The organism is Streptomyces malachitofuscus, assembly GCF_055571035.1.
Genome location: NZ_JBVIGA010000044.1, coordinates 1 through 43,671 on the forward strand (window position 1 = coordinate 1; position 43,671 = coordinate 43,671).

Here is a 43,671-nt window from a genome sequence, read left to right on the forward strand (position 1 = left end):
CCAGCTCGGCCTTCGGCCGTCCCGTCCTCGCCACCCGGCCATCATGCCGAACCAGCACTGACTTACGAAGCGAATTCCCGACTCAGGACACTAGTACTCCAGCAGGATTTCGGTGTCTGACCTGGTCTTTCGTCGGGCGGGCGGAGTGTAGCGCGGCTTCGATCGTGAGGGGGCGGTCTCACGGGGACTGCCCCTTGATCGTGCGACAACGCCGCAGATAGTGACAGCGGCGGGCGACTGCTTGGCGCCGGCGGCGCCAGTTCGACCAGCTCAGCGCGTGACGTCGTCCGGGTGTCCACTCAGGTGCGGGGGCTGGGCACGACAAGTTGCCAGGAGTCGCCGAACCTCCGCCACTGTGAGCCCGATGACCCCGCCTGTCCCTCCTGTTCCGCCCCCTTTTCCCGGGCCTGGTGTGTCGTGGCGGCCAGGAAGGCGTGCGCGAGCATGGCCAACGTGATGTGCCGATACCAGCCGACGTAGCGGCGGACCTCATACTGCTCCAGGCCGCACTCATTCTTCGCGGCCTGGAAGCACTCTTCGATCGCCCAACGCGTCCCGGCGACTCGTACCAGTTCCCGGACCGTGGTCTGAAGGGGTGCGTAGGCGAGGTAGTAGGCGATCTCGTCGGGCTTGCTGATGCTGCGCCGGGCCAGTGCCCACCGCATCCGGTGGGGGGCCTCGCCCTGGTAGTCGAACTCGGCGACGGCCGGCAGCCGCACCGCCGCCCAGTGGTAGACACGGGGCCCCTTCGCGCCGTCGCCGCAGGAGATCTTCTCCCATGCTTCGTCCGGGGCCTGCGCGAAGAGGCCCTCGATCCGTGAACAGCCCACGCTGAACTGTGACTTGGGGACGGCCAGTACGTAGCCGACTCCTGACTGTTCCAGCAGCCGGCGGAAGCGGTTGTCCTGGCCGTAGGCGGAGTCCGCGGTGACCCAGGCGATGGGCAGTGGCGAGGCGAGGGCCCGCAGCACGAGGTGCCGGGCCAGTTCGCCCTTGGTGGCGAACTCCCGCTCATCGGGGACCCTTGCGGTGCGGCAGCGTTCCAGGTCCTCGGTCCACGACTTCGGGAGATAGAGCTCGCGGTCGACCAGAGCCCGGCCGCGGGCGGAGGCGTAGGCAGCAAAGACGCCGATCTGGCAGTTCTCCGTCCGGCCGGCGGTTCCGGAGTACTGGCGCTGGACGCCGGCTGAGGTGGTGCCCTTCTTGATGAACCCGGTGTCGTCGATGATCAGGACGCCGCTAGCCTCGCCGAGCTTGTCGGCAACGTATTCCTGCAGGTCGTCGCGGATGTCATCGGGTTCCCACTTCGATCCGGCGAGGAGGTGCTGCAGGCCGTCGGGCGTGCGGTGGCCGGCCTGTTCGGCCAGCTGCCAGCTGTTCTTGCGGGCCACCGGGGCAAGTAGCCCGCGTACGTAGTCACGCATGTGTCGGCGGAGCTCGACTCGGCCGAAGCGGTGTCCGATGGTCAGGAAGAGATCGTCCAGTTCGAGGTCCCACTGCGAGGCGGCATACTCGGTGATCACCCTCGGAGGCTGCCCCGCCGCTGTCACTATCTGCAGCGTTGTCGCACGATCGAGGGGCAGTCCCCGTGAGACCGCCCCCTCACGATCGAAGCCGCGCTACATTCCGCCCGCCCGACGAAAGACCAGGTCAGACACCGAAATCCTGCTGGAGTACTAGCGGGTGGTGGCAAGGAAGTGGTGCGGCGTTGATGGTGCCAACGACCAAGTGCCGTAGCTGGAAGAGGAGTTGGGCGGTACTTCGTGATCGAAAAAGTTTACCGTCCGGCAGTATTTGGTCACGAGAAGTGACCACTTGCCGTATTTATGAGCGTGGACAGCATCCTTACGTGATCTTTAAAGTTCACTCGGCGAACATAAATGTTCCAGGGAGTGAAGGTTGCGAGGATGAATGATGGGGGGATAGGGCGCCGTTGGCGCCCTATATCCGGATTGGTGGGAGCGGCTGTCGTGGCAGCGCTCGTGGGAGGGGTGCTGGCGCCGGCGGGGCTAGCATCGGCCAGCGATGTGGAGCGGTCAGAGGCTGCGTCCTCGGTGCCGGCAGACGAGGCGGCTAAGGGCAAGGCGTTTTGGGAGGACGATGGGCTCCCTCCGGCGACTGCGGAGCAGCGGGCCTCCGAGAAAGCTGCGGAGACCGGGCAGCGTGTCGACGTCACTGCGCTGACCACGGAAACCGGGCAGGTCTTTGCCAACCCGGACGGCACCTTCACTTCGACGACGTCCGCGGTGATCGAGCGCGTACGCAGGGACGATGCTTGGGTACCGGTCGACACATCGCTGGTGAAGAAGGCGGATGGTTCGCTCGCGCCGAAGGCTTCGTTGGAGATGACGCTGTCCGGCGGCGGTGACGGGGCGCCGATGGTGCGGATCGAACGTGGCGGCCACGCCTATGAAGTGTACGCGCCGTGGTCGCTGCCCGCGCCGGAGATTGACGGCTCGCACGCGGTCTACAAGTCGGTGCGTCCCGACGTCGACTTGGTGGTCCAGGTACTGCCGGACGGATTCACTCAGAACCTGGTCGTGCACACGCCTGAGGCAGCAGCCGGCCTGAAGTCCATCACCTACCCGGTCAAGGCCGAGGGACTCACCGTTCGCAATCAGGACGGCGTAGTAGCCCTCGTGGATGAGGGCGGGCATCCGGCGTTTATCAACAGTGCGCCACTGATGTGGGACTCGGGCCCGGCACCGGCGGCCCTCAGGGTGGCCGCGCGGGCTGCGTCTGATCCGGTGGACGCGGTCACACCGCCTGCTCAGGCCCGCACTGTGGTAGCTGACATGGCCGCCGAGCAGGACGAGTTGACGGTGGTTCCCGATCAGCAGTTCCTGGCGGATCCGAAGACGACGTACCCGGTTGTGATCGATCCGCCCACGGTGGCGGGGAAACTGACCGGGTGGACCGCCCTGTGGTCCAACGCGAGCGGCACCTCGTTCTGGAACACCAGCCATGCCTTGGGTGTGGGTTACGACGCGTACGTGGACAACAAGAAGGTCCGCTCGCTGTTCCAGTTCGACACCCGCAGTGTGGCCGGCAAGAAGATCTTGCACGCGGACTTTTCCGCGTATGAGATCTGGTCGGCGAACTGCGAGAAGCGCAATATCGAACTGTGGCGGACTGGCAGGATCTCTTCGTCCACGAAGTGGTCGTCGAGTCTGTCCTGGTCGTCGAAGGTGGACACGGTCTCCGCGGCCAAGGGGCACTCGTCCAGTTGCCCGGATGGCACGGTGGAGTTCGACGCGACCGCTGCGGTCGCTTACACGGCGAAGGCCAAGGCGACGACGACGACGCTGGGTCTGCGCGCGAGTGAGAGCGACCCGATTGCGTGGAAGCAGTTCATGTCTCCCAAGGACTCGGACTCCACGACAGGCCGCAAGCCCGTCCTGTCCATCACGTATGTGAGCCCGCCGACGGCGAAGCCGTCGTCCGTGAAGCTGTCGGAGCCGAAGGTGTCCTGCTCGGCCTCGACCAGCCCGGCGATGACCGTGATACGACACCGCGGTTGACTGCGACGCCGACGTCGGCGGACGGGTCGCAGGCGAGCTTGCGCCCCAACTTCGAGTTGTATGCGGGTAGCAGCACCACGCCCACATCACTGAAGCCGACCACGTGGACTGGCAGTGGCACCGCAGGCACTGTGCCGACCGCCACTCTGACCGAGAAGACGTATCGCTTCCGGGCGCGGACGGAGTACAAGTACACCTACGGTGGCACGACAAGCTACCTGTACGGTCCGTGGTCCTCGTACTGCTACTTCAAGGTCGACTCCACGGGCCCGCCCAAGCCGACCATTACCTCGGTCGATAATCAGTACCCCGAGTGTGCCGGCACCACCTGCGAAGGCTCCCCGGAGACCGGCAGCGTCGGCATGACCGGCAAGTTCACCATCACTGCAGGTGCCACCGACGTACGCCGCTACCTGATATTTCTGAACGGCGTGCAGATCGAGGACAAGGTCTACGCGGTCAACACGGCCAGCCACACGGCCAATGTCACTCCGGACAAACGGCTCACCAACACACTGCGTGTGCAAACCTTCGACGCGGCCGGTAACCCCGGTGAGACCCGCGACTACCTTTTCAACGTCGCCAAGGCCTCGGCGCCGGTCGGCGTGTGGAAGTTCGACGAAGGCACCGGCACTACCGTCGCCAACGCTCAAGGCTCATCACACTCGCTCACCATGACGGGCGGCAGCTGGGCGGCAAAAGCCCGCCTCGGGAAGGGGTTCAGGAGCACTGGCAGCAACGGCTACGCAGCAACGAGTGGCCCCGTCATGGACACCGCGACGAGCTTCGCCGTCTCCACGTGGGTCAGGCTGAACTCCAAGACCCAGTCGACGGTGATCCAGCAGCGGGGAACCAACGTAGGCGCATTCCAGCTGTACTATTCCACGGGCTACGACCGCTGGATCTTCAACCGCTATGACCGCGACGCGAGCGATGACACCGCCACCATTGTGCGGGCCGTCGCGAAAGAACCGCCCGTGCTCGGTGCCTGGACACACCTCTTGGGCGTGTATGACCGACAGGCCCAGAAGATCAGGCTGTACGTCAACGGCACCCTCCATGCGGAGACCGCCTTCACCACGCCATGGGCAGCCCAGGGCGCGCTGGAAATCGGCCGATGGGGCTCGGGCAACCAACTGGACGGCGAAGTCGACCATGTCGCGGTCTACAACCGCGTCGTTTACCCCGACGAACTGCAGGGTCTGGTCAACCTGGAAAGCTCGGAGACCGGATACCCGCAGGCCGAACTCATGGCGCACTGGAAACTCGACGAGACATCAGGCACCAGCGGGGTGGACAGCACCGGTCACGCCAGCACCCTGCACCTGCAGCCCGGGGCCACGTTCGGCACCACCGACGACTACGCGCACGGCAATGTTCTGAGCCTGGACGGCGCCCAGACCGGGCATGCCAAGGCGACAGTCAGGCTGGACAACCGAGGCAGCTTCACCGTCGCAGGCTGGGCCAACCTCGATGCCTCGAGCCTGGAGAACACCACCGGCGCCCACTCGCCGACCGTGTTCTCCAGCCCTGGGATGCAACGCGACGCCTTCCGGCTGTGGTACCGGCAGGAAGCAGGCGAGTCCGTGGGCGACTGGAACTTTGGAACCTTCGACACGGACGTTCTCGGCGGCCCGATGGGCACAGTGGCCTCCGACGAGGTCAACCCGCCCAGCGGATGGATTCACGTGGTCGGCGTTTTCGACTCCGCCAACCAGTCGGTCAAGCTCTATGTCACGGGTGAACGGCAAGGTGACGAGAACGGTGCCCTGTCTCACGGAGGCTTCCAGCCCGGCAGCTCACTCATGGTCGGTATGGGACGACGCCATGACACCGGTACCTACGGCAATCTCCTGACCGGACAGCTCGACGACATGCGCGTATACGCCGGCGTCCTGTCAGAGCCGGAGATCACTCAACTGTCCCTGGTGGACGAGCCGCCGGTCGACATCGGCTGACACGCCCGCACCCCCGCCTCCCCTTCGCGCACCACATGTTGCGGTGCGCCGGACTGTGCCAGCCAGCCGCCCGGCGCACCGCCATAACAACCTGAGGACATCACCTGTGAAACGCCGCAGATATGAGCTGCCTGCGTGGTCGTGGCAACAGGCCGGACGTCGCAGGCTGACCCTCGTCAGCCTGCCCGTTGCCGGCGCCGTGATAGCCACGCTGCTCGGCGCAACACCACCGCAGGACACCAGCCAGCCGCACAGCGCCCTGCAGGCGCCCCAGTACGGCAAGTCGGTGCCGTTCAAGACCAAATCCACAAAGATCGACGATCCGACGGTCAAGGCCGCGCAGAAGACCCGCCAGCGGGCGGGCACCCCCCCGACGTGGCCAGCCGCTGGTTCTGTGACGCTGGACATGCCCGGGACCAAAAGCCAATCCGCGAAAGCGGACAAGCTGCCAGTCAGCCTCAGCGTCACCGCGACGCCCAGGTCCAGCGCGGCCAGGACGGCCACCGCGCCGGCACCCAAGCAGGCCAAGGTAACCGTCCTTAAGCGGAAGCAGGCTCAGCAGCTGGGTCTGGACGGCGTCTTGCTGTCTGTGCAGCGCTCTGACGGGGAAACCGACCCGGCTGCACTCTCGCTCACCGTTGACTACAGCGATTTCGCCCACGCGTACGGCGGCAACTGGTCCAGCCGCCTGCGCGCCGTCCAACTGCCGGCATGCGCCGTGACGACACCAAGCAAGGCGGCGTGCCGAACCACCAGGGCGCTGCCCACCGACAACGACACCAAGCATGACACCCTTACCGCACAGGTGACCACCGCGCAGGCCAAGGACGCGGCTGGCACCCTCACCGTACTGGCGCTGTCCGCTGGTGCCGGCTCAGATCAGGGCACCTACGAGGCGACTCCGCTTTCGGCGTCCGCCACCTGGGCCGGCGGCGGATCGAACGGTGACTTCACCTGGAGTTATCCGCTGGCAGCAGTGCCCGCCCCCGCGGGCAAGACACCGTCGCTGTCCCTTGGCTATTCATCACAGAGTGTGGACGGCCGCACGTCCTCCACGTCTGCGCAACCCTCGTGGATTGGCGAGGGCTTCGAGCTGCCCACCTCCTACATCGAGCGGTCCTACGGGTCCTGCGAAGACGATGGACAGGACGGCAAGTTTGATCAGTGCTGGAAAGAGGACAACGCCTCGGTCGTACTGAACGGCAAGTCGAGCCCTCTCATCAAAGTCGGCAGCAGCTGGCACATGAAGAACGACGACGGCGAGAAGATCCAACTCGAAACCGGCGCCACCAACGGTGACGACAACGGCGAGCACTGGATCATCACCTCGACCGACGGAACCCAGTACGTCTTCGGCAAGAACCGCCTCCCCGGATGGGAGACCGGCAAGCCGGAGACCGGGTCAACATTTACCGTTCCGGTCTTCGGTGACGACTCCGGCGAACCCGGCTACAACAAGGGCAGCGCTTTCGCCGACCGGTCGCTCTCCCAGGCCTGGCGCTGGAACCTCGACTACGTCGTCGACCCGCACGGAAACGTCACGACGTACTGGTACAGCAAGGAGACGAACTATTACGCCAAGAACGGCACCACCGGAAACGGCAGCGCGTACACCCGTGCTGGATACCTGAAGCGGATTGATTACGGCCAGCGCACCGACACCATCTTCTCCACCACCCAGCCTGCCGCAGCCCGCGTGGTGTTCACCGTCGGCGAGCGGTGTATCCAGGTCACCGGTGGAGAAACGTGTGCGTCTCTGACCGAATCCAACCGCAGCGCCTGGCCGGACGTCCCGTTCGATCAGATCTGCGCCGCTGGGACGCCGTGCACGGACCAGCCCGCACCCACGTTCTTCACCCGCAAACGGCTCATGCACATCACCACGCAGGTTTACGACGGCGCCGGCAGCGGGGCGGACACCGACTACCGGAACGTCAACAAGTGGAGTCTGAAGCAATCATTCCCCGACCCCGGCGACGGCTCCGCACCTGGCCTGTGGCTGGATTCGATCCAGCACACGGGCATGTCGGGCACCGCCATCACCATGCCCGCGGTGAAGTTCTCCGGTGTCCAAATGCACAACCGGGTCGACAAGACCGGAGACGACGTCCCGCCGTACATCAAGTGGCGCGTCCGCACGGTGACGTCGGAGACCGGATCCGTCCTGACGGTCAACTACTCCGCCCCGGAATGCATCGCCGACACCAACATCCCGACCGCGCTGGACAAGAACTCCAAGCGCTGCTACCCGGTCAAATGGATCCCGCCGTCCAACCCGACACCGGGCACCGACCCCAAACCTCGCACTGACTTCTTCCACAAATACGTGGTCACCCAGGTTCTGGAGTCCGACCCGACCGGCGGCGCGCCCCTGAAACAGACCGACTACACCTACAGCGGCGGCGGCGCCTGGGCCTACGACGACCAGTCGCCCATCACCCCTGCCAAATACCGCACATGGGGCATCTGGCGCGGCTACAACAAGGTCACCACCACCATCGGCGAACTTTCCGGGACCCGCTCGAAAACCACCGCCCTCTACTACCGCGGCATGGACGGTGACAAGCAGACGGACGGCACGACCCGCAGCGAAACCATCACCGACTCCAAGGGCGTGGCGAAGACCGATTCTGAACAATACGCAGGCCAGGTCCGCGAACAGATCACCTACAACGGCGCCTCCGGCACCGAAGTCACTGCTACGGTCACCACTCCATGGTCGAAGAAGACCTCCACCGACACACACTCCTACGGCACCGTCAACGGTTATCTGGTCCGTACCGGAAGTGAGGTCAAGCGCACTCGCCTCAACAACGGCAGCGAACTCACGTCCACCACAACCACCACATACGACGAGACCACTGGTCAGCCCCTGACCGTGGAAACCGATGCCGCGGGCACCAAGGACTGCACCCGCACCCAGTACGCCACCAACACCACCCAATGGATGCTCAGCTACCCCAAGCGGGTGGAGAAGGTCTCCACCGGTTGCTCGGCGACACCCAAGCGAACCAACGACCCGAACACCACCGACGTCATCTCCGATGTCCGGTCGTCCTACGACGGGCACGCCTACGGCGCCGCCCCCACCAAGGGTGCCGTCACCCGGGTCGAGCGGCTGACCGGCTATGCCACCGACGGAACTCCGCGCTATCAGACCGTCGGTACCGCAGCCTACGATGCCCTGGGCCGCGCCACCGACACCTGGGACACCACCGGTTCTGCGGACGCTTCATACGTGTTGCCGCTCAGATGACGACGGTACCAGGGCGACGGGTCCGCGGCTGATGACTACGGTCCAAGACACTGCCCTGCGCGGATGCAGCTTCCGCAACTGCGCAGCTTCTGCGAGCAGATAGGTCGAGGTGCGAGTTGTCACGATGCGGGCGGGGCTAGAACACGGCGATGGGGTTGACCGGTACTCCGCTGGCTCCGTGGATGCGGGGCGGGGCAAGGAGAAGCAGGAAGGTATTGCGGCCGGTCTCTGCGCATGTGCTGGCGAGTGTTTCGAGGTCGGCGCTGTCGACGAGGGGCAGGCCCAGGCCGTAGAGGCCGCGGCGGTGCAGGGGCAGGGGGTCGATGGCGTCGAGTGGTGGCCAGGCGTCACCGGTGTCGCCGACCCATACGCTGATCTGGTGTTCGTCGAGCCATTCGACCGCTGATCGGTCGACTCCTGGCATGGCCGCTCCGTTGGTGTTGAGGGGATCGCAGCCGGTTCGAACGACGATCGCGTCCCCAGGTTGTATGGGCTCTCCTGCGGCCTTGGCCGCTGTGCCTAGGGTGCGTGCGGTGATCTGGTGTCCGTCGGCGAGACGGCTGGCGGGAGCGAGGTCCATGAACACGCCCCGGGTCAGGATGCCGGCTCCGAACACTGCGGTGGAGCCGATGGCGACACCTGCCGGCGTGACCCGGTCCCCGACGGCAACGCCTGGGTAGACGGTGCCGTCGACGATGACGTGGGAGAGCGCGTCGAGGTGGGTGATGGCGGGGTGGTGCGGGGTGATCACCCACTGTTCGGCGATCGCTGCCGGTGGGGTGCCGGTGTAGAGCATGGACTGCTGCCAGGCAGCTTCACCGTCCGTCGAGGCGCCGGGACCGAGCGGCGCGGGCCGCGGATGCACCGTGCGGGCGAGGGAGACGGTGCGGCCGGTACGGGCCGCTGCCAGAGCACGCCGGCGGACGGCATCGGTGATGTAGTGCAAGGTTCCGTGCTCGTCGTCGGCGCCCCACCGGGAGGTGTCGGCCATCGTGTGGGCTCCGATCAGGGGGACACGGGAAGGACGCGCGCGATCTGATCCCTTGAGCGAGTGAGGAGATCGGCGGAGAAGTACGGGTCGTTGCCGTACTTGGCGGTGAAGGCGGCATCGACGCGGTCCTTCGTCGGGCCGTCGGTGACGTGGGTGTAGGCGACGGGGCCGTTGAAGTCTGCGAACGAGGCGATTCCCGCCTGCTGGCGCAGTGCCGCGGCGAACCACCGGGACTGCGGGTTCCCGCTGCGCACGTAGATTGCCCCGTCGGCGTGGACGGCCCACACCCAGATCAGCGTGCCGGGGGTGATGCCGTCCTCGCGCAGCGGCGCGGTGCGGAAGTCGTCAGCCGACGCGATCGCGTCGAGCTGCTGTGAGGTCCAGCCAGTCATAAATGTGGTCCTTTCGCTTACATGGGGCGGGCCGTCCCCCTGTGTGCGGGTGCCGCAGCGGGGGCACCGCCCAGGGGAGGGCTACTTGCTGTCGATGCGGCCGAGCGTCGTTCCGGCCTCGGCGAGGGCGGCGGTGGCCTTGGCCCAGGCGGTGTCGGCCGCATCCAGGGCGCTGCGCAGGTAGGCGGTGGTCAGGCACTGCAGGACGGCGACGCGCTCCGGGTTCTCGTCGGTGGTCTCCGCGGCTTCCCAGTTCGGGATGCCGCCCAGGGAGTGTTCCGCGCCGAAGAGGGTGAGCAGGTCGGTGGCGCCGGGGCTGTGCGTGTAGGCGTCGGTGAACCAGTCCGGGCCGCGGCTGGACATCTTGGACTGGTCGTGGTCGCCGGCGACCACGAGCGTCGGGGTGGTGAGCTGGGCGAAGGAGGGGTTCATGAACGGGAAGTGCTCCTTGGCGAACGGGTGCAGCTCCTCGCCGCCGATGCCGGTCGCGGCCAGCAGCACTCCGGCCTTGACCCGCTCATCGGCGTAGTCCTGGCCCACCTGCCCGGAGGCGTCGAGGATGCGGGCACCGAGCAACATCTGGACCGTCTGTGCGCCCCAGGAGTGGCCGGCGGCGACGACCTGGTCACGGTCCACTCGCCCGGCAAGCCCCGGTACCGCCGCTTCCACGGTGTCGAACTGGTCAAGGATGCGGACCAGGTCCGCGTGCCGCTCGGTCCAGATCTGCCCGAAGGCGGGGTCGTCGAATCCGATGCCGTTGCGGCGGGAGTCCAGGTGGGTGGGCTGAACGACGACGAAGCCCTGGGATGCCCAGTACGCGGCCAGCGGGGCGTACCCGTCCAGCGACCAGCCGTTGCCGTGCGAGAACAGCAGGACCGGCAGATTGTCACCACTCACAGGTGCGGAGACACGCGCGGCCAGCGGGACGGTCCGGTCGGGGGCGTCCAGCGCGACGGGGGCGACGGACACCACCTGGTCACCGGCGCCGACGATCTCGTCCAGTGCGCGCACGATCGGAGTGTCGGTTGTTGCGGGAGTGCTGCTCATGAGGGCACCTGCTCTTTGCGTTCGAGGGGGATGCCGTCCACAATGGAAGCGGAACGACGCTCCACATAATACGGAGCATTGTTCCGCTTTTCAAATCCTGCGAACGAAAGTGCCTTCAGATGCCCGCCGACCCGAACGCCTCCGCCGCTGCTCCGCGCGGCAAGCGGACCGACGCCCGCCGCAATGAGCAGGCGCTGCTCGATGCGGCGGCAGCCGTGTTCGTCACGCACGGCGTCGACGCGCCGGTGCGGCAGATCGCGGCGCAGGCGGGCATGGGGATGGGGACGATCTACCGGCACTTCCCCACCCGCCCTGCCTTGATCGCGGCGGTCTACCGTCACCAGGTCGAAGCACTGGCCAAGGCCGGGCCCGCTCTGCTGCAGGAGGAGCGAGAACCGAGCGCGGCGCTGCGGCGGTGGGTGGCGGGGTTCGTGGAGTTCCTGGTCACCAAGCACGGACTGGCCGGCGCCATGGGGGCCGACGTCGAAGGCGCGGACGACCTGCACAAGTTCTTCATCGACCAGTTGGTGCCTGTCTGCGACACCCTCCTGACAGCGACGCTCGGCGAAACCGGCACCGGGCGGATCTCCGGGTACATGCTCATGCGCGGCATCGGCAACCTCTGCATCGGCGCCGGCAACGACGGCCGCTACGACGCCGACCACCTGGTCGACCTGCTCGTCACCGGCCTCCTCGCGGCTGAGAGGTAAGGCCGCCAACCACTGAAAGGCCCTGCCGCCGCACGGGCATCTGGCGCCCGGCCTGTCCGAAAGGCACGGCCCGTGCGAACGCCGCTGGGAAAGGCACCAAGCAGGAGTGTCTCGGCGTTAGTGCCGATGGCGCCTGCGCGTGAGGTCGGGGACGGATTCGTGGGCAGCGACCTGCTGCTCCAGGGCCGCGTTGTTCTCCTTTAGGTTGCTGTTCTCGAACTCAAGGACGTGGACGATCCGGGCCAAGAGCTGCACCTGGCTACGCAGATCGTTGCGTTCGGCGCGGACGCGGGCCAGGTCCTGCTGCTGCTTGGCCGCGCGGGCGCGCGCCGAGTCGGGCACTTCTTCAGGGGCGGAGGCACGGGCCCTGACCAGGGCGTAGAACAGGTCCTTGAGGCCGGTGTGCTTGTGGGTGAGCTTGTTGCGGCGCAGTCCGGCTTCGGCGGCCAGGGAGACGACGGTCAGCTTGCCGTCGGAGCGCAGCGGGGCGCCGATCAGCAAGCGCACCATAGCGTCGGTGATGGCCCGGACCTCGGCGGCGTCCTCGGTGTCGGCGTGGCCTTGGGCGTGGGTGAGGGCTTCGCCGACGAGCTGGGCGAGCGCCGCGCCGTGGCGCGGGCCGGGCGCGGCCGTGGTGGGGGTGCTCATCGGCGCTCCGTGGGTTCGGTGTCGGCCGGCTGCTGGGTGTCGTGGCGGCGGATGATGGCGGTTAGGTGGTCCTTGCGCTGCTGTTCGCGGGCTGCGATGGGGTAGGGGGCGAGGCCGGCGTCGGCGTCCGCGTCGATCCGGGCGACCTCGGTGCGCAGGGCGGTGATCTGGCTGTCGGTGCGGCTGATGTTTGTGCACGCCGGGTGGCAGCGGGAGTGGTCGGGGGTGCTGCGGCCGGCGTCGCGCGCCCAGTCGCGGTCGGGGTTGCACAGCGCGGTGAACGCGTCGTGGTTGCAGGTCAGGAACGCTTTCGGGTCCTCGTAGACCTGGAGGCGGGGGTTGGCGACCAGCGCCCGCAGTTCGCGCCTGCCGAGGTAGGTCCCGGCGTAGCGGTCGGAGAACTCGGTGGCCGCGGCGCGGTAGCGGTCGGCGGCCGGGCCGCTGACCTTCTCGCCGGCGGCCAGGCGTTCGGTGGCCTCGGTGAGGGTCTCGGCCAGGGCCAGGCCCTTCTCCTGGTCCAGCACTTCGAGCATGTCGGCCTGGGAGCGGCCGGCGTAGGACTCCGACATGGCGGTGGCCGCGTGCCCGTACTGCACCGCGAGCGCGATCCGGCCGCCGGGCTGGCGGTAGATGAACCAGGCGACGGTGCGGCGGAAGCGGCGCAGAGCGACGGCGCCGTCGGGGTCGGGCGGGATCAACTCGTGGGGCCGGTCGTGGGCGGCGGCGAGCTGGTTGGCCCAGGCGGTGAAGGCGCGGATCCGTTCCACGGCGGTGTCAGAGGACAGGCCGGTGCGGGGCATGCAGGTGCCCTTGGCGTGCCGGTAGAGGGTGCGGGTGAACAGCTGCTCGCCGTCTTCGAGTTCCTCCACGACGGCGATGGCGCGCGCGACGGGCTCCAGCACGATCCACGGGTCGGCTCGCTGTTCGCCTTCGCCGATCGTGTTGCCGTCCTCGTCGAGCACGCCCTTGAAGTGCCGGCCGCGGATCTCGAAGCGTACGGTGCCGTCGTCGCGCTCGACGCGGGTGCAGCAGCCGCGGCGCAGGGCCAGAACCTCCTCGGGCCGCATGCCGGAGAGGTAGGCGCAGAGAATCAGGGCGGCGGTGGACAGGTGCAGCATCAGCACGTCCACCTCGTCGAAGCCGATCGCCGCTCGCCACGGGGCGGCGCCGATCCGGGCGTTGACCGGTACGTCGAGGAGCGGGGCGGGGCCGAAGTCGGCCGGGGTGAGCTCGTCGGTCAGCAGGCCGCGGGCGCGGGCGACCTGGGAGGTGGTGACGCCGAGGGTGCCGGCCAGGAAGGTGTTGGCCATCGGCGGCAGCGGTCCGCCGAAGCGGGCGCGCACGGCGGTGGCGCCGGGCGCACCGCTGGAGGGCAGCTTCTGCCCGGCGGCGAGCAGGCCGCGCAGGTGGGCCACCGCGGTCTCGGTGCCGTCGCGCGCGGCGCGGTCGGGGATGGCGGCGAGCAACCGGCGCTGCTCGCGGGCGGCGGCCAGGATGTCCGGGGACAGGTCCAGGACCGTGCGCAGCGCCCACACCAGCAGCGGGGCCATGACGGCCGGGTGCACGATCGCGATGCTGTTCTCGCCGCCCGGGGTGTCGTCGTTGGTGCCGAGGAAGTCGGACATGACCGCGGCCGGGTCCTCCCACGGCGGCATGACCAGCCGGTCGCTCTGGGGCAGGAAGGGGGCGTAGGCCCACAGCCGGGAGATCACCCACAGGGCCTTGGCGTCAGTGCGCCACTGGCGGCCGAGCGGACGCAGGTGCTCGGCGTATGCCTCGAGGTCGCCGGTGGTGACCTGGGCGAGCTCGGTGATGCCGCGCGCGCCGAGCCAGTCGGCGAAGCGGATCCAGATCTGGAAGTTGTGGCGCAAGGTGCCCGGTTGGGTGGTGGAGCGCGCGGCGCGCTGCTGGAGCAGCACGGCCGGGGTGGGGATGTTCAGCTCGGCGAAGGCCGCGCGCATCATGCCGGGCCGCAGCCCGGCGGGGCAGCGGCTCCAGTCGATGACCAGCGAGCGGCTCGTCTCCCTCGGGCTGATCAGCGCCAGCCGCCAGGCCAGATCGCGAAAGCGCGGCAGCTGCTCGGAGTCGAAGCCGGGCCGCAGCCGGTTGAACGGCAAGACGAAGGCGTCCGGGGCCGGGTCGACGACCTCCGGACCGGCGGGCAGGGGCAAGGTCGTACTCACGGGTCGAGCCTCCTCTCCAGCATCGCGTGGATCAGCTCCCGCTCGCTGTCGGCGACGGCGGCGAGCAGCTGGGGCCGCGCGTCGGTAGGGGTGTAGGTGGTGAGGAAGTCGCCGATCCGCGCCTGGTGCGTCGCCCAGTCCGCGGCCCACACCGCCGGCGTCACGGCCGCGCGCAGGGACTCCAGCGCCTGGTGCAGGTAGGCGATGCGGGGCAGGTCGCGGCCGGTGGCCACCGCGTTGCGGCAGGCGAAGCACAGCAGGAACGACACCGCGCACGACATCCCGGCCGTGCTGTGGTCGGAGTTGAGGAAGTCCGCGCACGAGGCGACCGGGGTGCGCAGCCGGCCGGCCACGATCCGGCGCGCCACCTCCACGTCGATCCCGGCCTCCTTGGCCACGAGCTCGGCGCTCACCTCGCCGGCGGCGTCGACCTCCTCGACCAGGCGCATGGCGACCGTCTGCCGGGCGGAGGCCAGAGCCTGGGCCAGCCCGAGCTCCACCGCGCCGCGCGAGGCGGCGCGGACGTCCTCGTCCTTCAGCTGGTACTCCCGCTCGTGGGTGTCCTGGGTGTTGTTGCGGGCCCGGCCGTGATGCGCCTGCGCGCTGTGGCGCAGCGCCTGGGCGTGCACCCGGGCGGGCAGGTCGACGCCGGCCGCGCGGGCCTGCCGCTGCCAGGACCGGATCGCGCCCTCCAAGGCCTTGCCGGCCTCGTGGTCCAGGAGATTCTCCGCTCCTCCGAGACCGCGGTGGCCGACCAGCAGCTTCGTCGCGGGCCTGCCGAGCGCCTCCAAGGTGGTCCGGGCTTGTGCGGTCAGCTCCAGCACGTGGCGCAGAGCGCGGCCGCTGGAGCCCTCGCCGACGTCGACGAGCGTGTTGCTCGCGTGCCGGCGCCGTCCGCGCCGGGCCTTGTCCGTGTCGACCTGGTGCACGGCGGGGTCCTCGCGGTCCGCGTTCGGCCACCAGGTGGGCACGTCCATCTTCTTGAGCACCGACTGGTTCCACGCCTCGTGTGCGATCAGCAGGACGGCCGCCGCCCCGATCTCCGGCGGAGTCGGAAAGAGCCGGCTCAGCGAGGCGGCGTTGCCCTCGAATCCGAACGCGCGCTCCGCGTACGCGGTCACCGCGCGGGTGGCGCTGTTGGGGTAGCGCGGCAGGTCCCCGGTGCGGGCCAGCACATCCAGCACCTCCCCCAGAGGCCAGTCGCCGTCCCCGCGCTCGATCGCCCCGGCCCGCCACCGCTCAAGAACCGCGGTGTTCGCCGCGATCCGCAGCCGCCCGGCGCGCACCGTCGCGGCGGCCGCGTCCCGGATCCGGCGCAGTTCCTCCCGGGTGTGGGCCTGCTTGCGCGGCCGGCCGCGCCGGGCCGGCGGTCGCCGCCGCGGCCTCTCCATGAACACCCGGGTCGCCTCCGGCACCCCGGGCGCCCGCCGCACGACCGCGGCCAAGACCCTGCGGACGTGGATGTCGCCACTCCACTGCTTCCACCACTCCACCGTGATCTGCCCGGTCGCGGCGACGGGCGGCTCGGCCGCCGCAGCGTCCTTGAACAACAGCTTCAGCGCGCCGACGTTCGACAGGTAGGTGTCCTGGCTGCCCCAGCCCCGGCCCTGCGCGGCCAGCGCGGCCACCAGCGCCCGCCGGAAGTCGACGGGACCGGGGCTGGCCCGGAAGTCCCACACGCCCAGCGGCTTCCCCGCGCCGCTGACCGGGCGGATGACCAGCCCGTCCGCGTCCAGTACCGGCGCCTTGCGGTAGTCCGTCGGCGGCAGCGCTGCCCGGCGCCCCCGCCCGCTCACGCCACGTCCAGGATCAGGCCCGTGCGCGCCGCCAGCTCTGCGATCTTCTCCGCGTTCACCGGGTTGTCGTCGTCGCCGAGCAGCGACTCCAACTGCAGCCCGCGCACCGGCTCCAGGTACACGTCCCGCGTCACCTGGTCGCTGCGGTGGCCGAGCATGTCCTTGACCATCAGCCAGACCTGCCCGTACACCTCCTCGTAGTGCAGGCGCTCGGCGGGCGTCAGCCCGAGCCGGCGGTCCAGCGCGTTGTGCAGCGCGATCAGGGTCCGCAGGGCCATGGAGTGCCGCAGCATCTTCGGCGTCGCGAAGACCTCGAGCCCCGCGGCCGCGCACCGGTCGCTCGCCCGCTCGAAGATCTTCGTCCAGCTCGTGTACCGCAGGGGCAGACCGCTCTCGGTCAGCCACAGCATCGCCGGCTCCGGGCCGTCCTCGCCCTCGACGAACAGCAGCATCCGATCGGAGGCCGTCAGCTTCCCGAGCGCGCTCTCGCCCGTACGCCCGTCCCGACTCGCCCAGCGCACGCGGCCCGCCCGGCTGATCTGCTGAATGATGCGCAGGTCGGGAAGCCGGTCGTAGACGCCGCGCCGCCGCGCGCGGGCTACCGCCAGGGCGCGCGTGCTCATCCTGTAGCCCTCGACGCGCTGGAGCGCCGGGTGGCCGAGGTAGAAGGTGTAGCCGGCCCGCTTGGCCACGCCCTTGCCTACCTTTCCCGGGTAGTAGTTCCGCCGCCCCAGGGCCGGGAGCTCGCAGAGCAGCAGGGTGCCGCCCTCCCGGCGCCGCAGGCCGCTGGAGTACATCAGGTCGGCGTACGCCGTGTCCCGGCCGGCCGATCGGCCGCGCCACGTCTCGTTCTCCAGGCCGCTCGGCAGCATGCCGCCGAGCCCGACGTTGCGCCACAGCCGAAAGGCGCGGGGCGACAGCCACTTCACGTCCGAGGTCTTCACGTCCGACGGCGAGGCGAGCGTTACCGGGTTCGACGGGACGAGGCCGCGCTTGGCCGCGATGCCGTACAGCAGCTTCAACGCGGCCTGCTCCTTCGCCCACGTCCCGTCCTCGACCGGTGCCGGGTTCGCCGCCCCGCGTCGGCGCCAGTCCTCCCAGTCCTCGACGTCGTCCTCTGACGCCTCGTTCCAGTCCAACCCGCGCTGCCACAGGAACGTGAAGAACAGCCGGTAGAGCGGGGCGTACGTGACCTGCGTGCCCCGCGCCTTGGCGGAGAAGGCCGAACGCCGCAGGCACTCGATCAGCCGGGGGTCCACCCGGCCGTCCGGCGCGACGAGGATCGGCTGCCGCTCGCGCAGCCCGAGCGCGCGCTCCCGCTCCTTCAAGTCCTCCCAGCCAGGGACGGGTCGGTCTCCGACGGGATCACCCCCGTCACCAACCCAGAACAGCCGCCATTCGTACGCCACTTGACTCCCTCAGCCGCAACACGACATGAGGCAACACAGCGTATGTCCACAGAACACAGGTACTAAGACCAAACACGCCGAGTACACCCCAGCCAACGGTGGCCCGCTGACCAAGCGCGTTGAAAGCAACGCCCTTGGCCATACCGTCACCACAGAGATAGCACCCGATTGGGGAGTCAACACCGCCACCATCGACCCCAACGGCAACCGCACCGAGATGGCCTATGACGCCATGGGTCGCCTTACAGACGTCTGGCTCGCCGACCGGGATCGATCGGCCAACCAAACGCCCAACCACAAATTTGAGTACAAGGTGCAGGCCACGGCAGCCTCTTGGGTCGCCACCAAGTCCCTGAACAATGACGGAGACACGTACTTCACCCAGTACGCGATCTACGACGCGCTCCTTCGTCCACGGCAAACCCAGGTGCCAGCGGCTGTCGGCACCGGGCGAGTAATCACCGAGACTAAGTACGACACGAGGGGCCTCGAGTCAGAGACATCGGCCGACTTCATCGACACGACCGCCCCCACCGGGACGCTGGCCAACCTCACGACCGCAGCCCCCGCCGGCGCTCAGACCACCTATGACGGGGCCGGACGCCCCATCGTTGAGAAGACTCTCGTCAACGGTCAGGAGTTCTCCCGCACCACCCACACCTACGACGGAAACGCCACCACTGTGCAACCCCCGGAAGGCGCATCAGCGGTGCGAGAAGAAGTCGACGCGCGCGGCCGCCTCGTCGAGAAGCGTGAGTACGACGGCAACACCACTGCGGCCGCGTCCGCCAAGTTCGACTACACCTACGACCACGCCGACCGGCTCAAGACGGTCGAGGACGACGACGGCAACGTCTGGAGCTACGGGTACGACCTGCTTGGACGCCAGACCTCCGCGAAGGACCCGGACGCCGGACCCAGCTCCACCAAGTACAACGACCTTGACCAGGTCATCGAAGCCACCGATGCCCGCGGCAAGACCCTCGGCTACACCTACGACCTGATCGGCCGGCAAACCGCGCGTGTCGAGGGAACCGTCCCGATCGTCGACGGCGTTCCCACTCCGGCCGATGCCAAGTACCTGGCTCGCTGGTCGTACGACACCATCGCCAAGGGACAGCCCACCTCCTCCATCCGCTACGTCGGCGGCAAGAGCGGCGACGTCTACGCGATCACCGCCGCGTCCTACGACAAGGTCTACCGGCCTCTCAAGGAGCAGTACACGATCAGCACCAAAGAGGGCGCACTCGCAGGCACAGGCACCTACACCATCACCAACGCCTACAACCTCGATGGCACCCTGCAAAAGCGCACCATCCCCGCTATGGGAGGGCTCGGCGTTGAAACCCTCTCCTACGGCTACACCTCGACCCGACTGCCCGACACCCTCAGTGGCCTGACAGGCCTAGTGCAGGACACCGACTACCTGCCTGCCGGCGAGCAAATCCGCACCACTCTGGGAGTCTCTTCCACCGCAGACTGGACCGAGGTCAACTACGAGTACGAAGACGGCACCAAACGCCTGGCACGCCAGACGGTCAAGTCGGAGACCCACACCGGCACCGACGCCGACATCTACTACCGCTACGACAAGGCGGGCAACCCGCTAGAGATCGACGACCGCGCCACCAGCCCCGGCGACAAACAGTGCTTCAGCTACGACGGCCATCGCCGACTGAAGGCTGCCTGGACTGCCACCACCGACTGCGCCACCACCCCGAGCACCAGCAACGTGGGAGGTCGCGCACCATACTGGCAGAGCTTCACCTACGACACCGCCGGCAACCGGAAGACCGCCACCAACCACCTGGCCAGCGGCGGACCGGCCACCACTACCTACAACTACAAGACGACCGATCAGCCCCGCCCGCACGCCCTCGCCAACACCGTCACCGAACTGGCTGCCGGAACGAAGACGACCAACAGCTACACCTACGACGCAAGCGGAAACACCGAAACCCGCAACCTCAACGGCACTACGCAAAACCTTGACTGGGACATCGAGGGAAGCCTGAGCAAGGTCACGGAGGCGAACAGCGACACCACCTCCTTCCTCAACGATGCCGACGGCAACCGCCTCATCCGACGCGACTCCACCGGCACCACCCTGTACCTCGGCGAGACCGAACTCCGCCTCGACAAGGCGAGCGGCAAAATCGAAGCCACTCGCTACTACACCCATGCAGGCAAGACCGTCGCCATGCGCACCCCCCGCGCGCTGACCTGGATGTGCACCGATCAGAACGGAACAGCCAGCCTCCAAATCAACGCCACCACTCAGGCACTGACCCGCCGCCACAGCCAGCCGTTCGGTGAGCAACGTGGCCCCAAGCCCGCTGCATGGCAGGGTGAGAAGGGATTCGTCGGCGGCACCGAAGATCCCACCGGTCTCACCCACCTGGGCGCCCGCGACTACGACACGGCCACCGGCCGATTCGTCAGCATCGACCCTATCGGCGACCTGAAAGACCCCCAGCAGGTCAACGGCTACGCCTACAGCAACAACAACCCCGTCGCGTTCGCTGACCCGGACGGCAAGTTCTTCGGCTCTTTGATCGCGCTGATCGTGGCGGTCATCAAGGTAGTAACCGCCTACTTCAACCTAATCCGCAGCGGCAGCGACGGTGGCGGTGGCGGGATGTCCCCCTCAGGCAGCGCCAACTACGGAAGCGGCGGCGGAGTGGGCGGCTCAAGCACCTGCGGGATGGGGTACCCCGCCTTCAAACCCGGCTGCATGAGCAACGAACCCGCCGACCCTCGAGCGCAAGGATCGTTCAAGGATTTCGGTCTCGGAATTCTGAATGGCCTCGTCGGGGGAGCCGCGGACGCCATAGACATCGGCGTCAAGCTCCACCCTTCCTGCTGGGCATTCGGAGACACATGTAGCCCAGTCCGCGACGCCTGGGATGACATCAGCAGGAAGCACGGTATTGACAAGAACAACAAGGCCAACGATGCAGGCGAAGGGGCAGTACTAGTAAGCACCTTTCTCCTTGGACTCGGGTCGGCTGTGAAATACCTCGGAAAGAAGCTCCTGAAGGGAGGTGCCGACGAGGCTGCCAGTTCCCCGTGGGATCTCCCAGCCAACGAGCGCGGATTCGCGATCGAGGATGATGTGTTCGGAGGGAGTAATCTTCCGAACAATTTCAAGACGATCGACCACTGGGATGCATCTACCGGAACCGCGGTCAGCTACAAATCAATCGACACAAACGCAAAAAGCTACGCAAACGGATCAAAGGGGGTATCTGCTCTGAAATCGCAAGCTAAGCGGTACACGAATCAGATGGCTTCGTACAACGGCGGCACCTACAGTGGTGTTACCGTTCCGGGTGGCGCGTCGATCAAGAATCGCGGACTCAAGATTGCGGTTCCTGCAAACATATCTCAGGCACAGATGGCAGCGCTGCAGGAAGTGACGACCTACGGCGCGGGCAAGGGCGTCACGGTCGAGGTTGTCAAGGTGAAGTAGACTGCGACAAGCATCTGGGCGCCGTTCCAGCTGTGGAGTGGCGCCCAGGCGGGGGCGATGCACGAAAGGGAAAAAGGAGAGATAGTTGTCAAGCATTATTGATGATATCGCCAGCATGTCCGCATGGGTGGCGAAAGCGCTGGAATCATCGGGATATCGTGCCGACTTCTCCATTGAAAGCCTCGGTGACATTGACCGATTCATTGACGACAACTCTGTCAACGGCGTAGCCAATCCGGGTGGTATCCTAGCCGACGGATTGGGGAAAAAGCTGTTCGCGCTTGGGGCTTACGTCGGCGAAACGCTCCGCCGTCGACATGGTGGAACCTGGCAGGCGGACGACAGTGATCCAAGAGGGGAAATCAACGCCACACTTGTGCTCCCCGATGGGGGGCATATTTGGCCCGTCCAGCGCGTAATCAACCGGTTCAAGCGCGGAGATGAAGAGTCGATCGCCGTGTATGGCCTCATGGTAGGCAACTGACGAAGCGACGGGCCAATATTCCGCCCTAAACCGAAAAGCTGTCCCTTTTCTCCATATTCCGTGATCAGCCGTCGGTGCGAGCCAGCGGATGAATCGCGCGGTGGCTGGGTTCGGACATGGCGAGAGCTCTTACAGGGCCGCTGCGGCTTGAACAGTTCGGTTTTGTACAGGCCGATCGCCGACTCGGTGAGGGCGTTGTCGTAAGCGTCGCCGACCGAGCCGATGGACGCGGCGATGCCGGCGGCGTGAAAATGCTCGGCAAGCTTGAACGATGTGTATTGCGACCCGTTGTCCGAGAGGTGAAATAGCTAGCCTGCTTGGACCGGCTGTTGCTCGCCGCCGCGCTGCCACAGCGCCATCTCCAAGGCCGCTGGACAAAGACGGTCTCCTTCACGGTGGCCGCCGCCCAGCCGACGTTCCGGCGGGAGAAGGTGTCCGCGATTGCGACGCCGGCAGATCAGGCACACCATCCCCGAGCGCCGCGACCAGCAAGGCCATCGGCAAAACCGCGGCAGCAAGGGCGGGCGGCCCGCCGGCTTCGACCGGGCCCTGTATGCCCGCAGGAACGAGGTCGAGCGCACGATCAATGCACTCAAGGGGCTTCCGCGCCGTGGCCACTCGATTCGACAAACGAGGTTACGTCTTCCACGGAACGGTCACCGTCACCGCGATCCGTCTCTGGCTCCGCTCCTGAGCTTGCTCGCCTACTCCCGATCAGCCCTGGCCTACCGCAGGACGGGACGGTTGGCGGATGTGTACTCGTCCGCGATGCTGAACACGCTCGCACAGTGTGGGCATTCGGCCTTGCCGAAGAGGTGGGCGATTCCATCGGCGAGGGCCTCGTGCCCGTCGCGGACGGCAGTCTCGTGCATCCACCGGCCGGTGCCGGAGAGTTCGTCGGGGGACGCCGGACGTAGGCCGCGACGGTCCACGTCGCCCAGGTTCCAGTCCCGGATCGCTGAATAGCGCCCGTGGTCCCCGATGGCGATCGTCACTTCCACGGCGCAGCTGGGGCAGGGCAGGTGGTAGAAGTCATCCGTGAAGTCCCCCAGGACGGCACTCCAGTGGTACTCCTCCCTGGCCGCGAGCGAATCGAGGAACGCCGCGAGGTAGTCGACCGGCCGCGATTGCAGGTGCCGGTCCAACAGCTGGCGGAACTCAGCGATCGCGTCGGCGCAGTTCACCAGCAGATCATCGCAGCCGTGGTGTCCTGCCGCGAGTCGCAGGATCGTTCCCGCCAGTTCACGCGCAGGTGCGCTCGTAGAGGCAAGACACACCAGGCGCGGCAGGGCGGCAAAGCTGGCGGGGAAGACGAGGTCGTGTTCCAGGACCAGCCGGTATCCCAGCTCCTCCCATGCATCGGCGTTGTCCTTGAGCTCCACCTGTTCCATAAGGGCGGGGACGCGATCGACATCCCCGTAGCAGTCCTGCATCTGCGTCCAGTTCACCACCTTGGCATTAAAGCTCCTCATGGCAATCAGGGGGGCGCTCCTGGTCCTGACTCATCGGACAGGCCCTAGTGACCTGAGTCGGAGATTCGTCGGCAGTAGGCGGCGACTTTGTCGAGGATCTCGTCGGCGGTCTTTGTCCAGACGAACGGCCGTGGGTTGGCGTTCCAGTCGGCGAGCCAGCTGCGGATGTCGCGTTCGAGGGCCTGGACGGAGCGGTGGACGCCGCGCTTGAGCTTCTTCTGCGTGAGCTCGGCGAACCACCGCTCCACCAGATTCAGCCAGGACGAACTCGTCGGCGTGAAGTGCAGGTGGAAGCGGGGATGCGTCAGCAGCCACTGCTTGATGGCAGGCGTCTTCTGGGTGACGTAGTTGTCGAGGATCAGGTGCACGTCGAGGTCGGCGGGCACTTCCTTGTCCAGCTTGCCCAGGAACTTTTTGAACTCGACGGCCCGGTGCCGCCGATGGAGGGAGCCGATGACCTTGCCAGTGGCGACCTCCAGGGCCGCGAACAGGGTGGTGGTGCCGGCCCGGACGTAGTCGTGACTGCGGCGTTCGGGAACACCGGGCATCATCGGCAGCACGGGCTGTGACCGGTCCAGGGCCTGGATCTGCGACTTCTCGTCCACGCACAGGACCAGGGCCTTCTCCGGCGGATCGAGATACAGGCCCACGACGTCACGGACCTTGTCAATGAACAAAGGGTCTGTGGACAGCTTGAAGGTCTGTGACCGGTGTGGGGCCAGGGCGAATGCCCGCCAGATCCGCGAGATCGCGGACTGCGACATGCCTGTGGCCGCGGCCATCGATCGGGTCGACCAGTGGGTGGCGTTCTTCGGCTTCTCCTCCAGCGTCTTGACGATGACCCGCTCGACGTCCGCGTCGGTGATCTTCCGGGGAACACCAGGCCGCGGTTCGTCGGACAGGCCGTCCAGGCCGCGTTCGAGGAAGCGCCGCCGCCAGGTGCGGACCGTGTCCGGAGTAACCCGCAGCCGACGGGACACCTCCATGATCGAGTGCCCCTCGGCGCACTCCAGCACGATCCGCGACCGCAAGGCGAGGGCCTGGGCCGTCGTGCGACGACGGACCCAGCCCTCCAGCGCGGCCCGCTGGGCATCGGTCAACGACAACGGCGGGATCTTCGGACCCGGACGACTCATACCCAACCAACGACGAATCTCCGACTCAGGTCACTAGTAGTGCTTCGTTAGGTTCTGGGCTGTCTGCGGCTTCTCCGAGGGCTGGGCAGGGGTCGTCCGCAGGTGGCGCAGGTACCGGTCCAGCACCTCAGCAGGTCCTGAAGAACGTCGAGGACCTGGTAGAGAGTCAGGCCGGTATGCGGACTTTTGGGTCGTGCCGCCTGAGGGTGAGGAAGGCCTGGGCGGCGGTGACGAGGGTGACGTGGTGGTGCCAGCCGCGCCAGGTGCGGCCCTCGAAGTGGTCCAGTCCGAGGCCATGCTTGAGCTCGCGGTAATCGTGCTCGATCCGCCAGCGCATCTTGGCCCACCGCACCAGGTCAGCGACGGGTGTGGTGGCGGGCAGGTCCGATATCCAGTAGTCCGTCGGGGTGCCCTGGCCGTCCGGCCATTCGATGAGGAGCGTCTGGACGGGCAGGACGCCGTCCCAGCGGTTGCGGCCGCCGCCGGCCTCCTGAGCCGCTGCCAGGGACTGCTTGCCTGCGGGCCGCACGGCCAGCACCGCGAACCGTGAGGTCATCGCGCCCTTGCTGCCCTGCCTCCAGGTCACCTCGGTGAACCGCTCCGCACCCCTCTGCGCCGCGAGGACGCAGACGGCTCGCGGTGGGGTGCGGTAGCGGGGAAGGGTGGGTGGTCCGAGCCCGCCATAAGCAGGCTGGTGCGGCTCGGCATCCTCCAGGTGGACGACTTCCTTCCCGCTCAGGGCCAGGACATAGGACAGCCCTCGCGCCTGGAGGCCGAGCCGGAACGGGGTACTGACGCCGTAGCCGGCGTCGGCGACCACGACCGGAGCCTTCAGCCGCCACTCGGCAAGCGTGTCCAGCAGGCCGAGCGCCAGACGCCACTTCTCCCGGTGCACCACGTCGTCGGGGACTCCTGCCCTGCTGCACCGGTCCGGCTCGTCCGTCCACTCACGCGGCAGATACAACTGCCACTCCAACGGACACGAAGCGTGTCGGTGGCGGCATGAACACTGACCGCGACCTGGCAGCTGGGCAAGCAAGACCATCAAGGCCTGTTGCCGACCGCCGCCTTCGGAGGATCAGACCAGGCCCTTGAGCAGGAGCGTGCAGCGCTCGAGCGCCTCGTGGACGAGTTCGAAAGCCAGGCCACCCAACTACGTGCTGTCAACGACCGCTACCAAGCATGGCTGACCCTGCAGGAACTGGCCGGCCATCAGGACGACTTCCGAAACCTGCTGGCTGCTGATGCCGCAGACAATCTTCTTGCCGAGGCGTGGGGCGCGCACTACACCACGGCCCTCGAACTCGCCCGACACCTCGACCGAGAACTCCAGCGAGCCATCGACTAACGGCGGCGTCCTTCGCGTCTTCGCCACCCGTGCCTGATGTGACTGTAAGTAAGCCATGGCCCTGACCAGCTTCGGAGCTTGACAGGTGTAGATAAGGCCGCACGAGCCGCTGTAGTGGTGGGCGCGCACGAAGGCCATCGCCGTGTGGGACCAGCTCGTTCGGCATCTCGCGGACGCGGTAGCGAGCGGGATCGAACCCGCCCTCGCTGGTCGGCCTCCAGCTGTGCCGGCGATGCTTCCACCGCTGGCAGACGGCGCCGAGATCGAGCGGGGGTTGCTCGTAAGCAGACATCAGGGTGTTCCCCTCGGGTCGGTGAGTTGGTGAAGGAGGCCGGTCCCGGGGTTGCCGCCCCGGGACCGGCACGGCCGGCGGTGGGTCAGGTCGTGGTGGGGAGCATCAGCTGACGGGGGGCGTGCAGCACGTCCAGGACGCGTTCGCGCCAGCGCATCGCCCAGTGCACGCAGTTGGAGCAGCTCTTGTGCTTGCCCTCGCACTGAGGCAGCGGGTCGTTCCATCGGGCGTCACGCGACCACGCCAGAGAGTCGGCGGAGGCCAGGTACTCGGCGCACGTCTCCAGCGCCTGGGTCTTCAGCCCGAAGCCGTGCAGGCGCAGCCCGGCGGCGGCCACCGTGGCGAGGACGGCAGAGACGTCCTTGACCGACTTGCGGCGGCACACGGAGCCGACCCGACCAGCGGATAGTTCGCCAGCCGTACACCGCGCTTGTTGTACAGGTCCAGGCAGGCTTCGTAGTCGGCCGGCCGCCAGCCCTGGACGGTCGGGATGATGTCGACGCCGGGGTCCTCGGCCATAAGGTCGACGAAGTTGCCCACGGTGCGGTCGATGTGCTCGCGCACGGACAGACCGGTCTTGGCGACCATGTCGGGCTCGCACATCCAGTCCTGCGGACCGGCCCAGACCAGGCGGCCGATCCCGTCGCGGAACTGGCGCAGCTCGCGGACGTAGGCGTGCGGGCCGATCGTCCAGCCGCCGTGGGTGTCGAGTTCGGAGAAGGCGCCCGAGTCGTACACCCAGGCCTCGGCGGCGCGCGGCAGCGTGGCACGGCCGGTCAGGGCGGAGCGCGAGACGCACATGGGAACGCCCCAGGTGGACAGCGACTTGGCGTGGTGTCCGCCGAGCCAGAACATCGGCCCCTCGGGCGGCGAGTCACCTGGGTGGAAGCCGAGGCCGTATTCGCAGTGGCAGACGCAGCTGCCCATCGTGCAGAACCCGCAGTCCAGGCACTGTTCGTGGTAGCAGTGGCCGCAGGCGTAGCGGACGGCGGGCGTGCAGGTGCACGTCTCGGGATACGGGGCGTACACCGGCGGCGTTGGCATCGGGCGGGCCGGGGCGGTGAGGACGGCGTTCACGGGCGTGTCCTTCGAGTTGGTGAGTGGGGGCGGGTCCGGGGTTGCCGCCCCGGACCGGCGGTGGGGCAAAACGGAGAGCGGGTGTGCCTCACGCGGTCGGCGACCGCGTCAGGTGTCCGCCCTGGGCGGGTCGCCGCGGTTCCAGGGAGCGAGGACGGCCCGCGGCTCGCTCGCCCCTCGTCGGCGTTCGCGTCGTGCGGCCAGCAGCAGATCGAGGATCCGCCAGCCCTTGACCTCCGCCTGGTGGCGCAGATCTGCGGGCATCTGGACGGGGAGCACCACCCGCCTCGCCCGCAGATCGACCTCCAGCGTGACGGTGCGCACCAGGGTGCGGGCCTGCTCCTGGTCGACGTACAGGTGCAGCCGCGCCTCAACCCGGTGGTCGACGGGGGTGAGCTGTACGTACTCGTTGCCCCAGGAGAATTCCTCGACATCGGGGGAGAGCTGCACCCGGGCGGGAACGGTGCGTCCGGTGGGCACGTCGAGGGTGTTGAGCGGGGCGGTGGGGTCCTTCTCCTGGCGCGTCACGTGCTCGTGGAAGGGGTACCAGCCGGGCCCGTAGAAGACAGCTCGGCGGTCCAGGGCGTAGGCCCAGTCGCCGAGGTCCAGCTTCACGCCGTACGTGTAGGCCTGGTTCTCCGGGGCGACGTGGAGGTTAAGGGACGGGACATCGTGGGGATGCCGGGCCGGGGCGAAGTCGGGTGGTGGGGGCAGGTCGGCGGGGAGGAACGTCGTGCGGGTGTTGCCCAACTCGTCCGGGTCGAAGGCGCGGTCGCCCACCACCTTGCGGACCATGCGGGGGACGGCGTGCTCGCGCGGGGTGACGCGCAGGGCCACGGCCGAGCCGTCGGCGGAGATCAGTTGCTGGAAGTCCCAGTCCGGCTGTGCCGCGCTCAGGTTGTGTTCGACCTCGCGCAGCGCCCGGGAGATGCGGCGGCCGAGCGGGTCTTCCGGGTCCACGCGGCGCGATTCGGGCAGGACGAGGGCGGCGGCGGGGTGCCACTGGTCGGACAGGACCTGCCACGGTCCGGGGTGCAGCAGCGAGGCGACCTGGCCGGCGACCTGGTCGGCCTCGGTCAGCTCGCGCAGGACGGCGGCGGTGAGGCGGGCGGTGGACAGAGCGTCCCACGGGCCGCCCAGGACCAGGCTGAGTCCGCTGCCAGGGTTGCCCAGGGTGACGCTGAGCCGTCTGCCTTCCAGCCAGGCTTCCGCATGCCCGAACCGGACGAACAGTCCCGGCTCGCCGGGCCGTTGGAAGGGGGCGCCGGTGGTGAGCAGGCGGGCAACGGCCTGCAGGGGCGGGTGGGCGTCGCGGGCGTCGGGCAGGGCCGGGGCGTAGCGGGTGACCGTGTCGAGAATGCGGGAGGTGACGGGCGTCGGGGTGTGGGCGCTGACACGGGCGGTGCAGATTCGGGCGGCGGTGGGCGACGGCGCGGCCAGGGCGGCCTCAAGCGGGCCGTTCAGCTGGCGGGTGCGCAGGGTGAGCCGGTAGCCGCCGGGCAGGTCGGCGCGGGTGCGGTCACGTCCGCGCAGGTGGTGTTCGACGATGGTGTCGGAGATGGCGTAGGTCGGAGAGGCGGGCTCGAACTCGTACATGGCGCAGGCCTCCAACGGCGGCAGTAGGCGCGGGTGTGCGGGGGCGGTCAGCGGGTGTGCGGGACCGGGCGCGGTCGGCCTGGACGTGGACGGCATCGGCGTGCGCGGCGGCGCGGACCTTGTCGGCCCAGTCGGCGGCACGCTGGGCCAGTCCGGCGAGGCGAACGAAGGCGGCGTCCTGATGCTGGCGGGCGCGGTCCATCAGCGCCGCGTGCTCGGCGGTCAGCTCCTGGGCGGCGTACGCGGCGATCGCCTCGACCCCGTGGAGGCGGGTGACACGCCCGAAGGGGCAGGCACCTTCCTCCTGCTCGATGACGGCGAGATCGGCGGCGGGCCAGCCGGTGTCCTCGTCGCGCGGGCCGAGCTGGATGTCGAGCACGCACACCGCGTCCGCATCGTGCAGGCCGTCACCGTGGTAGCGGATGTGCGGCCGGGGCACGGGACCGGTCTGGCGTTCGGTGTGCGCGCGCCACAGTTCGGGGGAGGGGTCCTCCTCGCACCTGTGGAGGCGGTGAAGGTAGGAGACCAGGGCGGGCAGCTGCCAGGCGGGGGAGCCGAACGGCGCGGCCGGCATGGCGAGACCGGCCCGGGCGATCAGGCCCGTGTGGTTGCTGACGGCGGCCTGGGCGACGAACAGAGAGGCGTTGAGGCGGAGTTCGGAGCGGAGCATGGCGAGGCCTTCCGGGCGGGCAGCGCGCAGAGAGGGAAGGGGGAGGGGGCCCGGGCCGGACCTGTCAGTCCGTCCCGGGCAGCAGGTCAGGACGCGTCCTCGGAGTCCTCGGCGCTCACGCCGTCCGGGTCGTCCGGGGTGTCCTCATCGGCCTGGCCGTCGGTGTCGGCCGCGTCCGGCTCGCCCTCGTGGTAGGACTCGTCGTCGACGATGGCCTGTTCGACGCTGGAGAGCGGGTAGCCGATCTCGGCGAGGAAGGACAGCCACGTGCGGGCGTCCTCGCGGATCTCCCGCAGCTCGCAGACGGCGGAACGGGCGGTGCTGTCGGTGCGCCAGGTGCGGACCTCGCCCATGCGCTTCTCGAACGTCGCGGCCAGCACCGCGAAGTTCAGCAGGGTGAGCTTGGCCGGGGTCGCCGACTTGGCGCGCTCGGCGGGCTGGTCGAAGCCGGTCAGCTCCTTGACCAGGTCCCGGCGGCCCGCGTCGCCCACCCACTGAGCCACCGGCTTGGGGCAGGAAAGGAGCTGCTCGGTGATGAACGCGGCGAGCGGCTTCGGCGCGGTCTTCCGGCCGACCAGGTCCTTCAGCCACGCCTGCCGGGCCTTCTCGGCGGCGCGGTAGGCCTTGTTTCCCGCCTTGACGTACTCGCGCGACGGCTCCGACGGCTTGGCCTCACCCGCCGCCTGCGGCTGCTCCTCGTCCTGGTCGCCGTCCGCCTCGGGGGCGTCCTCCTGGGGCGGGTAGTGGCCGAAGCGCTCCGGGTCGGTGCAGAAGTAGTCCACCTCGCCGGGCTCGCGGGGGTTCTCGGCCCAGGTCGCCACGTGGCCGGGGCAGTCGGCGTGCGCCTGGGCGCTCATGGGCTCGCCGTCCGGGCCGTCCGGGCCGTCCAGCTCGCTGACCGGCTCGGCGGTCTGCGGAAGCGTGTCGCCGTCCTCGGCCAGCCGCACCCCGGCCGCCTGCAGCTGCGGGCGGACCTGCTCACGGGCGCGCTGCTCGACGCGATCGTCGCGCTCCCACTGCACCTGGAACTCGAAGCGGCCCTTGGCGGAGGCGTCCAGCAGCCGGTCTACGGCGGCGGGGTCGTCGTCGAACTCTCCCAGCACACCGAGGACTTCGAGGTCGAGGTCGTACGTACCGGCTTCGGCGAGCACCGAACGGGTCCGCTCGCCGACCGACTTGGCGGTCTTCACCGCCTGGGACACGTCCCTGCGGGAGCGGCCGGTGAGCTCCGCCACCCGGGCCTGCTTCATGCCCGCGCCGACCGCGCCGAACAGAGCGTCGGCCTGCTCCAGCTCGGTCAGGCCCCGGCGGTAGTCGTCGTCGTTCTCGATCAGCTGGTCGATGAAGTCCTCGCCCGCCTCGCGCAGGGACGGGTCGAGCACGTACGCGGGGACCTCGATCGCGTCCTGCTCCGCCTCGGTCTCCTTGGTGGCCCGGGCGGCGAAGTAGCGCCGGTGGCCCATCTTCAGTTCGTAGGTGTCCTCACCGAGCGGGAGGACCACGACGGGAACCTTCACGCCGTTGGCCGCGACGGACTTGAGGAACTTCTCGTCCAGGTTGAGGTCCTGGCGGACGTTGTGTTCGTTGACGCGGATCTGGCCGAGCCGCAGGGTGACCCGCTGCATCGGTGTGGTGGTTGCGGTGTCGCTCACGGATTGCTCCTCGTGCGATCGGTTGGTGTCGAGCAAGTTGCCGCTTGCTCTCAAGAATCAATTATACGCTCTTTTTGAGGTAACACCCTTTATCCCTGGCCGGATGTGGCGCGGTGCTCGCGGATCGCCTCCGCGATGCCCTTGGCAACCGCCTCGATCTCCTCGATGGCGTGCACTTCTCGGAACACGGCAATAGGGCCAGAGGGGTTGAGGCTGGCCCACAGGCACAGCTCGCCGCGCTCGTCGACGTCCAGCGAGTACGTGTCGGCGCCCTCGGCTTCCAGATGGCCGGTGGCCTTCCACGGGCCGGGAGTGGCCGTCCAGCGGTCGCCGAGGATCTCGGCCACGCGGTCCGCGACCGCAGCGGGGGTAGTCATGAGAACCGGTCCTTTCGGGTTGGAAGCCCGGGGGCGGTGCGCCCCCGGGCTGGCCGGACGCTCAGTCCTCGTCAGGCTCCATGATGGTGACCACGGGCTCGCCTTGGTCGCCTGGCCCGATCGCGCAGACGAGCTGGACCGGTTGGGCCTGCCGGGCGCGGCCGTCGCGCGGTACCCGCCGCAGGTCGACGGTGACCTGCCCGTCACCCCCGCCGCTGCGCCGGATCGCGTGGCGGGCCATGGTCAGCACGTCCCACAGGCGGCCCCGTTCGTCCTGCGGCACCTGCCGTTCGCTGTCGCCCTCGTTCCAGGCCACGCAGCCCTCCCATACGGCGCTGGTCAGGGCGACCGGGACGCGGAAGCCGGCCTCCCGGACCGAGTCGGCGTCGGCGGCGACCAGGACGCCGTCTGCCAGGGCCTGGGCGCGGGTGTAGGCGTGGATGATCTCGCCTGGGTCGGTCAGGGGGACCGACCGCATGGCGTCGCCGCTGACGGTGTAGTCGTCGGTGACGGCGGCGTCGTGCAGAACCGAGTCGATGCGGGACAGCACGCTGTCGTGGCTCACCCGCCGTTCGCGCGGCGAGCCGGGGCGGTGCCGGACGGGCTGCTGTTCCTCCGGTGAGCTGTGGCCGTGGTCGGCCGGGGCGGGGCCGGTGGGCGACGGGGCGGCGTCCTCCTCGGTCACCATCGCCGCGTGCACCGCGAGCACCGTCCCTAGGGCCGCGACCCTCCCGGCGTTTCCGGCGGCCTGCGCCTCGGCCCGCTCCTGCTCGAACTCGTCCCGGATCTGCTCATGGCTGTAGCCCTGGGCGAGCTTGACGCGGACGGTCTTTCCTACGAGATCGACCGCCAGGGCGGGCAGATGACCGGGCAGGCGGTCACCGTCCGGCACACCGGATGCCCGCGCGTGCCGGGCGAGCGTGCGCGCCGCGCTGCGGTCCTGCGTGCTGGTCGGTCCGGCGGCCTGGTGCGCGTGGCGGGAGCCGGGCGCGGTGGTGGGGGCCGCGGGAACCTCGGCGGCCGGCTCGTCGTCCGCCGAGGTGGCGGGCTCCTCGGCGGTCAGGACGTAGAACCGGTTGGAGTGAACGTGAACCGTCCACTTATGCCCGGGGGTGTCCTCGGTGAGCCGGGCGCGCGGCGTGCTCTCCCACGCCTCGAAGGCGCGCGCCGGGTCGACCGGCACCATGTTGCCGCTGTCGGAGTCGTAGGCCTGGCAGGTGCGGGCTGCCGTGCGGATCTCCGCCACGCGCTTGGTCCAGTTCCGGCGGATCGTGGTCATGGTGCGTCCTCCTGTATCGAGTGGTGCCGGATGAGTTGCCGCTCAATCCGGTAGGGGGCCGGGCGCCGTGGTCGGCGCCCGGCAAGTTGGTCAGGCCTGGGCGGCCGAGTCGGCGGTGCGCAGGGCCCTCGCGGGTGGCGTCCAGCAGCGTCACGGAGATGCCGCCCGCCTCCAGGTCGGCGGCCGTCATGCGGCCTGCCGACAGGTCGCAGAGCAGGTTTCCCAGGCAGACCGACAGGGCGCCGAGTTCGTAGCGCAGGCCGTGCGGGGTGACCGTGCGTGCGCCCACCAGGAACCCGTGCCGGTCGTAGGGGGCGGCGTTCACCAGGTCGCGCACGGTCGTGTAGTCGTCGGAGGTGCACCCCCGGAAGCGGGTGGCGCGCAGGAAGGCCACCATGGCGCGGTCCATGCGGAAGGTTCCCGGCTTGGTGTGGTCGTCCTCGGCGGCGGCCTCGACCAGCCGTCCCAGGGGCTTGGTGGCGGTCCATCCGGAGTTCGCCGGGGTGGTGTCCTTGCCGTGCACCTCGGCGTTGCGGACGTGTGCGTACCTGCTGTAGACGGTGCTGCCGCCCGGGCGGCGCTCCTCGTGTCCGGCCACCTTCTCGACCAGCCAGACCGGCTCCGAGCCGGGCCGGTAGGCGGTGAAGTCCTCCCGGTCGAAGACCAGCGTTCCGGCGGTGATGTCGTGTCCGTAGGCGCCCGTGTGCGGTTCCCTGTCTGCTCGTTGCGTGTCGGTCGGCGGCCGGTGAGTTGCCGCTCGCCTGCAAAATCAATAATACACCCTCAGGGGTTGATCAATCCCCTTTTCAGAACAGGGTGTCCCCGCCGCCGTCGCCGAACCCGGCCGACTGCGCGGCTGCGGGTGTGACGCTGGTGGTCTCGGCCGTCGGCCTGGGTGGGCGGCTGGCTGAGGCTTCCCGCTCCGCGCGCCCGGCCTGCTCGGCCTGGGCCTCCAACTCGTCCTCGTCGCGGTTGTGCACCACGATTTCGACGGCCGGTGAGGCGTCGCGCCACTGGTCGCGGTACTCGTCCGTGGGGATGCCGGGGTTGGGGCGCAGCTTGATCCCGGTCTCGCGGTGGAAACGCTCGTACGCGGGCGAGTCCTGCGAGACGAACCCGGTCTCGATGCGGAACGGGGCGGATTCCCTCGGGATGATGAACGCCCCCCGCCGGGCCAGGGTTTCAGCGACCGCGATCACGTGGAACTCGAACAGCGGTCCCCGGTACCCGGGGGCGTTGAAGCTGCGCTTGATCCGCCCGAACGGGGGGTTGCTGATCGCGCAGTCGAAGGAACCGAGGTTCATGCCCGGCACGTCGAGCACATCGGCGCAGATCCACTGGGCCTCCGGCAGGATGCGCCGCCCTACCTTCACGTACTCCGGGTTCTTCTCCACGCACACGATCTCGCGCGGCGCCAGACGCTCCCAGCGCCGGTTCCAGTAGTCGCGGGCGTGCCAGGCCAGGCGTCCGATGCCCGCGCACAGGTCGATGATCCGGTCACCCGGAACCACGTGGTGGAGTTCGCCGGCGAGCTCGGCCGGTGTGAAGAACGCGCCGTCCAGGGTGCGGCCCATGTTCGCGGACTCGTGGAAGTGGTCGAGAACGAATTCCCGCTCCTCCTCGGTCAAGTCCCGTTCCAGGTCAACCAGTTCGCACGCTCGGTTGTGCTGCTTGGTCTGCTCCTTGCTGAGCTTTCCGGCCATGGCATGCCGCCTTTCGCGGTGGTGTGGGGGAGCGGTCCTGACGCGGTTGTCCGGACCGCTCCAGGGCGGTCGTGAGTTCGGTGGGGAGCGATGGCTACGGCGGCCGCGCTGCGCGCCAGCAGGAGGCGTTCGTCAGGTGTCGGTCGGCGGCTGGAAGCTGCTGCAACGGCCCCACCCGCGCGCGGGGTCGTGCTCCGTCTCGTACCAACCGCACGTCCCGCACCGTGGCCCCCATGCCTGGGGCGGGGCGGTGGGTTCGGCGATGTACACGTCTGCGGACTTCCAGGGGAAGCCTCGCGGGGCGAACCTCACGGACTCGTCCGGCATGAGCAGTGCCCAGCCGTCCGGCCAGTCGATCGGGCCAGGGCGCGTGGCTTCGGCAACTGCCTCACGGACGGCTGCTTGCGTCCAGACCTGCGGAAGGCGGCCGTGTCCGGTGACCCGGTACGCGTCGGCCGTGATGTACCGCTCCGGGTGGGTGATGATGATGCCGGAGTCGCGATCCGGCGTGAATGTGATCGCTGAATGCCCGTTGGTCTGGCGGTAGATGATCGTTTCGTCGTCTGTGATGGTGGCCTGGCTGGACAGCCAGAATTTGAGTGATCCGCCGAGGAATGCGCGTACCGCGTCGCCGCTGAGGTGAGGCCGACCGTATCCGGGGGCCTCCCGCACGGGGATGCCGGTGTCGTCGTGGTGGATGGTCTGCGTATAGCGCGCGTACATCCGCGCATCGCGGACCACGATGCGCGGACGGGGCGCGCCGTCGTACCACTGCGGCAGCGGCACAGTCTCCAGTTCTGTACCCGGCAGCGGACTGCCGGGCTGGATCCATCCCGCTTCCTTGCCCGCTCGGCACATGGCGGGCGCGTCACGCACCCACGCGAGGAATTCACCGAAACCGCCGGCATAGCGGCCGTTGCGCTCGGACACCTCTCCCCAGTAGCTGGAGCCGTACCAGACGCACCGGGCGGTGAGTTCAGCGACCGTGGTCGGCGTCGGGAATGCACCGGTCAGGGTGATCGTGCGTACGGGGGCATCTTCCATGATGCCCTGGGAGGTGACGGTTACGTCCCACCCGTTCGCCGTCGCTGCCTCGACCAGCGTGCGCGCCCGCGTGGGCAGCTCGGCGGCGGACGGTGCGGCGGGACGGGCCGCGGGGGTGTCGCCGGTCGGCTCGACCCTGGGGCCGGCTCCGCCGTCCGTCTCCCACGCCTCGACGGTGCCTGGGTCGGTGACGGCGGCGCCCGGGTCCGGGCGATCGCCGGTGAGCTGAGAGGGGAGGTGTGTGGACATGGGGGCTCCGCTCGGTGGGCCGGGCGCCTGGGGCGCCCGGCCGGTCGGGTGTCGGTTCAGGCGGTGGGGGTCGGCTCGGGCTGCGCCGTGGTGACGGTCAGGTTCTCGGCGCGCAGGTCGGCGGCGACCGCGTCCATGAACCCGGTGTCGGCCTGCTGGTCACGGCTGCCGGGGGCGTACCAGTACTGGTTCTTGCGGTGCCACTTGAAGCCGTGGCGCTTGAGGACCTCGGCGGCGCCGTCGCCCAGACGCGTACCGGTGACCGTCGTCCCGTCCTCGTCCGTGTGCTGGAGCGCGAGTCCCTCCGCGCCCTCGTCGCCCTGCTCGCGGGCGTTCGCCGGACGGGTGGCCTGGGCGGCGGCCTGCTCCTTGGCGGCGGCCCAGCGCTGGGGAAGGACAACATCACTGGCGATCTGCCACATCTGCTGCGGGGCCCAGTTCTCCTGGATGACGTGGCCATCGACGACGCAGGCGGCGAGCATGCCGCTGGCGGGGGGCTCGGCGCCGTCGTGGGCCTCGGACCACAGGACGGCGGCGGCCTTCAGAGCTTCGTCGGAGACGTCCCGGTGAGTGTTGATGCCGTCGACCAGCGGCTTACCGGTGACCTTCCGGCCCTTGACGGTGACGGTGACCGTGTTGTCCGTGGACTCGTAGCGGTCCTCCATGCCGTTGAACTGCGCGCCCTGCATGGGGCGGGTGTGCTCCTCGACGTCGGCCGTGGAGGGGCCGTCGGCCCAGTAGACGGAGATCCACGCGGAGGCGGTGCCGGTGCCCTTGCGCACGCTGAACTTCACGCCGGGGAACGCCTTCTTCAGGCGGTTACGGAGCTCGGCGGCCACGTCCTTGGTGTCGATGTAGTCCATGCCCTGTCCTTCTGCTGCGAGTTGGGTTGATGGCGGGTGAGTTGCCGCTCACCCGCAGAATCAATAATACGCTCTCACTGGGGAGGGTTCAACGCTTCGTCCGCATCAGTCGGCGAACCCGGTGACGGGGCGGGCTCCGGGGTGATGTCGCGCGGGTCGGCTGGGATCGCCTCGCCCGCCAGGGCGGCCCGCATCTGCTCGGCCGACATGCGCCCGCTCACCTCGTTGTAGGGGAGCGTGTGCGTGCTGCCCTTGTGGCGGGTCTCAGCCGTTGCCGCGCGGGTGACCACGCGGCATCCGTCGACGGCGCCGACGGTGCCGCCGTCGAACGCGGCGTGGATGTGTGGCACGGTCGCCGTCTTGGCGTTGACCCGGGTCACCTCGTACCAGGACCCCCGCCACTGCACGAAATCACCCTTGATGAAGTCGGCCCGACCCCACACCTTGAAGCCGCGCCGCTCCGCCTCCTTGATGGTCTCTGCCCAGTACGTCAGTTCTTCGTCGTACTCGGCCAGACGGCGCGTCAGCTCCTCCCGGCGCGCCTCGGACGGTTCGCGTCGCCACACATCAGCCTTACGGCCCTTGTCGTCAACGCCGTCACGCTCCCGCAGAACGCCGCGCCGCTCCGCCTCCAGTTTCTCGATACGGCGCAGCGTGCGCCCCGGGTTCTTCCGGTACCGCTCGTACGCCTCGGCTGCCGCCGTGCGGGATGCCCAGTAACCGGCCCGTTCGCCCTCGGCGATGCTCTTGCTCATCGCGTTGTGCATGCGCTCCTGGTCCCGGCGGGCGCGCCCTTCCGAATGGTGTCCCACCAGGATCGGCTGTCCCATCCAGAACCGTTCGCCGATCCGGTCCGAGGTATCCCGCGCCGACTGCGACGATGCCGCCGCCCGTCCGGCCCGGTCCGCGTACCGCTCCGCCCGGTCCTCGGCCGCGTCCACGCGGGCGGCCTCCCGCTCGGCAAACGACATGCCCTCTTCGATCACCACAGCGCACGACAGGCCGAGTGCGCGCACCGCGTGCGCAGCCCGGTTGATCTTCCATCGGTCGGCGCCCTTGTAGCGGCTGCCACGGATGAAGATCCCCGGGGTACGCCGGTAGGTCCAGCCCAGCGGGCGCAACGCTTCCCACACGCCGTCACCCTTGGCGGAGCCCTCAACGGTGGTGCCGTCTTCGTGGGTGTGCCGGATGACGATGTCGGCTGCCTCGGCCTCCTCCTCCGCTTCCACGATGTCCCCGGGCAGGGTGAGCGCGCGCAGTGCCGCCGGTGAGTGTCCCATGATCCTTGCGGCGCACTCGGCGCACTCGGCGCAGCGCGGAGCGCAGCCGGGCACGTCCCACAGCAGCACCCCGAACCCGCCACATGTGTTTGCCGCCGCGCAGTCACCGCGCCCGGCAGGCTTCGCCCAGTCGATCGGCATAACCGCCACAGCCGCCGCGGCGGGGGCCGGTGTGTCGACGTCCGGCACCGTGCCGCCCTCTGCATCCCACACGTCCGCCCCGGACGGGTCGGACACCACGTCAGCCGCCCGCGCGGACACCGCGTAACGGGTGGCCGGCGGTGGGAGCTCTCCGCCATCATCCCGCGCGAGCGCTCCGCCCTCGCTCTCCCATCCGTCCATGCCGCCGGGGTCGCTCACACCCTCGGGGGCAGGCGCCGAGCTGCTCAGCGCGACCCGTGCGAGCGTGCCCGGCTCCGCCGCATGCTGCACCGTCGCCAACATTGAGGGATCTTGGTGCTTGCCCGACCGGTCCACCCGGACCGGCGCCGACCACAACGGCGTGCGCTTGCCCGTCACCCGCCGACCGGTAACCCACACCGCCGAACGGTCCTCACGGAACACCCCGCCGTCCCACACCGCGAGCAACTCATAGGCGAGCGGCTCACCGTCCTTGACCGCGACACCGGCGACGCGCACCGCCACCATGCCCCCGTCAGTGCTGCGCTGCATGGCCACCGTCCAACCGTTGGCCATGGCCGTTTCCGCAAACGACACGGCAGCCATGGGCAGCCACACCCCGGGCGCCGTCTCACTCTCCGCCACGACGTCCCCCGCCGTGTCCCACGTGGCGAGCGTCTGGCTATCCAGGGGCGAGCCCTCCGCCGGAACCTTCGGAGCCTTCCACGGCTTGACGTCCAGCCCCTTGACCGAGGCGGACGCCTGGCCCTTCTCGACTCCGGCCGTACGTCCGTGCGTCTTCTTCGACGGGAGGTCACGGCCGATCAGCGCGCGGCCTTCATCTCGCGCGGCCACGGCATCGGCCAACAGGTCGACGAATGCCCGACGCTGCTCGTTCGCTTCCCCGTGCCTCACGTCCGGGTTCACGTCGACGTCTGCGGGAAGCTCGAACATCACCGCCGTACCGCCGTCGGCGGACACCCACGCCCCGCGGCCGGCCGGAACATCCCCGGACACGGCACGCGCCAGGAACGCACGCGCTGACTTCGACCGGTGCCCCGGTTCCGCCGCCTCCGCCTCCAGGCCGGACAGCTCACGCTCACACCGCCGGACCGCATCCCGCGCATTCATCCGCCGCGTATCCGCCGCCCACGACGCCTCGCGGGCACGCTCCGACCACCCGCCGGACGTCTCGTAATGCACCACCACTCGCTCACCCAGCACACCAGCCGACCGGCGTACTTCCTGGTGCAGGTCGTGCGCATCCCGCCGCCACGCCGCGCAGGTCTCCGCGTGCTCCTCCGCCACCGTCAGCCGCTGACGCGCCACGGTCAGCGCACGGCGCGCACGCTCCGTCAGCCATGCCCGCGACACTCGCACCGTGCCCTCATACGGGCCACGGAACGCCACCGGGAACACTCCACCCGCGTTGCCGTGGCAGATCACCGGCAGCACCTCAACCGCGCCCCCGTCGGTCTCCCACCCGTCCACCCTGCCGGGGTCCGACACGACGTCGGGCAATACCGCCGGACGCTCCACCACGACCGGCGCACCCTCGGCCGGACCGGCGTCCGCCGCTACCTCGGGCGCCTCCTCCGAGTTCTCTTTTGACGCGTCCGCCTCCGCGCGCTGGTCAGCCGCGGGGGCGGCTTCACCGGCTGGAACCTCGGCCTCCTCTGCCGGTCGCTCCCATCCCGGGCGGGTGATCCGCAGCAGGAACGCCGACGCTTCCGGCCGCACCCGCCCAGCAACCGCGCGCGGTTCCGGCGCACGCTCCGCGCACGCCTGGGCCGACGGCACGTCAAGCCCGAACCAGCGCACGACGGCGAGAGAGTCACGCGCTTCCCAACGGGCCGTGTCGACGTCGCCCCGCCCGTACGCGGACTCTGCGCCCTCTGCGCACTCTTCGACCTCACGGACCGCACCCCGGGCGCTGTCGTACTGCTCATCCGTCAGCCCGTCCCAATCGATGCGCTGAGCGAACGCACGGACCGTGTCCAGTGCAGCGCGCGTCATGCCGACCGACACGGCCGTTTGCGTGTTTTCCTCCGCCCTCTCCGCCGCCCGCTCCGCATGGATGTCGTACACGCGCGCCGTCTCGGCTGTCGCCCGTAGCACTGACGCGGGACGCTCGGCGATCACGTACGCGATTGCGGCCCCCGTGACCTCACCCCACGTACCGCGCACGTCCCCTGTCGGAAGGGTCACGGTGTGTCCGCCGCCCGACTGGAAATGGAAGCGGAACGGGAACCGCTCACCGCACACGGACAGTTCCGAGAGCAGGTCGGAGCGCCGGAACTCACCCTCGTAGCGGTCGCCCAGCGACCGCGCTTGCATGGCTTCCGGCCACTCCTCCGCCGCCCTACGCGCGCGCTCGACTTCCGCCACGGACGGCGCCTTACGGGCACGCTTCCGGGGGGCCGAAGTCTCCGCCGCGGTCTTGGCCGGAACGGGCGCCGGAGCGTCCGCCCGGTCCGGCGCGGTCGGCTGTGTGCGGGCGGTGGGGGCCTCGGCGGCCACCAGGTCGCCGACGGCGCGCCATGCGATGCCTTCGGCGGTCTGCTGGCCGTTGCGGGTGAGGGTGGCGCCGTCCCAGCGGTGCCCCCGGGCGGTGAGTCGCCATACGCAGCGCAGGACGGTTTCACCGGCTTCCTGGCGGGCGGTGAGCACCAGGGCGCAGTGTCCGGGCTGCGTCTGGACGGTGGCGGTCCATCCGGCCTCCTCGGCCTGGGCGGTGAGGCGGGCCAGGTTGCGGGGGAGCTCGGCGGTCGGGGCGGTGGGTGCCGGCGCTTCGGCAGGGGTCGGGGCCGGCTCCTGGGCTCGGGTGCGCGAGCTGCTTGCGGGGTGTGTGGTCCTGGTCATGTCGGGTCACTCCTGGTCGGGTTGGTGCCGGGTGAGTTGCCGCTCACACCGGGAGGCAGGGCAGGGGGAGGCAGGGGCGTTCCCGCCGGGACCGGTCGGGTGACCGGCCCCGGCGGGGTGGTGCTTAGTTGCGGCGGTTCGGGGGCCGGTTGTCCCTCGGCGCGGTGTGGCTGGCGCTCGCGCCGTGCGTCGGGGCCTGGTCCGGGCGGGGCACCCGCTCGGCCTGCCGGTACTCAACGCCCGGTTCCGGGGCCACCGGCGCACCGGTCTCGGTGTCGACGGTGTACGCCTCCCGGATCTCCTGAGCGGTGAGCGGTCGAAGCCAGAAGTTCCGGACCCTCCAGCCGCGTACGAACTCCGACCCGTCGGGGCTGAAGGTGCGCACGACCAGTCCACCGGTGCCGCACCCGACCATGGCTGCCGCGATCACTGCGCAGACGCGCATGGATGCGGCCTCGTTGATGATCAGGGCGTCACCGATCACCGTGAGCTCCTGGCCTTCGGTGAGGTCACCGTGCGGCGTGCTGGCGCTGGCCACCATGTGGTGCGTCCCGTCGCCAAGAACGGCGTTCAGGAGCGACAGGTATGCGTCGGCGGAGCGGTCGAGCAGCGCGTGCGCCGTGTCGGCGGCGGTGCGCGTCGCCTCGTCCGTCCCGTCCTCGCTGACGGGGTCGGGCGTCCACCGCATCGCGTCAATGCTGAGATCCTCGCCCGGGTCGACGTTCTGCCCTTCGAGGCTCTGCCGTACGTGGTCTTGGTACTCGCTCATCGTTCCCCTGCCTTGGGTTGTCGAGTTGGTGGCAGGTGAGTTGCCGCTCACCCGCAGAATCAATAATACACTCTCACGGGGGGTGATCGTCAACCCTCAATCACCCCCCGGACCTGGTGAGTTACGGCGACTCCACCGGCGTCACGCTCGTACGAAAGAACGGGTTGCGGCTGAGGCTGAACGTGACGCGCTTGGTCTCGCCGGTGCTCTCGCGCTTGCCGTAGACCTCGACGTCTGTCAACTCACCTTCGTCATACGTCACTTGCAACACGGTGCCTTCCCAGACCTCGGGCCACGGGGCGGGCCGGTTCGCGGTCCTCGGGCGGGCGTGGGCGGCCAGACTCCGGGTGGGGTTGCGCTCGATGCGTACCCGCTGCCCTCGGCTGATCGGTCCTGTGGTGGTCATGCTGTCCCCTCTCTGGCGGCTGTGGCTCCGGGAGGGTGGGGCGACCGGCGGTCGCCCCACCCTGGGCGCGTCACTGGGTCCGGGCTGCCCGCTGCTCCTCGGCGGCCGTCAACAGCTCGTTGACCCCGTGGCGGGCGTGGTCGGCCCGTACGCGCGCGGCCACCTCGTCGGCGGACGGCAGTCCGAACCCTCCGTCACTGGCGAACATGTCGTACGCCTCGCGCCACCCGCGTACCTGGCACTCGACAGCCGCGCGGGACGCGCACGCGATCGTCAGGCCTCCGACGGTGACGGACATTGCGCCGATTCCGTCGGGGCTTACAGCCGCGCTGCGGGCCCGGATTTTGGCGCGACGAGGCGCGTCGTCCAGGATCACAAAGGAATTGATGGTCAATTCGGGCTCGCGCAATTCTCCCGCGTCGACCTGCTCGGGAAAGATCCTGTCGAGCATTGCGGCGGCCTCGCACCAGCCTTCCCACCAAACGCGCGCGCCGGTAGGGTGCCGGAATTCGATGATTGCCGTGGGGATCTTCAGAAGGGGAATGAGCGTCAGACCGATGGATGCGTCGGTCTCGTGCTCTCCGGCAAGGTGGATCGTGAGTCGGCTTACCGCGTCAACGGTTTCCGCTTCCGTGTTCAAGGGGGCTCCTCGTGTTGGTGATTGAGACTGAGTCAGGTTGCCGTCTGACTTCAAAATCAATAATACACTCTCCGGGCTGGGGAGGCACCCGAAACGCCGAACCTTGCGACATCTCTTGCGACATCTCTTGCGGCTACTCCTGCGCCTTCTCTTGCGACATCTCTTGCGCGAGCCTCTCGGGGAGGGGCGACGTGTCCGCAGGTCAACCAAGGGTTCCGCGCGTGGTCGGGGGTCTGACATCCCCTCTGCTGCCACTTTTCCCGTGCCGGTTGAAGGATGAGTGAGGAATGGGTGCTGGGGGGGGGCGGGTGGGGTGGGGGGCTTCGGGGATTGGGGGCGGCCTGGTGTTGGTTGCGCGTCGGCTGGCGCCGTCGCGCCGTGCCGTGCTGCGGGCCCGGTGGACGGGCAAGGGGGGTGGGGGAGGGGGGAGCAGGGGCCCGGAGGGCTCCTCTCCCGTCCTCTACTCGTCGTCCAGCTCCCTGCCCTCCGTCCGTCTGTCTCTCTCCTCCACCCCGACGAGGGACACCCGGGCCGTTCTGCCGGAGGCAGCCTAACCCCCCACCCCTCGACCCCCGTCCCCTTGAACGGGCGATCGGGCCCCGGAGGGGCCCGTATTGCCTTTCCCTCGTATTCCGTGATTTACTTTTCCCACGGAATACAATTCAAGTCCTCTCGGTTTGAAGGGGATCGGAGATTCCCCCCGAACCTCACCCCGGGAAACGACGGATGACCAACCGTCAACCCAATCCCCAACTCAAACCCGAACTCTCCACCCCCACACTCAAAATCAGCACCCAAATTTGTGCCGGAGGCACAAACCCTCTCCGCGCTTTTCGTGCCGGAGGCACGCAGGGTTATGGAATGGCCGGAGGCCAATTCCACAACCCACCGCCGGAGGCGGGCAATTCGCGCGGGGACGCGCGAAACGAGCGTAGCGAGTATTCGGCTGCCGGAGGCAGAGCGAAGCGG

At 68.8% G+C, this 43,671-nt stretch carries 30 protein-coding genes and 3 pseudogenes; 8 read left to right on the plus strand and 25 right to left on the minus strand.

The features are described from left to right. Positions 1–299 precede the first annotated feature (299 nt). Entirely contained in the window at positions 300–1,523 is a 1,224-nt protein-coding gene (locus tag ACZ44S_RS37290; protein ID WP_466937556.1) for an IS701 family transposase, read from the minus strand. A gap of 447 nt (positions 1,524–1,970) precedes the next feature. On the opposite strand from ACZ44S_RS37290, the gene ACZ44S_RS37295 reads away from it, so the two are divergent. The 3 genes from ACZ44S_RS37295 to ACZ44S_RS37305 all read left to right on the plus strand — a co-directional run bounded on the left by ACZ44S_RS37295 (position 1,971) and on the right by ACZ44S_RS37305 (position 8,735). Further along, complete coding sequence (locus ACZ44S_RS37295; protein WP_466937559.1) at positions 1,971–3,521, plus strand: DNRLRE domain-containing protein; 1,551 nt, start codon at positions 1,971–1,973, stop codon at positions 3,519–3,521. Then, complete coding sequence (locus tag ACZ44S_RS37300) at positions 3,518–5,479, plus strand: LamG domain-containing protein (RefSeq protein ID WP_466937561.1); 1,962 nt, start codon at positions 3,518–3,520, stop codon at positions 5,477–5,479. The genes ACZ44S_RS37295 and ACZ44S_RS37300 overlap by 4 nt, the downstream gene beginning before the upstream one ends. Positions 5,480–5,585: 106 nt before the next feature. Next, positions 5,586–8,735: a hypothetical protein gene (locus ACZ44S_RS37305; protein ID WP_466937563.1), complete on the plus strand. Its 3,150-nt coding sequence runs from the start codon at positions 5,586–5,588 to the stop codon at positions 8,733–8,735. Positions 8,736–8,871: 136 nt separating this feature from the next. Here the strand turns inward: ACZ44S_RS37305 and ACZ44S_RS37310 are convergent, their stop codons facing one another. From ACZ44S_RS37310 to ACZ44S_RS37320, 3 genes are all read right to left on the minus strand, one after another. Further along, positions 8,872–9,726 carry a cyclase family protein gene (locus ACZ44S_RS37310; protein ID WP_466937566.1) on the minus strand — a complete coding sequence of 285 codons (855 nt, stop codon included), beginning with the start codon at positions 9,724–9,726 and terminating at the stop codon, positions 8,872–8,874. 14 nt (positions 9,727–9,740) lie between these two features. After that, positions 9,741–10,118: a DUF2255 family protein gene (locus ACZ44S_RS37315; RefSeq protein WP_466937569.1), complete on the minus strand. Its 378-nt coding sequence runs from the start codon at positions 10,116–10,118 to the stop codon at positions 9,741–9,743. 81 nt (positions 10,119–10,199) lie between these two features. Further along, positions 10,200–11,165 carry an alpha/beta hydrolase family protein gene (locus tag ACZ44S_RS37320; protein WP_466937571.1) on the minus strand — a complete coding sequence of 322 codons (966 nt, stop codon included), beginning with the start codon at positions 11,163–11,165 and terminating at the stop codon, positions 10,200–10,202. Between the two features lie 119 nt (positions 11,166–11,284). Between ACZ44S_RS37320 and ACZ44S_RS37325 the strand changes: the two genes are divergently transcribed. After that, positions 11,285–11,875: a TetR/AcrR family transcriptional regulator gene (locus ACZ44S_RS37325; RefSeq protein WP_466937574.1), complete on the plus strand. Its 591-nt coding sequence runs from the start codon at positions 11,285–11,287 to the stop codon at positions 11,873–11,875. Between the two features lie 117 nt (positions 11,876–11,992). Here ACZ44S_RS37325 and ACZ44S_RS37330 read toward each other — a convergent pair whose 3' ends face one another. Genes ACZ44S_RS37330 through ACZ44S_RS37345 form a run of 4 tightly spaced genes read right to left on the minus strand, consistent with a single transcriptional unit; the run spans position 11,993 to position 17,830 of the window. Beyond that, a complete protein-coding gene (locus ACZ44S_RS37330) occupies positions 11,993–12,523 on the minus strand; it encodes a hypothetical protein (RefSeq protein WP_466937576.1) in 531 nt (176 codons plus the stop codon). Further along, the gene (locus ACZ44S_RS37335) at positions 12,520–14,706 is read right to left on the minus strand and encodes a site-specific integrase (RefSeq protein ID WP_466937578.1); all 2,187 of its coding nucleotides are present in this window, start codon (positions 14,704–14,706) and stop codon (positions 12,520–12,522) included. The genes ACZ44S_RS37330 and ACZ44S_RS37335 overlap by 4 nt, the downstream gene beginning before the upstream one ends. Beyond that, complete coding sequence (locus tag ACZ44S_RS37340) at positions 14,703–16,502, minus strand: hypothetical protein (RefSeq protein WP_466937581.1); 1,800 nt, start codon at positions 16,500–16,502, stop codon at positions 14,703–14,705. The genes ACZ44S_RS37335 and ACZ44S_RS37340 overlap by 4 nt, the downstream gene beginning before the upstream one ends. Then, positions 16,499–17,830 carry a site-specific integrase gene (locus ACZ44S_RS37345; protein ID WP_466937583.1) on the minus strand — a complete coding sequence of 444 codons (1,332 nt, stop codon included), beginning with the start codon at positions 17,828–17,830 and terminating at the stop codon, positions 16,499–16,501. The genes ACZ44S_RS37340 and ACZ44S_RS37345 overlap by 4 nt, the downstream gene beginning before the upstream one ends. Positions 17,831–17,936: 106 nt before the next feature. Here ACZ44S_RS37345 and ACZ44S_RS37350 point away from each other — a divergent pair, with 106 nt between their 5' ends. The 3 genes and pseudogenes from ACZ44S_RS37350 to ACZ44S_RS37360 form a co-directional block, all read left to right on the plus strand. Next, on the plus strand, positions 17,937–21,383 hold the full coding sequence (locus ACZ44S_RS37350; protein WP_466937586.1) for an endonuclease toxin domain-containing protein: 3,447 nt from the start codon (positions 17,937–17,939) through the stop codon (positions 21,381–21,383). 85 nt (positions 21,384–21,468) lie between these two features. Next, positions 21,469–21,867, plus strand: a complete 399-nt coding sequence (locus ACZ44S_RS37355) for a hypothetical protein (protein ID WP_466937589.1) — start codon at positions 21,469–21,471, stop codon at positions 21,865–21,867. A 441-nt stretch (positions 21,868–22,308) separates the two neighbouring features. Beyond that, positions 22,309–22,561 (plus strand): annotated as a pseudogene (locus ACZ44S_RS37360) (IS5/IS1182 family transposase); the annotation flags it as partial. Positions 22,562–22,592: 31 nt separating this feature from the next. Here ACZ44S_RS37360 and ACZ44S_RS37365 read toward each other — a convergent pair. The 3 genes and pseudogenes from ACZ44S_RS37365 to ACZ44S_RS37375 all read right to left on the minus strand — a co-directional run. Then, a complete protein-coding gene (locus tag ACZ44S_RS37365) occupies positions 22,593–23,318 on the minus strand; it encodes a hypothetical protein (RefSeq protein WP_466937592.1) in 726 nt (241 codons plus the stop codon). A gap of 65 nt (positions 23,319–23,383) precedes the next feature. After that, a complete protein-coding gene (locus ACZ44S_RS37370) occupies positions 23,384–24,475 on the minus strand; it encodes an IS630 family transposase (RefSeq protein WP_466937595.1) in 1,092 nt (363 codons plus the stop codon). A 166-nt stretch (positions 24,476–24,641) separates the two neighbouring features. After that, positions 24,642–25,504: pseudogene (locus ACZ44S_RS37375) on the minus strand (IS701 family transposase); the annotation flags it as partial. A 25-nt stretch (positions 25,505–25,529) separates the two neighbouring features. Between ACZ44S_RS37375 and ACZ44S_RS37380 the strand changes: the two are divergent. Then, the gene (locus ACZ44S_RS37380; RefSeq protein WP_466937598.1) at positions 25,530–25,823 is read left to right on the plus strand and encodes a hypothetical protein; all 294 of its coding nucleotides are present in this window, start codon (positions 25,530–25,532) and stop codon (positions 25,821–25,823) included. Positions 25,824–26,200: 377 nt separating this feature from the next. Here ACZ44S_RS37380 and ACZ44S_RS37385 read toward each other — a convergent pair. The 14 genes and pseudogenes from ACZ44S_RS37385 to ACZ44S_RS37450 form a co-directional block, all read right to left on the minus strand. Next, positions 26,201–27,159: pseudogene (locus tag ACZ44S_RS37385) on the minus strand (deazapurine DNA modification protein DpdA family protein). 141 nt (positions 27,160–27,300) lie between these two features. Then, positions 27,301–28,788: a hypothetical protein gene (locus ACZ44S_RS37390; protein ID WP_466937600.1), complete on the minus strand. Its 1,488-nt coding sequence runs from the start codon at positions 28,786–28,788 to the stop codon at positions 27,301–27,303. After that, entirely contained in the window at positions 28,712–29,458 is a 747-nt protein-coding gene (locus tag ACZ44S_RS37395; RefSeq protein WP_466937603.1) for a hypothetical protein, read from the minus strand. Before ACZ44S_RS37395 ends, ACZ44S_RS37390 begins: the two co-directional genes overlap by 77 nt. A gap of 86 nt (positions 29,459–29,544) precedes the next feature. Then, positions 29,545–31,110, minus strand: coding sequence for a ParB/RepB/Spo0J family partition protein (locus tag ACZ44S_RS37400; protein ID WP_466937606.1), 1,566 nt, complete (start codon positions 31,108–31,110; stop codon positions 29,545–29,547). Positions 31,111–31,199: 89 nt separating this feature from the next. Further along, the gene (locus ACZ44S_RS37405) at positions 31,200–31,487 is read right to left on the minus strand and encodes a hypothetical protein (protein ID WP_466937608.1); all 288 of its coding nucleotides are present in this window, start codon (positions 31,485–31,487) and stop codon (positions 31,200–31,202) included. 61 nt (positions 31,488–31,548) lie between these two features. Beyond that, positions 31,549–32,673: a DUF6573 family protein gene (locus ACZ44S_RS37410; RefSeq protein ID WP_466937635.1), complete on the minus strand. Its 1,125-nt coding sequence runs from the start codon at positions 32,671–32,673 to the stop codon at positions 31,549–31,551. Next, on the minus strand, positions 32,588–33,364 hold the full coding sequence (locus ACZ44S_RS37415; RefSeq protein WP_466937611.1) for a hypothetical protein: 777 nt from the start codon (positions 33,362–33,364) through the stop codon (positions 32,588–32,590). The genes ACZ44S_RS37410 and ACZ44S_RS37415 overlap by 86 nt, the downstream gene beginning before the upstream one ends. Before the next feature lie 208 nt (positions 33,365–33,572). Further along, a complete protein-coding gene (locus ACZ44S_RS37420) occupies positions 33,573–34,469 on the minus strand; it encodes a class I SAM-dependent methyltransferase (RefSeq protein ID WP_466937614.1) in 897 nt (298 codons plus the stop codon). Positions 34,470–34,601: 132 nt separating this feature from the next. Continuing rightward, a complete protein-coding gene (locus tag ACZ44S_RS37425; RefSeq protein WP_466937616.1) occupies positions 34,602–35,762 on the minus strand; it encodes a hypothetical protein in 1,161 nt (386 codons plus the stop codon). 56 nt (positions 35,763–35,818) lie between these two features. Continuing rightward, a complete protein-coding gene (locus tag ACZ44S_RS37430; RefSeq protein WP_466937618.1) occupies positions 35,819–36,625 on the minus strand; it encodes an LPD29 domain-containing protein in 807 nt (268 codons plus the stop codon). A gap of 74 nt (positions 36,626–36,699) precedes the next feature. Then, positions 36,700–40,413: a DUF3560 domain-containing protein gene (locus ACZ44S_RS37435; protein ID WP_466937621.1), complete on the minus strand. Its 3,714-nt coding sequence runs from the start codon at positions 40,411–40,413 to the stop codon at positions 36,700–36,702. Positions 40,414–41,011: 598 nt separating this feature from the next. After that, positions 41,012–41,656 (minus strand): hypothetical protein, encoded by a 645-nt coding sequence (locus ACZ44S_RS37440; RefSeq protein ID WP_466937623.1) that lies wholly within the window; start codon positions 41,654–41,656, stop codon positions 41,012–41,014. Between the two features lie 121 nt (positions 41,657–41,777). Further along, positions 41,778–42,062, minus strand: a complete 285-nt coding sequence (locus ACZ44S_RS37445) for a hypothetical protein (RefSeq protein WP_466937627.1) — start codon at positions 42,060–42,062, stop codon at positions 41,778–41,780. A gap of 70 nt (positions 42,063–42,132) precedes the next feature. After that, positions 42,133–42,702, minus strand: a complete 570-nt coding sequence (locus ACZ44S_RS37450) for a hypothetical protein (RefSeq protein ID WP_466937629.1) — start codon at positions 42,700–42,702, stop codon at positions 42,133–42,135. Positions 42,703–43,671: the final 969 nt, after the last annotated feature.

Excerpts from the sequence above, each read along its gene's own strand:
- ACZ44S_RS37310 (WP_466937566.1), bottom strand. The coding sequence starts at position 9,726 with ATGGCCGACACCTCCCGGTGGGGCGCCGACGACGAGCACGGAACCTTG.
- ACZ44S_RS37315 (WP_466937569.1), bottom strand. The coding sequence starts at position 10,118 with ATGACTGGCTGGACCTCACAGCAGCTCGACGCGATCGCGTCGGCTGAC.
- ACZ44S_RS37320 (WP_466937571.1), bottom strand. The coding sequence starts at position 11,165 with ATGAGCAGCACTCCCGCAACAACCGACACTCCGATCGTGCGCGCACTG.
- ACZ44S_RS37325 (WP_466937574.1), top strand. The coding sequence starts at position 11,285 with ATGCCCGCCGACCCGAACGCCTCCGCCGCTGCTCCGCGCGGCAAGCGG.
- ACZ44S_RS37330 (WP_466937576.1), bottom strand. The coding sequence starts at position 12,523 with ATGAGCACCCCCACCACGGCCGCGCCCGGCCCGCGCCACGGCGCGGCG.
- ACZ44S_RS37350 (WP_466937586.1), top strand. The coding sequence starts at position 17,937 with ATGAGGCAACACAGCGTATGTCCACAGAACACAGGTACTAAGACCAAA.
- ACZ44S_RS37370 (WP_466937595.1), bottom strand. The coding sequence starts at position 24,475 with ATGAGTCGTCCGGGTCCGAAGATCCCGCCGTTGTCGTTGACCGATGCC.
- ACZ44S_RS37390 (WP_466937600.1), bottom strand. The coding sequence starts at position 28,788 with ATGTACGAGTTCGAGCCCGCCTCTCCGACCTACGCCATCTCCGACACC.
- ACZ44S_RS37395 (WP_466937603.1), bottom strand. The coding sequence starts at position 29,458 with ATGCTCCGCTCCGAACTCCGCCTCAACGCCTCTCTGTTCGTCGCCCAG.
- ACZ44S_RS37405 (WP_466937608.1), bottom strand. The coding sequence starts at position 31,487 with ATGACTACCCCCGCTGCGGTCGCGGACCGCGTGGCCGAGATCCTCGGC.
- ACZ44S_RS37410 (WP_466937635.1), bottom strand. The coding sequence starts at position 32,673 with ATGGTGCCGGTCGACCCGGCGCGCGCCTTCGAGGCGTGGGAGAGCACG.
- ACZ44S_RS37420 (WP_466937614.1), bottom strand. The coding sequence starts at position 34,469 with ATGGCCGGAAAGCTCAGCAAGGAGCAGACCAAGCAGCACAACCGAGCG.
- ACZ44S_RS37425 (WP_466937616.1), bottom strand. The coding sequence starts at position 35,762 with ATGTCCACACACCTCCCCTCTCAGCTCACCGGCGATCGCCCGGACCCG.
- ACZ44S_RS37430 (WP_466937618.1), bottom strand. The coding sequence starts at position 36,625 with ATGGACTACATCGACACCAAGGACGTGGCCGCCGAGCTCCGTAACCGC.
- ACZ44S_RS37440 (WP_466937623.1), bottom strand. The coding sequence starts at position 41,656 with ATGAGCGAGTACCAAGACCACGTACGGCAGAGCCTCGAAGGGCAGAAC.
- ACZ44S_RS37445 (WP_466937627.1), bottom strand. The coding sequence starts at position 42,062 with ATGACCACCACAGGACCGATCAGCCGAGGGCAGCGGGTACGCATCGAG.